The organism is Fibrobacter sp., from assembly GCA_024398965.1.
GTDB lineage: Bacteria > Fibrobacterota > Fibrobacteria > Fibrobacterales > Fibrobacteraceae > Fibrobacter.
The window spans coordinates 1-57,671 of record JAKSIF010000012.1; the positions used below are offsets into that span (position 1 = coordinate 1).

Below are 57,671 nucleotides of genomic sequence, written 5' to 3' on the forward strand. Positions count from 1 at the left end.
ATTTGTGGTTATTTCAAATCTAAAAATTGGAACATCCTATTTTTTTACCCCCTTAAAGGAATTTGCGAAAGACAATATACGTTATCCACGGCTTTGCCAAATAACTTGTAAAAAAAGAACCCTTGGTTCTTAACCAAGGGCTCCTTAAACCGCAGAATTGCCTTACGGATTACTGACGCTTACGCCAACGGCTCCAGCGTCCGCCTCTTCTCCTCGGTCATTTCGGAGTGCAAGCACTCCACCGCGACTTGAGGTCTCCGTGAGCAAAAGGTCCCTGGTTCATCACCAGGGACCTTTTAGCGAGAGCGAGTGCTAACGAGATGTACTTATCTCTATTCTAGCACGAGCGGTCATTACTCAGCGTCCATGTCGGCTTCGTCGATTTCAGCGTTGTGGTAAACGTCCTGAACGTCGTCGTGATCTTCGAACTTGTCGATGAGCTTGAGGAGCTTAACGGCATCGTCGTGACCCAGCTTGACGGGATCGTTTGCAACGTAGGTGATTTCAGCGCTCATCATTTCGATGTTTGCACCTTCGAGAGCGCGGGTAACGGCGTCGAATGCTTCCGGAGAGGTGGAGATTTCATGAACGCCATCTTCGGTGCTCATGTCTTCTGCGCCAGCTTCCAAAACCAAGTCCATAACCTGGTCTTCAGGATACTTTTCTGCATCGATAACAATCATGCCCTTGTAGGTGAATGCCCAAGTAACGGAACCGGTTTCGCCCATGGCGCCGCCGTTCTTGTTGAAGATGTTACGGATTTCAGCAACGGTACGGACCTTGTTGTCGGTCATGCACTGCACCATGATGGCAATGCCTGCAGGACCGCGGCCTTCGTACAGCGGTTCGGTAACGTCTGCGCCACCGTTAGCGCCAGTACCCTTGGCAATAGCACTTTCGATGTTCTTAGTGGGCAAGCTCTGAGACTTGGACTTGATGATTGCAGCACGGAGGCGGGGGTTTGCATCCGGGTTGCCGCCGCCAAGCTTAGCAGCGATAGAAATTTCCTTAATCAACTTGTTCCAAGCCTTGGCGCGAGCAACGTCAGTCTTGGCTTTCTTACGTTTGGTGGTGGCCCATTTGGAGTGACCGGACATATTATACCTCTTGTGGGTTCGTTAAATTTCGCGGTTAAATTTAAAAATTTTATTCGAAGATTACTTTTTCAGCTTCATCTTGCACTGGCGCTTTTCCTTAACGCTCATGCCAGGAGCATCGCAATCATCATCGGAAGAGACCTTCTTCTTCTTGGACTTCTTCTTCTTGGGGGTTTCGTCCTCGTCTTCATCGTAGGACTTCTTTTTCTTCTTCGGCTTTACCTCTTCCTCGTCTTCGTCGGCCTGAACACGACGCTTACGGGTGGAGATGGTACCATCGTCATCGGAAAGCTTATGCTTCTTCTTTTTCTGCAAAGCCTGGAGTTTTTTCTTATCCAGAGGATCTGCGGAAGCCTTGGTGATGGCACCTTCATACTTGCCGCCCCAGACATTGCCCAGCAGGGAACCAGACTCAAGAGCGTCCTTCAGGATGCCCAGAGCCCAATCGTCATTGGCGGGAGGCAGAAGCTTGAACTTCAGGTTACGAACACGTGTCGGTTCTTCTTCGTAGTACAGCATGATATCGAAGAAGCCCACCTGGTATTCCTGACCATCCGAACCTGCTGCAGTAGACGGAACGTATGCAAGCACAGCATAGACGTCACCATCGAACAGACCGGTAATCAGCACATCAGGATCGCCACCGGGAGCCTGGACTTCACCAGTTGCCTGGAAAGCCCACGGAGCAACGTCCACGGTAAGCTGGAACTTATGGAAACCCTTCTCGGCCTTCTTAAGCTTAAGCAGAGCACCAGAGAAAGCCTGGAACTCGGGCTTAACAGACTGAGCAGAGCAGACTACGGCAAAAGCCATAAAAAGAACTGCAAGTAACTTTTTCATAGGTCTTTTCCTTTAACGTTTATTCGTAACCCAATCCCCAAAAGACTTAGTTCTTGTAGAACAGAGCCTTGGCAGCCTCGAACATAGGATCCTTTTCATCCGGGTTGCGGCATTCGGTATAGATACGAACCTTGGGTTCGGTACCGGACGGGCGAACCAGCATCCAGGAGTCGTCTTCGAAAATAATCTTAACGCCATCGAGAGTCAAGAGCTGCTTAACAGTCTTTTCGGTAGAACCGACCATGACCTTAGCACCGACCTTGGCAGCTTCTGCAACAGCGTCAACCTTGGCCTTCAGCGGAGCGCCAACCAGGGACTTATCCACTTCGAAGCCTGCACGGCTCGGGTAGAAACGGCCGTATTCTTCGTACAGGGCATCCAGGTATTCACCCAGGTTCTTGCCGGTAACAGCCATGATTTCGAGAGCAATGAGGAGACCGAACTGGGCATCCTTTTCGAGGGTGTTGTTAAGGCCGGAGATACCATCGGATTCTTCGAAGGCGACCAAAGCCTTGTCCTTAGCGGTACGAGACAACCAGGGGCGGAAGTTCTTGAAGCCCACCGGAGTTTCCATAACAGGAACGCCAAGCTTTTCGGCAATGATGTTCACGAAGTTGGAAGTTGCAACAGACTTTGCAACAACGCCCTGTTCCTTACGCCAGGTAGCCATGTAGTGGAAAGCGATCGCACCGAACTGGTTCATGTCGATTTCGCGAGAGCCATCGTAGAAGCGGATACGGTCACCATCCGGGTCAAAGATTGCGCCAAGGCGGAACCAGGACTTGCTTTCGTCCAGAACCTTGCGAACCTTTTCGAGGTTCTTGGAGGACGGTTCCGGTGCGATGCCGCCGAAGAGGCTGTCGTCTTCGTTACGAAGAGTGATGAGGCATTCCGGATTGTCGAGGAGGGCGGCCGGACGACGACGGGTGGAACCATGAACGTGGTCGCAAACGAGAGTCAGGCGACCCTGCTTGATGAATTCCTTGATACGGTCGAACTTGATAGTGCCCTGCTTAACGAGGAATTCCTTGTAAATCTTGAGGGAGTCAATAATTTCCCAGTCAACCTTGGATACCGGTTCAAACTTCCAGGTAGCCATCATTTCGTTGGAGAGGGCGGTAATCACGTTGGTGATTTCCGGACCTGCAGGACCACCATCAGCCGGGTTGAACTTGATGCCGTTGTAGTGGCTGGGGTTGTGGCTCGGGGTCATGTTGATAGAGCATGCAGCACCCAGCATTTCGATTGCAGCGGAGAATTCCGGAGTAGGCATTTCGTTGCCGTAGTAGACCTTGACGCCAGCCTTGGCAAACTGGTCTGCAACAGCTTCGCAGAATTCGTGGCCCAGGAGACGGTTATCGTGGCCAACTACAACGCCACGCTTCTGGAGGTCAGCAAAATCCTTGACGCCGAGAGCTTCGAACATGGCTGCATCGGCTTCCTTGTAAAGACGAACGATTGCGGCGCCAACAACCTGCAGATTACGGAGGGTAAATTCAGAGCCGATTTCACCACGCCAGCCAGAAGTACCAAAGCTAACCTTAGCCGGTTCCTGGGAGGTGAGAGCCACCTGCTTAACCTGTTCTACCAGAGCCATGTCCGTTGCGGGGTTGAATTCCGGGGACTGGATCTTCTTCCAAATCTGAGTAATGTTTTCCATATGGGTTCCTGTTTTAAAGTTTTACAGTCCTAATCTAGTAAAAAAGGCTTTTTCATATTTGGAACCACACCGATAATTAAGGAATACAGGTTCAAAAAAGCATCCATTTGAAACCAATTCAACCAGAAAGACAGGTCCAAACCGCCCAGGATTACATACAAACTAGCAAAATCTGCGATACAGATGCCAAATCATCACAAAGTGCCATATAAATTGTCACAAAATACCACCAAATCTCGCCTGTTTCGCTCTTTTTTATCTATTTTATGGCCATGCAAATTACTAAAGCTTCTCAACTTACTGGTGTTTTTCCCGCATTGTTCACCCCGCTGATGGACGATGATCCCAAGAACCTTCGCAATTCCGTCGACTACAAGAAGATGGAAAAGATGATCGACGACCTCATTGCCTCTGGCGTCTCCGGCATTCTCCCGGTTGGCACCACTGGTCAGAGCGCCACCGTCTCCCACAAGCAGCACATGGACATTATCAAGTTCACTCTTGACTATGTCGGTGGTCGCGTTCCCGTCATTGCCGGCGCAGGCTCCAACTGCACCCGCGAATCCGTGGAAATGATCGAAGAAGTGCTGAAGATTGCCGAAGTTCCCGTTCTCTGCGTGACCGGCTACTACAACAACCCGTCCCAGGAAGGCATCGAAAAGCATTTCCGCACCTTGAGCTCCGAAACCGGCGCCAAGATCATTATTTACAACGTTCCGGGCCGTACCGCTAGCTACGTTCATCCCGACACCCTCATTGCTCTTTCCGAAGACAAGAACATCATCGGTCTTAAGCAGGCCGTTGACTTCCGTATCGGCGAAAAGTATCACGAAGATACCCTCCGCGTCATCAAGGAAACCAAGAACAACGACTTCGCCGTTCTCTCTGGCGAAGACGGCTTCTTCATCGACATGCTCGAAATGGGCGGCCAGGGCCTCATTACCGCAACCGGTAACATCCCCGAAGCAGCAAAGATTTTCTCTGACCTGTACAAGGCTTACGTTGCAGGTGACGCATCCAAGGCCAAGGACCTGCAGAGCGCAGTCCGCGACTACGTGGAAACCACCTTCTGCCGCAAGAACCCCATTCCTCTGGGAACCTTGTTCAACAGCCCGTTGTTCCAGCCCATGACCAGCGTGAAGGATACCGCCCGTGGCGAAGAAGCCGTGGAACGCATCATGAAGCTCATCAACGAAAAGGCCGAAAGCCTCAAGAAGTACCACGTTTAATAGGAGATTTACAATGGCTAAGAATCAGAAGTCCATTTACGATGAAATCTGCGACTACCTCAAGAAGCAGAAGCTCCTCCCCGTTCCCGTTCAGGCTCTGAACGACGACATGGAAGCAACCCGCTACTTCGGCGGCGACCTGAAGGAATTCATTGCTGCAGCAAAGACCCTCGGTGCAAAGTCCATCTTTGTTGAAACCCTCTATCTTGAAGACGACGAATTCTACTACGATAGCGGCATCGATGACGAAGAATATCTTGAAATGAACGGCTGCGGCTGCTGCTGTGGCGATTGCAAGTGCGGTTGCTGCGAAGACAAGAAGGCCGACAAGAAGTCTTCCAAGAAGGCTGCTAAGGTTGAAGAAGAAGAAGAAGACGGCGTATGGCTGGAACCGGAAGATCTGGACGGTCTGGACCTCACCCTCCTGAAGCCCGAAATGGCAAAGTACCTGGACCGCGTTGGCGAAAGCTGCGGTGTCCGTCTTACCGTTCCTGGCCCCGATCATCTTGAAGTAGAAATCTTCGCAGACTGGTACGACGACTTTGCCGAACTGGTAGACGAAGCTTCCGAAATCATCGAAGAAGATCCGGTCGGCGCTCTCGAAGACATGCAAGCAGCATTCGATGCCGCTGAAAAGGCTGCCGAAGCCGAAGAAAAGGCCGCCAAGGCTGCCGACAAGGCCAAGGGCACAAAGAAGATTGCTGCACACCCCCCGAAAAAGAGTAAGTAAGGCGATATACGAAACTTTAAAAAACGACCGGTTTTACCGGCCGTTTTTTTTGTGTCATTCATGATAACGAAAAGTCCCAGCACTAGCCGGGACTTTTCAATTTGCTTTAAATACGCAAAGCTTTTAAGTATGGTACAACTTTGAAGTCTGATAATTCGGTTCAGAGGTCAAGTTCACACCCAGGCGGCGGAACACGCCCACATCTACCTGAGACAAAATCACGCTGGAATGAACATCGCAGTGACGCAATTCAGGCAGCTTTTCCAAGGCGATCTTTGCGTTGTAATCGGTGAGAGCGCAAACAGAGAGAGCCACCAGCACTTCGTCCATGTGGAGGCGGGGATTGGTATGGCCCAGCTGCTTTGTCTTCAGGCTCTGAATGGGTTCAATGACCATGGGAGAAAGCAGGCGGACTTCGTCGGGAATGCCTGCCAGGTGCTTGAGGGCATCCAGAAGCATTGCAGAGGAAGCGCCCAGCAAGGAGGAAGTCTTTGCAGAGATGATGGCGCCATCCTGAAGTTCGATAGCCACTGCGGGGCCGTTGGTTTCTTCGGAGCGCTTGAGAGCGGCTGCCACAACCGGGCGGTCTGCGGTGCTGACGTGAGCCTGTTCCATGACCAGCTGCTGCTTGTAAACCTGGTCCTGATCGGCGTTGCCCTTACGGACATCGCAAAGGGTGTTGTAGTAGCGGCGGATGATTTCCTGCTTGGCGGCTTCGCTGACGGCTTCGTCGTCAACGATGCAGTTACCGGCCATGTTCACGCCCATGTCGGTGGGGCTCTTGTACGGGGACTCGCCAAGGATGCGGGTGAACAAAGCGTTCAGCACGGGGAACACTTCAACGTCACGGTTGTAGTTGATGGTGGTCTTGCCATAGGCTTCCAGATGGAACGGGTCGATCATGTTCACGTCGTTCAAGTCGGCAGTTGCTGCTTCGTAAGCCAGGTTCACCGGATGCTTCAGAGGAATGTTCCAGATGGGGAATGTTTCGAACTTGGCGTAACCGGCCTTGACGCCGCGGGTATTTTCGTGATAAATCTGGGAAAGGCACACAGCCATCTTTCCACTTCCCGGACCTGGGGCAGTTACCACCACAAGTTCGCGGGTTGTTTCAACAAACTGGTTCTTGCCGTAGCCGTCGTCGCTCACTACCAGAGGAATGTTGTTGGGGTAGCCAGCAATAGGATAATGACGGTAAACCTTGAGACCAAGTGTTTCAAGCTTCTTCTGGTAGGCAAGTGCGCTGGGCTGGTCCTGCCAGCGGGTCAGTACCACGCTGCTCACATAAAGGCCATAACCGCGGAAGGCGTCGATCAAACGGAGAACGTCCTGATCGTAGGTAATGCCCAGGTCACCGCGGACCTTGTTCTTTTCGATATCGTTGGCGTTAACGGCGATAATGACTTCGGCCTTATCCTTCAGCTTTTCGAGCATGCGGATCTTGGAATCCGGAGCGAAGCCAGGCAGCACGCGGCTTGCGTGATGGTCATCGAACAGCTTGCCGCCAAATTCAAGATAAAGCTTTCCACCGAACTTTGCAATACGTTCGGCAATCTTCTCGGACTGCGTTCTCAGGTACGCGTCGTTATCAAATCCAACTTTGAACATATAAGCTCCACATGCATTAAATTTATCGGGGTAAAAATAAAAAAATGATGTTTTTCCTTTCAGAAAAAAGGGCAAAAAGAAAGACGCAAATCGGGTGGGATTTGCGTCTTCCTCTAGAGGATGTGCCTGCTATTTGTCCACCACCAGGGTGGCGGACCCGTAAGCCTTGACCGGATTGCCATTTTCGTCAAATTCCGTGGTATAGCGGACATGGAACGGGATGCGTTCTGCGGTCAGGGGAATAACTCCCTCAATGGATTTTAGTCCATTATCAATCTGGCGCATCCAGTCGCGATACATGTCGGCATAGTCCGCCGGGAACAGACCATTTTCAATCAGCGGTTCGGGATAGTTCCTGATCAAGGGCGGCAAGCCCAACACGCCCTGGCAACGGAAGCAGGGACGCATTTCCTTCGTGGCGATGGTGTACTCCCACAGGAACATGTTGGCCTGCTCCACGGCAGCCTTGAAGTTCTGTTCCTGACGGACCAGTCCCTGGTAGGCATTCTTCTCTGCGGTAATGTTACGCACCATCACATAGAACAGGCGACTGACCTTGCTTTCACCAATAAGCTGAATGGAACTGCGAATGCAGATACGCTCCGTTCCGCAACAGCCCGAAGTTACGTTTCGCCAGGTTTCGCATTCCTGTTCTTCGTGGGTTTCCACAACCTTGTCCAAAGTAGCCTTGAAAATCTTTCTGGATTCCGGCTCCTGAGTATCAATGGGATTCAAAGCCACAATCTCGCTTTCGGACAAATTCATTCCAAGTTCGCGGACATACTTCTGATTCACCCGGAGAATCTCCATCGATTCAGAATCATTGCGAACTTCCATAATGGCGGCGGCACCGACGAAGTTGCTGAAAATCAAGGTTTCCATGGAAGTCGGATTCCAGAACTTGCCGGCATCCACAAACTGGTCCAGGTTCATTTGGGGAACCATTGTACCCACAGATTTTCCACTTAGCAATTTTGCATAATCTGCGGCAGGCATGGGCTTGGAATAGAGATAGCCCTGGATGTAGTCGCAACCCACACTCTTAAGGAAGTCAGCCTGCTCCACAGTTTCCACGCCTTCGGCAATCACGGGGAGCTTTAGCCACTTGGCCATGCGGACCACAGAACTCAAAATGGTTCCTCCGCGTTCGCTACCAATGGCTCCGCCAATAAACTTCAGGTCCAGCTTAAGGACATCAAACTCGATATCCTTCAGAATATTCAGGGAAGAATAGCCACTACCGAAATCATCCATCTCGACGGTATAGCCGAGGTTATGCAATTTCTTGATGGAATCGATAACCACCTGGGCGCCGGAAACGGCTGCAGTTTCCGTCAATTCCACATGGATAAAACGTGTAGGAATATCGTACTTTTGGCGCAAAGCCTCAAGACGGTCGATGTAGTCCTCACACAGGATGTCATTTCGGGACATGTTTACGGAAGCCCGCACCAGGGACTTCTTGCTGTCGATGCAATCCCGGAGGAAGCGGCAGACTTCTTCGAAAACATACAGGTCCAAGGCGGGAATCAGTCCCATCTCCTCAAGAGCCGGAATAAAGTCCGCCGGCGAAATGAAACCATGTTCGGGAGATATCCAGCGAACCAGCGCTTCGGCTCCAATTAAGGCTCCGGTGGAATGGTTGTACTGAGGCTGGAAGTAAACGGAAAACTCGCGATTGGCGATCGCGTGTTCAAATGATTCCGAAATATGGCTAAAATCGATCATGACGATTTCCCTTGGATACTATACACAGGAAACCTATACTTTTTTTTACATAAAGCGAGATAAAAAGTTCCGCTGCAAGGCAAAGAAGTCCCACAGCCATATTCTAACATGGAATAAAAAAGTCCCGCCAAGCGAAAACTTAGCGAGACTCAAATGCTACAACCTTAATCGCGAAGATTATACGACGCGGGGTACAAAGATTGGATAAGCGAGGATTACTAGGCCGCAGGCCCCGAAGCCGTACATCTAGTACGGCGAGTGGGCCGAGAACGACGTAAGCCGAAGCTTAGACAACCTTTGTCATGCCGGACATGCGAGCGCGGAGCCAAGCCCCGATTTCTTCAACCGGGTGCTTACGGATGTTGGCATTGACCTTGATGAGTTCTTCGTTATCAACAGCGGTGGACTTGCCTTCGCCGAAGATAGCGCCGATGTCTTCCTTAGTGACTTCGGTAGCCATGAAGTCCTTCAGCAGAGGCACGCACTTGTTAGCGAACAGGTAGCAGCCGTATTCTGCGGTATCGGAGATCACGCGGTTCATTTCGAACAGCTTCTTACGAGCAATGAGGTTTGCAATGAGCGGAGTTTCGTGGAGGGATTCGTAGTAAGCGCTCATGGGCTTGATGCCGACGGAGCACATGGTTTCGAATGCCAGTTCCACACCGGCCTTGATCATAGCGACCATGAGGACGCCACGGTCGAAGTATTCCTGTTCAGAGATAGCCTTATCGGTAGCGGCAACCTTTTCGAATTCCAGTTCGCCAGTAGCTGCACGCCATGCGAGAAGGTCCTTGTCACCAGCTTCCCAGTCGATCATCATGGTAGAGGAGAACTTACCGGAGATGATGTTGTCCTGGTGTTCCTGGTAGAGGCCGCGCATGATGACCTTCATCTTTTCGGAGAGTTCGTTTGCACGAACCTTAGCCGGGTTGGAGAGACGGTCCATCATGTTGGTGATGCCACCGTGCTTCAGAGCTTCGGAAATGGTTTCCCAACCGTACTGGAGGAGCTTGGTTGCGTATGCCGGTTCAACACCGAATTCCTTGACCATCTTGTCGTAGCAGAGGATAGTACCGGTCTGGAGCATACCGCAGAGGATGGTCTGTTCACCCATGAGGTCGGACTTCACTTCTGCAACGAAAGAGCTTTCGAGAACGCCCGGACGGTCGGCATGGAGACCAGCGGCGTAAGCCTTGGCATAGTCCCAACCCTTGCCTTCGGGGTCGTTTTCGGGGTGGACTGCGATCAAGCAGGGCATACCGAAACCGCGAACGTATTCAGAACGGACTTCGGAACCCGGACCCTTGGGAGCCACCATGATAACGGTGATGTCTTCACGGATCTGCTGGCCTTCTTCAACGATGTTGAAGCCATGGCTGTAGGAGAGAGCTGCGCCCTTCTTCATGAGCTTCATGACAGCGGGGATCACGTTGTGGTGCTGCTTATCCGGTGTGAGGTTGCAAACCAGGTCAGCAGTGGGGATCATTTCTTCGTAGGTACCGACGGCGAAACCGTTTTCGGTAGCGTTCTTCCAGGACTGGCGCTTTTCGGCGATTGCTTCCGGACGGAGAGTGTAGGAAACATCGAGACCGCTATCACGCAGGTCGAGACCCTGGTGGAGACCCTGAGCGCCGCAACCGACGAACACGATCTTCTTGCCCTTGAGGGCTTCTACACCGCGAGAAAATTCGGAAGAATCCATGAAACGGCAGTGGCCGATTTCTTCGAGCTGACGACGCAGCGGGATGGAATTGAAGTAATTGATACCCATGATTATTTAACCTCTTTTGAGTAGTAATTAAAGTTTTCGGGTGAAAATATAACAAATTTTCTTTTTTTCTATCTTTCCGTCATCGAAAACAAGGAGTTTCTATGATCAAGTATATCGATTTTGAACCAGACGCCCGTAAAGCCCTCGAAGATGGCTCCGCCATCGTAGCCCTGGAATCAGCCGGTGCATTTGACGGAATCCCCTACCCCGAAAACTTCAATACAATCAAGACCCTGGCAAACAGGGTCCGCGAGGTTGGAGCCATTCCCGCCCACATCGTCATCAAGGACGGCCGCATCAAGGTGGGTCTCTCCGACGAGGAAATTGAGGAATTCGCCAAGAAGCAGGGCAAGCTGATCAAGGCTTCCCGCCGAGACATCCCCATGCTCATCGCCCAGAAGAAGGACGCCATCATGACCATCGCCGCCACCATGCTCATTGCAGACCTGGTAGGCATCAAGGTGGTTGCCGGCGGCGGTATCGGCGGTGTGCACCGCGGTGCAGAAACCTCCATGGACATTTCCGCCGACCTGGAAGAGCTAGCCGTAAGCAATGTGGTCTGCGTCTGCTCTGGCGCCAAGTCCATTCTGGACCTGGGCCTGACCCTGGAATACCTGGAAACCAAGAGCATTCCAGTCATTGGTTACGGCACCGACAAGCTGCCAGCCTACATGGCCCGAGAAAGCGACTTCAACGTAGACTACCGCGTAGGTGATGTGGAAACCATCGCCAAGGCCTTCGATGCCAAGATGGCCCTGAACCTGGAAGGCGGCCTTCTGGTCACCAACCCCATTCCCGAGCAGTACGCTGTGAACGCAAGCGAAATGAACCGCGCCATCGAGAAGGCTGTGAAGGAAGCCGTGTGGGACGACATCAAGGGCAAGGCCATCACGCCTTACCTGCTGAAAAGCGTCAAGAACCAGATGGGCGCCGAAAGCGTAGAAGCCCAGAAGCACCTGCGTCTGAACAATGCGGAACTTGCCGCAAAAATCGCAAAGGCATTGCCCTAGCGAATCCCATGGTTTAGAAAATTATTTCTGGTCAAGCACGTGCTTACGCCACTTGCCACTCTTCCAGCGTAGCCAGAAGATGATTGGAGCCGTGGAGTAAACTCCCACCACAATAATCCAGGCATAATGGCCAGGAACACCTAGATGGTAGGTAGACACGTAAAGGGCTACGGTATTGAACCAGTTCATGATTCCGCAAGCAAACATTACCCAGACCGTATCGCCTGCGCCACGAAGGGCACCACAATAAATCACCAGCAGCACTTCCACAAAAATGTAGACGGTTGCAATTCTCAGCATGAAAATGCTCATGGGCCTTGCGGTTTCAAAGATGGCGATGGCATCAGCCGTTGCCGTAGCATCGGGTCTAAAGATATCTGTCAATACGCCTGGCAGGAAAATCAAGAGAACGCCAATAATCAAGGAGTAGGCCCAGCCCACCTTAAGGCCGGAGCGTGTAGAACGTGTAGCCGCAGCCGCCTGCTTTGCTCCCACGTACCGACCAACCAGGCTAGTTGACGCCACCTCCAAGCCCATCAGGGGGACATAAGCCACCATGTCCCAGTTGAACATCACGGAAGCAGCGGTCGCCATTTCGGGACCAAGCCCGTGGAAAATCAAAATCATCAGCTGAAATGCGGCCATGTTCAAGAACATTTCCACACCCGAGGGCAATCCCCGCCTAAGCAGTTCCTTGACCTGGCTTCTGTTCAGCCTCAGGTTGGAACGGGTTGCAAAACGGGAATGATTTTTCTTTCCAAAGTAGACTACAAAGAGCATTGCCGTGGAGACAATGTTCCCGATAACGGTTCCGTAGGCGGCGCCAGCAACACCAAGACGCGGGAAAGGGCCAACCCCAAAAATCAGGAAGTAATTGCAAACAATGTTTACCAGCATGCCCACGAAGGCAGCCTTCATGATGATCTTGGTTTCGCCAATACCGCTGAAGAAACAGGGGGCGGCATTTCGGATAAGGGTCACCACCCCGCCCAGCATCAAAATGTTAAAGTAAGTCTTCTGGTAGGCAAGCTGGTCGGCGGCCAATCCCTGCAATCCAAAGACAAAGTGCCCCAGGGGTATGGTCAAGTAAAGAAGAGGCACGCAAACTACGGAAAGATACACAGCCTGCATGAACACGCTGGCACATTCATTCTTACGGCCGGCTCCAAAACGTTGTGCCACCATGGCGGTGGTGTAACTGATCATTCCCGTAAAGAAGGTGGTGAGAACCATATTCATGCCACCTGCCCCAAGGCTTGCATTCATCTCGGCAGGACCCAGCTTGCTTAGGAACAATCGGTCTACAAAGGTCATCAAGGTGTCAAAGGACATGCTCAACAGCATGGGAAGAGCAACCACTAAAACATCGTGGATACCCCCATTCTTTCGGAACTTGACCGGTTTGAACATTCCTAATAAAGTTGAAATCATAGACCGCACTTTTGGATGGCAAAAATACAAAAAACAAGCCCAAAAAGAAAGGGCTGTCGCGGTGAACCGCAGCAGCCCAATCAAAGGTTAGGAGGCTCTTTGGGAGCGAACTACTTCACATACATTTCGGAAGTCTTACCATCGATGGTTACCTGGTACTTACCCTTGAAACCACGGAACTTTGCTACACCGCTTTCGTCAGCAGTTGCAGTTGCGTTGGTGGTCCAGACCTTGTGCCACAGGTCGTAGATGGTCTTTGCAGCAGGCTTTTCGGAACCGTCGGCACGGATGATGCCGCCCTTCTGGACCCAGTGACGGTTATCCCAGAAGCCCCACATCACGATGCCGTTAACGGCAGGATGGCTAAAGAGAGTGCGAAGGACCTTGTTGTATTCGCTGGCCTGTTCCTCTTCGGAAATAGTCAGGCCCTGGTCCCAGGCGCCAAAGTCAAGTTCGGTAACCTTCACAGGGAGGCCAAGAGCGGCCAGCTTGTCGAGACGTTCCTTAATAAGGTTGGGAATGACAGGACGAGTACCAAAATGGCACTGAACGCCGATACCCATCACAGGAACCTTACGATCGAGCATGCCCTTGATCAAGGAAACGTAGCGGTCGGTTTCACCGGCGGAAACAACCTGGTAGTCGTTAATGTAAAGAATTGCCTCGGGGTCTGCCTGATGGGCCCAGATGAAGGCGCTGTCAAGATAGTTCCAGCCGCAGGTATTTGTTGTGTACATTTCGTGGAGAGGTTCATTCCATACATCGTATTCCACAATCTTGCCCTTGTATTCCTTAAGGTCGCGATCGATTCGTGCCTTCAGGTACTTGGCGAAGTCACCACACTGCTTGGGCTTATTGGGGTTGGAATAATGCTTGTCGAAACCATAACCCTGGTGTGCCCAGTAGAGGGCATGGCCGCGGAGCTTCCAGCCGTTTTCCTTGGCGAAGTTCACATAACGGTACATTTCGTCCTTCATGAGCTTGCCTTTCTTGCGTTCGTATTCCGGCCACTTGAACTGGTTCTCGGTTACGCCATGCCAGAAGTACTTGGCTGCGGTTGCCTTATACCACTTTTCGGTGCTGTCCTTATCGGGGCCGTAGAATGCAAGGGCGGTACCGAAGGGGAAGTCATGACGGAGAAGCTTTACAGAAACCTTGGCGCCAGGGGCAGCCTTTACAGTAAAATCCTTCTTGCGGAGACTGTCGATACGGGATTCGGAGTTCACGTACCAGGTGGTATCGTTCATGCCTTCGGCAGGAATGATACGCACGTCGTCCATCTGCATCCAGCCCTTCTGAAGACCCACATGGAAGGTAACGTTATTGACGCCGTAGCCCTTCTGGTCTGCAAGGAAGGTCATGGAGTATTCCTTCCACTGGTCGGTAAGCTGGAAGGAGGCGCTTTCCTTTTGACGGTAGTCGGGAGGGCCCCCCTGCACGTTTGCGTTAATGGGCATGTTGCCCTTGGCCTTGAAGCTCAAGATATAGTAGGCAGAGTCTGCCAGGAACTTAGGCGGCTGAAGCTGAAGGCCCCAGCTGGGATTTGCAGGTTCCTTGACCACGATCTTTGCACCTTCGGACCCGTCTACACCCAAGCCCTCGACGCCAATCTGGCTTTCTACCTTGGTGGGACTTTCGGGACGATTCCAAAGATACCAGCCACCGTCACCATAGCTCATGTCGCCATTGGTCATGATGGGGGCTGCAGATGCAATGCCGGCAAAACTTGCTACAGACAGAGCTCCAGCCAAAAAATTCTTGAGATTAATCTTCATTAAGGACTCCATTAGTTCTTTTTTGCCAAATATATATAGAGGAATCAACAAAAAACGTTTCAAAATCACTATTTCTGTATACAACTGTATCAAGTGCATTTTATCCGATTCCGCACATTCCTAGTCAACAATCCCCTACCCCCTTTAACCTTTATCCTTTAACCTCTCCCCTTTTTTACTATCTTTGCCCTCACTATGTTTTCACAGCTGACTGATTCTCTAGAAAATACCCTCAAGAACCTGCGTGGGCAGGGCAAGCTTACCGAAGAAAACGTTGCGGAATCCCTTCGCGAGGTCCGCCGCGCCTTTTTGGAAGCAGACGTCAACTTCAACGTAACCCGCGACTTCGTGAAGGCGGTGAAGGAAAAGGCTCTCGGTTCCGAGGTCCTGACTTCCGTGACCCCGGGTCAGCAGATTGTGAAGATCATCCACGACGAACTTGTAGAAGTCATGGGTGGCGAAACCAAGGAAATCAACCTCTCCGCCCCCGCTCCCGTGGGCATCATGATGGTGGGTCTCCAGGGTTCCGGTAAGACTACTTTTGCAGGCAAGATTTCCCTCTGGATGCGCACCAAGAAGAAGCGCAAGCCCCTGCTAGTGGCAGCCGACGTTTACCGCCCGGCAGCAATCAAGCAGCTGCAGGTGCTGGGCAAATCCATCGGCATTCCCGTTTACGACGAAGGCCAGGGCAATCCTGTGGAAATCATCAAGCACGGTTACCAGTACGCCAAGGATAACGGCTTTGACCTGGTGATCTACGATACCGCAGGCCGCTTGCAGATCGACGAAGAACTGATGCAGGAACTGGAACAGGCTCAGGAAGCCGTCCATCCCGACGAAGTGCTGTTCGTGGCTGACGCCATGATCGGTCAGGAAGCCGTGAACGTTGCCGAAACCTTCTGGCAGCGCCTCAAGTTCACCGGCGTCTGCCTTTCCAAGATGGATGGCGACACCCGCGGCGGTGCAGCGCTCTCCATCAAGAAGATGACCGGCGTTCCCATCTGCTTCATCGGCGTTGGCGAAAAGCTGAACGAAATCGACCTGTTCCACCCCGACCGTATGGCCAGCCGAATCCTCGGCATGGGCGACGTGGTCTCCCTCGTGGAACGCGCACAGCAGGTCATCGACGAAAAGGACGCCAAGGACCTCAAGAAGAAGATCCTGAACAACACCTTCGACCTGAACGACTTTTTGAACCAGCTGCGCACCATCAAGAAGCTGGGCAGCATCAAGAGCATTTTGAGCCTCATCCCGGGCCTGAACAAGCTCCCCATGGACCAAATCGACGAAAAGGAACTGGTTTACGTGGAAGCAGTCCTCAGTTCCATGACCCCCAAGGAACGCAAGAACCCGAGCATCATCAACGGCAGCCGCAAGGACCGTATCGCCAAGGGTTCCGGCACCGAGATCGGTCGCGTGAACGCAGTGCTCAAGCAGTACGAGACCATGAAGGAAATGTTCAAGAAGGTGGGAGACTTCGCCCGCAAGCAAAACGGCGGCAACCCCGTGGGCTCTAACTACACCCCGCCCAAAGACAAGAACAAGAAGAAGAAAAAGCACTAAGGCGAGTGCAGCGCCAAAGTTTACTTTGGCATAGCCGAGCCGTCAGCTTTTGGATCGAAGATCAAAGAGCACTAAGGCGAGAGCTGCGCCAAAGCTCGCTTTGGCATAGCCGAGCCGCCGGCTTTTGGGACCCAAAGGGGAAGGCCTTCCCCTCGCTTCAGCTACGAAAATTACCAATGGCGGCATTTAGTGTCGCCATTTTCGTATCTTCCGCTACCCTTTCCATAGGTCCAGGTAGCCCCCCTTTTTAACGCTCAAAACAAAGATTTTTGCTTAATTTCTTTAAAATTCGCCATTTTTCAGCATCTTCACCCCACAATTTTCATTACTTTATATGCAAAGAACGGAAAAATTTTACATATCCGCCCTTTACACACAAGAGATTTTTTCTATTTTTGGCCCAAAACAAGAAAAACCCGGTCTCCGGGACTCATTTAAACAACGCCTCATTTGAGGCAAAAAGAGGTTAAAATGGCAACCGTTATCCGTCTCGCTCGTTTTGGCAAGCGTCACAACCCGATCTACCGCGTAGTCGTTATCGACAGCCGCAAGGCACGCGACGATAGCTTTATCGAACAGGTCGGTTTCTACAACCCCAACACCAAGACTGCAGAAATCAAGTTCGACCAGGAAAAGGCCCTCAAGTGGCTCATGACTGGTGCTCAGCCCTCTGACACCGTCCGTTCTCTCCTGAAGAAGGCCGGCATCACCGACTTGTTCAACGAACTCCGCAAGGGCAAGTCCATCGAAGGTAAGGTTGCTCAGCCCCGCGCTCAGAAGGAAAAGAAGGCTAAGCTCGGTCCTAAGGCTCTCGCCAAGATCGAAGCTGAAAAGGCTGCTAAGGAAGCTGCCGCCGCTGAAGCCGCTGCCGCTGCCGAAGCTCCCGCTGAAGCTGCAGAAGCTCCTGCCGAAGCTTAATTCGCTTTTCGAAAAGGTCCCGTGCCCTAAAGCGGCACGGGCTTTTTTATAAAGCACGGGTCGAAAGACCCCGAAATACCCTTTGGCAAAAGCTTTTCTAACCACCTTCCTTAGTCAAAACCCTCCTACGTCTTTAATGTCTGAATCCGAGAACAATCAAGAGTATATCAGCGTCTGCCAGCTCATGCGCGCCCACGGCGTCAAGGGCTACATCAAGGCAATGCCGTTGACTCACGACCTAAACCGTCATAAGATGCTCTCGGATGTGATGCTAAAAAAGACCAATGGTGAGCAGGTCAAATTGACTTTGGAAGATTCCAGGCTGGCTAACAATCTGTGGTTATTAAAGTTCAAGGGGTACGACACGCCCGAATCCCTGGTCCATTTCGTCAACGGCGATATCATGATCCCCGAAGAAGACCGTATTCCCGCCCCCGAGGGCGAATACTATCTGGACGACTTGGAAGGTTTCCGTGTCAAGCTGGAAGACGGCCGCGACGTCGGTGAAGTTCTTGAAGTTCAGGAGCTGCCCACAGTCTACGCTTTCTGCATTAAGTTCGATGCACCCTTCCAGAAAGAATTTTCCTCGAAGACAGTCTTTGTCCCCTGGATTGACGACTGCGTCCTAGACGTAGACGAAGAAAACGAGAGCATCACCTGTAGCACGGACTATGTCAAGAGCATGTGTCCCGGAGAAAGATAGGCACACGATGAAAATCGACTGCGTCACCATCTTTCCGGAAATGTTCTCCCCCATGAAGCAATCTATCATGGGTCGAGCCCAGAACAAAGGTCTCCTGGAATTCAACACCGTGTACCTGCGGGATTTCGCCATCAACGACTACGGTCAGGTAGATGACGTGCCCTACGGCGGAGAACCGGGAATGGTCATTAGGCCCGAGCCCCTGGCAGCCGCCATCAGAAGTACCGGAGTGAAACAGGACGGCGGAAAGGTAATCTACCTGACTGCCGACGGAGTGCCATTCACCCACAAGATGGCAGAGGAGCTTTCCAAGGAAAGCCATCTGGTCCTAGTGTGCGGGCACTACAAGGGAATCGACGACCGCATCCGCCAGTCCGAGGTGGATTTGGAGATTTCGATCGGCGATTTCGTGGTAAGCGGTGGTGAACTGCCTGCCATGCTGGTAACCGACGCCGTTGTCCGTCTTATCGACGGAGCTCTAGGCAACCGAGAATCTGGGGATACAGATTCCTTTGCCCAGGGTGTACTAGGATGGCCGGTCTACACCAGACCCGAGGTTTTCGAAGGAAAAAAGGTCCCCGATGTGCTACTTTCGGGCCACCACAAGAACATTGCAGCCTGGAGACGTCAAGAATCGTTAAAAAGAACGCAAGAAAGACGTCCAGACATCTTTAAAAATCTCGAAAGAGATACTAAATTTGGCATCAAATAATTAACGAGGTACATAATGTCCCTGAACATTGAAGCAATTCAGAATGAAAATGTAAAGACCGACCTTCCCGAACTCCGCGCCGGTGACACCGTCACTGTTAACGTGAAGGTTATTGAAGGCACCAAGGAACGTATCCAGCCGTTCAAGGGTGTTATCATCCAGGTCAAGAACTCCGGCATTTCCAAGTCCGTGACCGTCCGCAAGATGTCCGGCAATGTTGCCGTCGAACGTATCTTCCCGGTCAACTCTCCCCGTGTTGACTCCATCGTTCTCGATCGCCCGGGTAAGGTTCGTCAGGCTCGCATTTACTACATGCGCGACCTCCGCGGTAAGGCTGCACGTATCGACGAACGTCAGTAATCTGCGAAATTAAAGGCGGTTATCCCCGATGAAACCGGTGGATTCCCGACAGCAAACAATCCCGCCAGTACGGTCAAACGTTAAGGCGGGATTTGTTGTTTATACTCCGGACTGCGAAGAACGGAGTATCGTCATTTTAAATGACGGGGAACTTGTAGCTCGCAAAAAAGACGGTCCGGGAGCTTTCTCCAACGACATTGTTTTTACCATGCATCCAGGGGACCTGGTCGGCGTTGCGTCCTTACTTGAAGGAGAAACCTTCAAGCACACGCTTGTCGCAAGCAAGGATTCCAGTATCACCCTGGTTACCGAAGAATGCATGGAATCCGAGCTCAAGCGACTTCCCCTTTGGCTCCTGGCGGTCATCCGCAGCCTGTCTAGCAAGACTAGACTTTTAAAGCAGGAAACGCACCAAACCCGCGTGCAAAACACAATCAAGAGCCTAGCCCAATTCTGCAGCGGCAAGCCTGCCAACACCAAGTTCAACCTGGCAGCGCTGATTATGGAATTCAACTGGCTAACAAGAATCCCAACGTCCACGATCCAGCTGGATTTCAAGGGACTGTTTCGACGTAAGCTGGTTCACCTATCCATGGAAAACGGAAAGGTATTTTGCAAGATCAAGGATCCCTCTCTGTTGGAAATCTTTGTAGACTACCAGAACACTCAGGAAAAAGACTCCGACTTCGAGCCCTACAAGCTTAGCGATAGCCAGAAGAAAGTCCTCTCCCTTCTGTCAACCGTAAACGCAGACCTTTGCGAGGAAAGCCACTACTGGTTAGCATTCATTCAAAAGCACTACCCAAAGGCAGACGTCGCCGAATGGATAATGTTGCAAAAACTTGGTTGGTTCAAACAGGCTGGGCAAAACCTCTTTACCGTTGATACAAACAAAGTAGCATACTTTTTGAAGGCTCTGGAGTTCGAAACCAATATCCGAGGAGTGCTATAATGACCCTTGTCGAAAACGAATTCCTGTGTCACGAAGGCGACATTAATCACACCCTGTTTGTCGTCAAAAGCGGAGAACTGGAGGGCACCTCAACAAAACACCCGGATAAGAAAATCTATGGTCCGGGCAGCCTCATCGGGGAATTTTGCCTACTGGAGGGAGCTCCATGCCAGAGGACCATCCAGGCCTTGGAAGATTCTGAAATTATGGTCATCGGCCAGGAAGCCTTACAAAACGTTCTCCAAGAAGAACCTAGCTGGTTGAAATCCATCGTGACCTTTCTTGCCGGACGATTTCACCTCGCCCAAGAGAACAAGCGAAAAAGCAATCTGGTCAAGAGTCTACCGTCCCTGCTGTATCTCCTAGACAGCCACTTCAAAAAAACTCAAAAGGCCTCCATTTCCATTGAGGAAACACGCAACAAGTTGAATAACCTGTTCAACATCGTGGATGATGAAATCATGGAACTGCTGCAATCCTTGCAGAACCTGGACGTTCTGAAAATCCACGGTAGCGAGATTCACGTTGAAAGCCCCCGCGTTATAGGCATGCTTTACGATTCCATTATGTTCAGAGCCTTGAACAAGCAGGTTTCGCCAAACATTCTTACCATGACAGAGCAGGTCGTCTTATCTACCGTCACAAAGGCGGTCCAGGAGAGCCACGAACCCTTAAGGAACGGAACCTGCATCGTAAGCACCGAGTCCATGAGGTCCATCGCCAAGAAGGATATGCACGGGATGACCTTGACCATGCGAACCCTGCAGCCACTGATTGATCGCGGTTTGATAAGTGCAGACATGCCCGCCGTAACTCCTGAAGAAAGCGATCCTTTGGATTCCATCCCTTTCTTCCACGGTGATTTCGAGAAAATCCTGGACCTGATGGAATTGAACCGAATCTATCCCCTGCTGGACAAAAAACTGGTCGGGAACGACTAGGGAATTTGCTATTTTTTGACCGTTAAATCGAAACCCTAAATCAAAGGTACTACAATGAAGATTTCTACTCTCCTCGTGACCCTCGCCTCCGTAGCCGCTTTCGCCCAGGAAGCCGGTGCTGAACAGCAGCAGGGTGGCATCATCAGCTTCCTCCCCATGATCCTCATTTTCGTCGTCATGTGGCTCTTCTTCATCCGTCCGAAGAACAAGGAAATGAAGCAGATGGAAGAAATGCGCAAGGCTCTCAAGAAGGGTGACAAGGTTATCACTACCGCAGGTATCATCGGCGTTGTAACCAACATCGACGAAACCTCCACCACCATTACCGTCCGTACCGGTTCTACCACCCTCATCGACTTCGAAAAGGCAGCAATCATGCGCGTTCTCAACGCCGAAGCAAAGCCTGCAGAAGCCAAGAAGGACGAAGAAAAGAAGTAATCCAACCTAAGCGAGAAACTTATGGCAATTCTTCCCATTAGAATCTACGGTGATCCGGTTCTCCGCAAGAAGTGCGAACCTATCACAGAAATCACTCCGGAACTGCGTCAACTGGCCCGCGACATGCTGGAAACCATGTATGACGCACCCGGTTGCGGCCTGGCTGCTCCGCAGATTGGCCTGAGCATCCGTCTTGTGGTCATCGACACCGCCATTCCTGGTGAAGAAGAACCTCGCCCCTACATCATGTTCAATCCGGAATGGGAAGCCGAACCGGATGCCAAGATGGTAGACTATGACGAAGGCTGCCTCTCCGTGCCGGATATTTTCTGCAACGTGGTTCGCCCGGACAAGGTTTGCGTCCGTTTCTTTGACATCAACGGCGAAGCCCAGGAAATCCACAACTGTGACGGTCTTTTCGGCCGCTGCATCCAGCACGAAGTGGACCACTTGAGCGGCGACATGTTCGTGGACAAGATTTCCGTATCTGACCGCACCATGAACCAGTCCAAGCTGAAGAAAATGGCAAAGGACACCCAGGCCAAGCTGAAGAAGCGCTAACCTAAGGTTCTCTTTTGAATATCGGTCGATGGGCATTCCGCATTGCGGCAACAGTTGGCCTGGCAACAGGCCTGTCCATCGCTGATGATTTTGACTTGCCCGATGATGTGAACTCTGCGGAAGTCATCCGTTTTGTTCCCATCGAGGCGACCACCACCACTGAGCTCAAGGAACAGCCTGTTCCCGCCAGCAGCGAAAAGAGTGGTGTTTCGGCCATCGAAAAGAGCGACAAGATCAACGACGCCAATGGCCTTGTATCCAAGAATATTCCCGAAGAACTGAACCGACCCCTCAGGGTTGGGGTTTTTGTGGGAGTCAAGGAACTGTACCTGAAATACGCCGGCGACGAAATCAAGGTCACCGCCAACGGCAAGACCTTGAAGCTTTCCGCCAAGGGGCAGTCCATGGAGCTTGAATCCAGGGAGTTCGCCAACGAAGACGGATCCTGCATGGCTGTGGCCCTAGACACCAAGAGCCTCCAGCGGGCATGCTACCCGGGTTCCATTCTCCTGAGGGCTAGCAACGGAAAGATTGACGCCATCAATTCCGTTGACGTAGAAGACTACCTGCGCGGCGTTGTGCCCTACGAAATCGGTAAGCTTGACTCCTCCAGGGTTGAAGCCCTCAAGGCACAGGCGGTGGCCGCACGTACCTACGCCTACAAGCACTATAATAGTCGCGAGGCCGTGGGCTTTGACGTGTATGCAGACACGAAGGACCAGGTGTACAAGGGTCTCGAAGGCTCCACCCCGCTGACCGATGCCGCGGTAAAGGCAACTGCCGGCGTCGTCATGACATACAACAACGAATTTATCATCGCCTACTATCATTCCACCTGCGGCGGCACTACAGAAACTATGGCCACCTGGAACAAAGCCGACCTGCCCTACCTCAAGAGCAGTCCGGACAGGCGTCCCGATGGAAGCGCCTGGTGCAATGAATCCAGCTACATGAAGTGGGAACGCCGCTTTACGGAAAAGGAACTGCCTGAACTTTTCAAGAAGAACGCCTCCGAAGCCAAGGCGAAATTCTCTGACGCCAAGGGCAGTGACTTCAAGAAAATCAAGAGCATTACAGTCAAGAGTAACCTGGCCGGCGGTCGCATTCTCAGCCTGCAGGTAAAGACAGACAAGGGATCTTTCGAAGTTCTCACCGACAAGACCCGTTGGCTTTTCAAGAAGGGCGGACAAATCCTCCCTTCCTCCCTCTTTACAGTCAAGCAGGAAGGCAAGGAATGGATCGTAACCGGAAGCGGATTCGGCCATGGCGTAGGCATGTGTCAAATGGGCGTTCGCGCCAGGGCTCAAGCCGGTCAAAGTTTCCAGGAAATCCTTACCCACTACTATCCGGGAATCACCCTGGAGCAATATGAACGATAAGCCTCTCTTATCTGTCATAAGCCAGGGGTGCGCCGCCAACTTTGGCGATGGCGAAAAAATCGCCCGCATTTTTTCCAGAGAATACGAAGTTGTTTTCGGCAATACAGAAAAGACCCCTGACGCCTTTGTGCTGAACGTCTGCACGGTCAAGGGTAACGCAGGCGCCATCAAACTTTTGCGTCAAGCCCTGGAAACAGCACCCGACGCAAAAATCTACATTACCGGATGCACGCCCAAGGACTTTAGGGAAGAAGCCCTCAAGATATCCAGGAACATAACCTTTACCAACCTAAAGGAACTTGGCTCTCCCGATTCAAGTCAGGTGCTTCGCCAGTCCCCCCAGGTGGGCATCGTCAATATCGAGGAAGGCTGCCTCGATGCCTGCGCCTACTGCTCCACCCGTCTGGTCAAGGGGCGTCTCAATAGTTTCAGCGCAGAATCCATCGTAAGCCAGGTAAAGCGTCTTGTAGCCGACGGCTGCAGGGAAATCCAGCTCACCGGGCAGGACTGCGGTTGTTACGGATTTGACTTCGATGAATCAATATCCGGCCCCAAGAATTTAGCTGAACTAGTCCAGAAGATCCTTGCAGAAGTTCCAGGCGATTACCGCATGCGTCTCGGCATGGGCAATCCCCGCCACATGATCCGTTACAAGGACCAGCTGCTTGAATGTTTCAAGGACCCGCGGGTCTACAAGTTCATTCATCTGCCGGTGCAAAGCGGAAGCGATTCCATCCTGAAGGCAATGAACCGCAAGCACTCAGTACAGGACTTTGTGGACCTGGCCAAGGAAATTACCGCGGCCTACCCTAGGTTTACCTTAAGTACAGACCTGATTGTCGGTTTCCCCGGCGAAACCGACCAGGATTTCGAAGACACGCTGAAGGTTCTCAAGGAAACCCGCCCCACGGTCTGTAACATCACCCGCTTTGTCAGCCGCCCAGGAACTCCCGCCAGCCTTATGGCAAATGCAGTCCCCGACGCAATCAAGCACCAACGATCCGCACAACTGGCTGAAGCATTCCAGCAGATCGCCCAAGAAAACAACAGCCTCTGGATTGGCGATACGGAAACCGTTACCGTAGAAAAGTCCGGCTATCGCAAGGGCACCGTCATCGCCCGCGACGACGCCTACCGTCCGGTAGCCATCCCGGGCGACTATCCGGCAGGCGCCCGCCTTACAGTCCGTATCATAAACGCAGAGGCCTTCGCCTTGATCGGCGAAGACCTCCATTAAAAACGCATCAACGTCAATTAAAGAGTCTTGAAGGCTTGAGTCCTGGGAGCAGCCTTGGGCTTTGTCTTGCCCGGCTGAATCATCAGGACCTTCTCCATTCGGGTTCCATCCATCTTCAGAACGCGGAAAGTATAACCCTTGATGACAACTTCTGCACCAGGAGAAGGAATAATGCCGAGAGTCGCCTGGATCAAGCCAGACAAGGTCTCCACGTGGGAATTCTCGGGAGCTTCCAATTCTACGCCCAGCTCGTATTCCAGATCGGAAAGAGTCATGAGAGGATCAAGAATATATCGGCCGTCCTTCAGCTTCTGCACATCCTCGTCTTCGTCAACGTCATCTTCGTCGCGAATTTCGCCAACGATTTCTTCCAGGATGTCTTCAAGAGTCACAAGGCCTGCGGTTCCGCCGTATTCGTCCACCACAATAGCCAACTGGTTACCGGTCTTACGGAGTTCCGTCAGAAGATCATCAATCTTCTTATGGTAAGGCACGAACACCGGCGGCATCACAATCTTCATAATGTCGAAAGGTTCATCCCGATGCTCTGTGTACCATTCCAGAAAATCTCGGTTGGACAGGGTTCCTACAATGTTATCCACCGTTTCCTTATACACCGGCAAACGGGAATGTCGTTCATTGTTCAAGACCTTTACCAAGTCATCCAAGCTAGTGTTCACATCGATGGCGCACATGTCCACGCGAGGTGTCATAATTTCACGAACCGGAGTCTCCACGAAATCGAAGATGTTCAGAATCATCTGGCGTTCTTCTTTTTCCAGGCCTTCCCCATCGCTACTGTTTTCATCAGACAAATCGGCCTGAACAGCGTCGCGACGTTCTTCCGAAAGGAAGCTCAGCTTGGAATCGTAACCCATGCCCTTCAAAGTCTTCAGGAACACTGCATGGCAGATCTTGGCGGGAATCACAAAAGGAATGCGGATGTACCGATACAGCGGAATCAAGACTATGGCCAGGGTATCCGGCTTCAAGTTTCCCAGCAGGTTTGCAAGGAACACCGTAAGGGTATAAATGCAAAGGCTGGCTACCACCATGTAAACAGCCAAACCCAGGAACCAGAAATCTTGAGCCCAGGGCCAGGTCTGCTGATCGAAAAGATAAAAGCCGAGAACGCCACTACCAACGTTACAGAAAATTCGACCAATGGAAATGGTCTCGTTAAAGCCACCCAATTCAACTAGAGCGGCAACCTTCTCTTCGCGACCTTCCCTATCCTTGGCATCGCGCTTTGCGTAGATATCGCTAAAGGCTGCCTTCACCAGGGAGAAGGAAAAAGAGGTAAAGAGAAAAATGATTAAAAAGGCTATAGCCCAACTTTCAGAACTATCCATCAGTCTTTCTCCTTATAGGGATCAAGACCAAGGAACTCGCATTCACGGGCGCGCATAACTTTTCTGTCGGCGGCCTTGATATGGTCGTAACCGGAAAGGTGGAGCAGGCCATGCACAATGACGCGCTTCAGCTCGGCAAAGAACGTATTCCCGTATTCCGGGGCCTGACGCTTAACCTGTTCACGAGCGATATAAATCTCCCCAAGCATTTCGGGTTCGCCGGGGAATTCCGCATGCCATTCAAAGGAGAGCACATCCGTTACTTTGTCCAAACCACGGTAGTTCTTGTTCATTTCGCGGACGAACTCGTCGGAGCACATAACGATGTTCACGTCCTTCTCCTTGCCTTCTTCGGCAAGAAGCTTACGTGCCATCTTCTCGAACTTGTCCTGGTAAGGGAATGATTCGATATTTCCTTCGCAAAGGAACTCTATGTTATATTGGGGAACGGCCTTCTTTGTAACCTTGGAGGCCGCCTTCTTTACAGTCTTGGTTTTACTAGCAGGGTCTGCCATTAAATATTATACCATTTTTTAAGGACGTCGATAATGGCTTCTGCCTGGGCCTTGCCGGTAATCTTGAACTTACCCTGAGCCTTGAACATGCCGTTCATCTTACGATAGCGACGCAGAGAAACCTTGGGTTCGCCGAAGTCACCGGTCTTGGGATCTTTTTCCTGGTACAGGAACATGACTGTGGGCCATGCACCCTTGGAAAGAATTTCCTTATCCAGTTCCTTGATTACGTCTTCGCCGGATTCTTCATCGCTAAAGGCAACGGTCAGTTCTTCTACGTCCATATTTGTCCTATTCGGATATATTTCGTTTTTGTTTGAAAATAGTCTCAATTTTCTTACTTTATGAGGAACAAGTCACCCATAACGCACTAAATAATAAATATATTTTACGGGGTTTGCATTCATTTTTTGTGAGGCAATATGATTTTTTCGCGATATTTTAAGGCTGCAATTGTTCTTTTAGCGCTATTGGTGGCCTCTTCCTGGGCTGCGCCCAAGAAGGTTTCTGCCAAAGTCCGTTCTAGAATTGGCGGTCCCGGCGACGTAACTTGCCAGAAAGAAGGCAAGGGCAACTGGGACGATGTCCAGGTCGGCCAGAAAATTTCACAAGGTAGCCGCATCAGAACCTTGGTAGAATCCCAGGTTACCCTGAATCTTCCCGATGGAAGTACGATTTCTATCGAAGAAAACTCCCTGGTTGAAATGAGCCAACTCATGTCTGAGGACGGAGCAAACATCACCACGGCTTCCATCCAGAACGGTAAAGTCCGTTTTGACGCCCAAAAGCAAAAGCAGGGCAGCGAATTCAAGTTTAAAACCGGTACCGCAACCGCAGCCATCCGAGGAACTTCCGGCTCTGTAGGTTCCACTCCTAGGGGTACAGTCGCCTCCCTTGCAAGCGGTGTCATGGACCTGATTACCAACTCCGGTGTCAAGGCAACCATTACCGCAGGTCAAACGGCCATTACAAATGGCGAAGACGAAATCAAGCTCTTTGACTTGACCTCCTCCGGCGACCCGGAATTCTTCAATGTGATCGAAGCCCTCATGGCAGACACCACACTTTCTACAGACTCTCTCATAAAGTTGATCAACACCCAAGACTCTGCCTACAAGGAAAACTTCATGAACAAGGCAGGGCTCAAGTGCATTACCAACACCCTGCCCGACACAATTTACGAGCCCAGCGTAAACCTTTCCGTCAAGTGTGATGCAGCCTTTGACCGTTTTGAAGTCGCCGGTGCCATTACCAAGGAAAATGACGGAAACCTGAAGGAAATCAACGCCAACTGGTCTTCCGTTGAAATCGGTCCCAAGAAGTTCCCCATTACTTGCGTAGCCAAGAATATCAAGTTGCCCTGCGGCGAACTTTCAACCTACTATGCAGGAACGGTCAAGGCTACCGCAAAGGATTCCGTGGTCCATGTACCGTTGACTCTTTCTTCCCCTTCCGACATGCTAATCTGTGACCCAGGTGTGGCAGTCATCGAAGGTAAGTTCGACCCCAGCGATCCGAAGGCAAATCTTACCATTTCCTTTGGCAAAACGACCTCTCACAACCTTGTTCCTAGCCATCCGGACGGAGAATTTTCTTATCCCATCACAATCAACGACAAGGCCGGCAACTGGAACGAAACCAAGATTGACGTAGAATACAAGTCCGAGGCTCTGAAAGTCAACGAAAAGGCATCTGTATCCATCGAAGTCAACAAGAGCTGCAAGAGTGTCAATCTGGAACGCCCCACCATCACATTCCTGCGTTCAGACTCCCTTAAGTGCAACGCATCCGTAAACATCGGAAACGTTTCCGGCGATAAGGTCATCTTGACCCACTCCATTGACGGCAACGATATCAAGGACACCTATTTTGATTCCGACGTCAACCACACCTTCAACCTTGTCAGCGGTTCTCATCAGTACACCTTCAAGGTAAAGGACCAGGCCGGGAACGAGTCTAGTCTTAGCAAGACCATGGGTTGCTACCCGCCGACAAACGTTTCTCTTGAAATTAGCGGCGGCAACAAGTTCGAACGTCAACGTTCACCGATGCCTCCGGGAAGCATCTCTCCCGTCCTCTATAGGCAGATGCATTTCAAGGTGACAGGTATTCCGCAGAACAATCCCATCTATATCAAACAGATTTCCATCTCCCAGGACGGTAAGAGCCCCATCACGCTCAAACTTACCGATTTCCAAAGCACCTCCTTCGACCATCAAATTGAACTAATCTGGGGCAAGCGCTCCAACGTAAAAATTGATGTCATTATGAAGAGTGGCAAGATGCTGACTTTAACCAAGACTTACTTGATCGAATAATGAAGATACCTTACTATTTCTCTGCATTTGCGCTGACAGCAAGTCTGTCTATTGCTCAGGAAGCAAAAGTTCCTGCTACGACCGCACCAGCACCTCAGCCCGCTCCTGCGGCACAGGCTACCCCGGCTCCCGCTACTCAGCCCGAAGCCGCTGCACAGGCCACCCCGGCTCCTGCTCCTCAGCCCGCTCCTGCGGCACAGGCCGCAACGGCTCCCGCTACTCAGCCCGCTCCTGCAGCACAGGCCGCCCCGGCTCCCGCTACTCAGCCCGCTCCTGCTGCACAGGCCGCCCCGGCTCCCGCTACTCAGCCCGCTCCTGCAGCACAGGCCGCCCCGGCTCCTGCTCCGCAGCCCGAAGCCGCTGCACAGGCCGCAACGGCTCCCGCTACTCAGCCCGCTCCTGCAGCACAGGCCGCCCCGGCTCCCGCTCCGCAGCCCGAAGCCGTCAGTGCCGAAGCAGCACCGGATTCCTCCGTTTCAAAGGAACAGGCTGCAGTCGTACAAGATAGCCTCCAGCAGGTTGTCGCCACCGCAGACAGCGTTAAGCAAGATTCCGTAAAGCAGGAACCTGTCCCGGAAGTTGTAGCACAGCCCGCGCCCCAGAAATCAGAACTTCTTGAAGGCACCCCTCTTGAAGGATCTATTACCGGCTTCATCAAGGCAGACAAATCTCCGTACGTCGTCAACAGCGACATCACCATTGCAAAGAACAGTGCAGTCGTCATTGAGCCGGGTGTTGTCATTCGATTTGCTCCAGGCACCGGCCTCTACATCAACGGACAGTTTATCGTTGCCGGCAACAAGAAGCAGAACGTGACCTTTGCTTCCGCAATGAGCATTCCCAAGAAGGGCGAATGGAAGGGTATCTTCATTACGGGAGATATTCCTGTTGAGTTCCGTAACGCAACCATTGCCGACGCCCAGAACGGCATCGTTATAGAAAAGGGCGAATTGCACCTTCAGAACTCTACCATCGAAAATACCTCAGACCGAGGCGTTTACGCACGCGAAGCAAAGGTTGCAGTTAATGACTGCGAATTCAGGAATAACGAAGGCGCAGCCCTCCACATTTCCAACTACGCCTCTGCAGAAATCCAGCGTTCAAATTTCAGCAAGAACACTGTGGCTCTCTACAACGCTCAACTGGCAAAGACTTCCGTTGTTTCCTCCAGCTTTGAGGAAAACACTTACGGCATTCTGGACATGGGCAATAGCAGCCTGACCTTCGACAACACCACAGTCAAGAATAACTCCACCGGCGTTTCCTCAACCGAAGTGCTGGACAAATCCGTACTGGAAAGCGTTTCCGCTAACGCACTTGACTTTGACAAGAGCAGCAGTGCAGTATCCAGCGCATTGTCCTCTGACCCTGAAGTTCCCGGCGTCGACCGTAAGCTTTTCAATCCCAATGAAAAGATGGGTGACCTCATGATCGAAATGGCAAAGAACGAGGATGTCTACGACACCTTGCAAAAACCGTGGACCATCATGGGTAACGTCATGCTCGGCGGCAATTACCACCACGTCATGACCCGCAAGAGACATGGCAGCGACACGATGGTTGGTAACGATTCCATCATGCGTGGAGATCATTACAAGAACACCTTCCAGGTACCCGGCTTCGGAGCAGAGGCTAGCGCCTATCTCTTGATGCAATCCCCGGACGGCAGCACCTTTGAATTCAGCACAGACCTTACAGCGGATTCCTGGAATCATTTCTCTCCGAATCCAGTCACCTTGACTTACACCGACAAGTACAACAAGTTGAACCTTGGTGACTTCCAGAAGGTTGGCGGTGACATCTACATGTCTTCCCTCCCCCTCTTTGGTGCCGGCTACACTCTTTCTCTCCTCAGAAACAACGCAGACCAACCTCTGCTTGAATTCGACGGATTCTTTGGCGAAAACCGCAAGCCCATGCTGGTTGGCGACCGCCATCCCATGATTTACAACGATTACATTGACGAAGGTGAAGCTCAGGCTCAGAGAATCGCCCTCGGCGGTTCCGTCAAGTGGGCTCCGGTTCGTCGTTTTGATGCAACCTTCGGTGTAATCTACGCCGAAGACGAAATCAACGACCCTCTGCTGCGAGACGGCGGTCCTCGCCGAACTGTTACCAGCGAACCCATGCAGAAGTCTTTCACCATGTATGCAGATGGTAACTGGCTGTTCTTCCCGGGCGATATTGAACTTAAGGGTCAGATTGCAGTTGGCCGCGCAGATACCGCAGATGTATTCAAGGAACGCGCCATCAACAAGGTCTTCAACGATGCAGGCCTCAATGTGGCAAGCTTTGCAAAGCTTCGCCAGCTGATGACCAACGTAGACAAGGTAAACGCTCTTAGCACCGAAGAACTTGACGAAATCTTTGGCGGCAACACCACCCTTAACCGTGGCGAAATGAGAGATTCTCTTAAGACTCTCCTCCGCGAAGCCAAGCTCCGCAAGGACGATGACGAAAGCGAACTGGACGAAAGCCGCGTTCTGGGTCTCAACTGGGGCAGCCAGAATTTTGCCATTGGAGCATCCCTCTACTGGAACATCTACAAGACCTCTCTTTCCGGCCATATCAAGTACGTCGGCGAAGATTTCTACAGCGCAGGTTCTCCTGACCAGCTGGCCGACACACGTGAATTCGGAGGCAAGGTTGAGCAAATCATCACGAACTTCTGGACCGCAGGACTCGGTTATCAGGTTAATATCGAGAATGCAGCCAAGAAGGGCGCAACAAACCTCTTCGGTATCGGAGAAGGCACCCGTTGGGGCTTCGGTGACGCAACCGACAAGTGGTACGAAGAACACGAACTCGACAACGACCGTACCAAGTACATTCAAAACGCCAACCTGGATAGCAAATTCAAAATTGGCAAGAAGGTCAATCTTGATGTTGGCTACAACCTGGAATACAGAACCCAGTATCGCCCCTACCAGCTTCACGGAGACTACATCCTTGAAGACGGAATTTACCGAGACAGTTGGTTTGCTGCACGCAAGGGTAAGCCCGTTTTGCAGGTTATGGATGGCGACTACGTAACCACAGTGGACTCTGCCCGTTGGGTTGAATACATGAACCTAGCAAGCGAACCCTATCTGGCATCCAAGTTCCAGGAACGCATTTTCAAGAACACCTGGAAGGCAGACGCTTCCATCAGTATCGACAAGTCCGTCATTAGAGTTGGCGGCCGTTGGACAATCCGTACCGACAATTCCAAGTTCTACAAGGACGACCTGATCGAAGACATCGACCTGTCCAACAAGACCTGGGACAAGATGGGTTACTACTTCGGTGGAGCCGACTACTTCGAACACTCCTATCCCCTTTCTGCCACAACATCCTTCAACAGGTTCCAGAATTACGCAGCCTTCACTCCCCGCTTCAAGAGCTATGAGCGTGATGACATGAGCGAAACGGAATTCACCTTGGAAGATCAGTTTGAAATGTTCTTCAAGAACCGTACCTTCATCCTGGGCGTCAACGGAGAATTCCGCTACCTGACCACCAACTGGGACGAAGAAGACGAAAACATTGAAGAAAGCGAAATGGATATTCTTGGAAGTGTGAACCTCCGCGTCAACCATACCAAGCACCTCTACAGCGAATGGTACACCGGAGCCTCCATGTATTATCGTCCTGACAACCTGAGCGACGAATACAAGGACATCTACGGCGGCGTTCGCGTGAACTACGTATTCTAAGGTTACGCGACAAGTCCACTTAAGCAAGGCGAATTCGCCAAGGTAGAGCGAAAACGCCGCAGGACCTGGACATTGAACTTTCGGCTCGGCTTTTGCCGGGCCGTTTTTCTACATTTGAGGCAATGTTTACCTACCGCTACAGAGAATTGACTGTCGCCCTGAACAAGAAAGGCGAATTCCGAGCCGCCCTGGCCCGGGAACTGCGCGTACACCCCGAGGAAATTTTCAACCTCCAGGTGGAACGTTTTTCTCTGGATAGTCGCCGTAAGGGAGACCCCAAGTGGTCTTACAACGTCATTTTTGACTTGAAGCGTCAAGTTCGCGCCAACGGAAATCACGCCAAGGGTTTGGTCGCAGCCGAACGTGAAATAGAATCTCTGGAGAACGACCCTCTGCGAAACACTGTTCCCATGGCAGGCCATGTGGATGTAATAGGCGCAGGCCCCAGTGGTCTTTGGGCAGCCCTTCACCTGCTCCGCAAGGGTTTTTCCGTTGATCTGTACGAGCAGGGGAAACTGGTGGAGGAACGTTTTCGTGATATCCGCAGATTCTTTGTAGACAGAAAGTTTAACGCCTATAGCAATGTGCTTTACGGCGAAGGTGGCGCAGGCGCATTCAGTGATGGAAAACTGAATACCCGTAGTCGCAATCTTTTTTCCGAAGCCGTTTTAAAGGACATGGTTTCCTTCGGCGTAGACGAATCCGTAGTCACATTTGCAAAGCCCCACATCGGAACCGACCGATTGGTTCTGATGCTACGTCAGCTTCGTGCTGAAATCGCCCGCCTAGGCGGAAAGATTCATTACAGCACCACGCTGGAAGATATTGAAATCAAGGACGGGCGCATTTGCGCCATCAAGCTACGAGATGTTTCCCGTCGCAATCTGGGAGAGGCCCCATCTCCTGACTTTGCGGAAATCTGCCCCAGCCATTGGCAGCCTTGCGAGGCTCTGGTTCTTGCGGTAGGCCATTCCGCCCGCAGTATTTACGAAATGCTCCACGCCCGAGGCGTTTCCTTGGAAAGCAAGGCTTTTGCCATGGGCGTCCGTGTGGAACATCCCCAAATGCTCATCAATATGCGTCAGCTGGGCCGCGATGTGGACACACGCCTGACGGGTGCCGCAGAATATTTTTTGGCCACCCCCACGTTGAACAAGACCAGTTCCGCCTACAGTTTCTGCATGTGTCCAGGCGGTGTCCTGGTGCCTTGCGCATCGGAGCCAGGCACCCTCGCCACTAACGGCATGAGCTACAGCCACCGTAACGGGCCGTACGCCAACGGCGCCATCGCCGTTCCCATTACTGCGGGCGCAGAAGGATTCAACATCAAGACCGCCGGTTCTCTTTTTGGCGGTCTAGATTTACAGCGGAAAATTGAGGCCGACGCCTACGCCGTTGGTGGCAAGAACTACGCGGCCCCGGCACAGACCATCAAGAACTTCCTAGCCAAGCGCGTAGACAAGAGCCTGCCGAAAACCACATACCCCTGTGGTCTAGTGAACAGCAATCTCTGGGATTGGATGGACAAGACTATCTGCAAGAGCCTTGCGGAAGGTTTCCAGAATTTTGACAGGAAGATTCCTGGCTTTATCGAGGAAGGTCTGATTGTGGCCCCTGAAACCAGAACCAGCTCCCCCCTGCGCATTCCCCGCAACAACGAGACCCAGGAAAGCATCAACACAAAGGGGCTCTTTGTTCTAGGAGAAGGAGCAGGATACTCCGGAGGCATCGTCACCAGCGCTGCCGACGGCATCCGCCTCGCCCACTACGCAAAGAAATGAACAATGAAAAAGGAACAATTAAGAATGGAAGCTAACGCGGCTCCGCCGCCTTTTAATGAGCGCAAAGCGCCATTATCTACATTTTTAATTTTTAACTCTTAATTATTATGATTACACGCCAGATTGACCGCAACTTCGCCAACATGCGTCTCGACCGCTTTCTTCGCAAGGCATTTCCCGAAGAGTCCCTCTCCGTATTCTTCTCCATTATCAGGAAGAAGAAAGTCCGTGTAAACGGCGTTGTAGCCAAGGCAAATCAGATGCTCCAGGAAGGCGACCTGGTGAACATCTATGAAAATTTCAAGTCCGTCCCCGATGAAGAAAAGGATATGAGCCGGGACAATCTCATTGCTTTTCCCGGCACAGAAGCGGTCGTCGAAGATGAACCCGTACGCTCCGGCTTCGCCAAAAAGAAGTCTACCTGGGGCAAGACCTTGTCTGGCGCCGAAAAACAGTCCAACTGGGGTGCCCGCGAGCTGGATATCGTAATCCAGACCGAAGACTACCTCGTGGTGAACAAACCCTCCGGTTTAGCAAGCCAGCCCGGCTCTGGAACCAAGCCCGGAGAAAGCCTGGTGGAATACCTCTGGGAATGGGGCCGCCAGGAACAGCTAGACTTTAGGCCCACCATCGCACACCGCCTTGACCAGGAAACCTCGGGCATGCTGCTGGTAGCGCTCCACGGCGACACCCTTCGCGACCTTACCCGCATGATTCGAGAGCACGAAGTAGACAAGTACTACTACGCCTTGGTCAAGGGAAATCTGGATAAGGACAGAGGAACCATCAACGAAAAGCTGACCCGTACCGACGCTGCCAAGGGCAGCAAGATGAAAGTAGGCCAGGACGACAAGGAAGCCAAGGAAGCAATCACCCACTACCGCGTAAAGCAACATTACATCGGTTATGATCTGGTGAAAATCAAGCTGGAAACCGGCCGTATGCACCAGATTCGCGCCCACTTCGCAAGCATTGGCCACCCCCTGCTGGGTGACTCCCGCTACGGCGATTTCGCCCTGAATCGTGAAGTAAAAAAGGACCTGGGCCTCCATCGCCTTTTCCTCCACAGTTGCCGTCTGGAATTTGACTGGCAGGGCGAAAAGAAGGTTTTGGACTGCCCGCTGCCCAAGGAACTGCAATCCGTTCTGGACCAGCTGAAACGCAAGCCTTACGAACGCAAGGAAAACAACTTCCAGCAGAATCGCCACAGACGATAACCTCCAATCTTTCTATACAACAGGCTTTTTATGGGAAAACTTTTAGCTTACATACTTCCGGGAATCATCATCTGTATAGCCCTGATATTCTTTAGTTTCAACTGCGTTTCCGAAGAAACAAGCAAGGCCATTTGGTTCAACAATCTGATGCGCGCAGGATATATACTCTCCATCGTCATCCCCTGTGTCATTTACTACATCAAAACCCCTCCCGGAAAAATGAACAAGCCCGACTGATTCAATGAAATTTCTATATTCGACGCCGATTTAAAGTCGGCGTTTTTTTTAGACGTCGTAAAAGGAATAAAAAATGAAAGTTTCTTTAAGTTGGCTGAAGCGTCATGTGGATCTGCCGGAATCTGTGGCAGAAATTGAAAAGGCACTCACTTCCATCGGCTTGGAAGTGGAAGGCATCGAAGAACCGGGCAAGGTTTATGACAAGCTGGTGGTGGCAAAGGTCCTCACCTGCGAAAACCATCCGGATAGCGACCACCTCCACATCACTACCGTCAACAACGGCACTGAAACCATCCAGATCGTTTGCGGCGCACCTAACGTTGCTGCAGGCCAGACTGTGGTTCTCGCTCCCATCGGTGCAGAACTGCCCATGAGCGACGGCACCGTCCTCAAGATGAAGAAGTCCAAGATCCGCGGCGTGGAAAGCTTCGGCATGATTTGCGCCGAAGACGAAATCGGCCTTTCCGACGACCACGGTGGCATCATGGTTCTGGACGACTCCATTCCCGCAGGCACCCCGTTTGTAAGCCTGGGCATGTACGACGTCTGCTTCGAACTGAACGTCACCCCCAACCGCCCAGACGCTCTTTGCCACCGCGGTGTTGCCCGTGAACTGGCAGCCAAGTTTAACCGCCCCCTGAAGCCCCTCTCCTACAACCTGGTAGAAGAAGCCGACGCAGCCTCCTCCGCAGTTTCCGTGGAAGTGGTCCCCGGTTGCGGTTGCTCCCGCTATACCGCCCGCGTCATCAAGGGCGTAGAAGTCAAGCAGAGCCCCAGCTGGCTCGCCAAGCTCTTGCACACCGTTGGCATGAACTCCATCAACAACGTGGTGGACATCACCAACTTCATCCTCATGGACGTGGGCCAGCCCCTCCATAGCTTCGACATGGACCAGCTGAAGGGTTCCATGATCAAGGTCCGCCGCGCAGTGAAGGGCGAAAAGATCCAGACCATCGACCACACCGACCACGAGCTCACTGAAGCCGAACTGGTCATCTGCGATGGCGACCGTCCCGTAGCCGTAGCCGGCACCATGGGCGGTGTAGAATCCGAAATTATCGACGCCACCAAGAACGTTCTTCTGGAAAGCGCCTACTTCAACCCCACCATCGTCCGTAAGCAGGCCAAGCGCCTGGGCATCGGTTCCGATTCCAGCTACCGTTTCGAACGCGGTATCGACACCACCACCCAGGACGAATACAGCAAGTATGCTTGCGCCATGATCCAGGAAGTGGCTGGCGGCAAGGTCCTGAAGGGCTGCGTGGAATACACCGGCGACGACCACCAGAAGGAACTTACGAAGATTGACCTCCGCGTCTCCCGCGTGGCAAAGATCATCGGCATGAACGTTCCCGCCGACGTGATCCGTAAGCACCTCACCAGCATCAACCTGAACCTGGTTGCAGAAAATGGCGAGACCATGACCTTCGAAATCCCGGGCAACCGTCCGGACTTGGAACGCGAAGTGGACCTCATCGAAGAAGTAGCCCGCCTCGTAGGTTTCGACAACATTCCTTACAGCCTGCCCAAGTTCACCATGCAGCCCAACGAACTTCCGGCTGTAGAACAGATGAACAGAAAGATCCGCAGAACTTTGAGTGCCATGGGTCTCCATGAATGCTTGAACCTGCGCTTCACCAGCAAGGCTCGCACCGAAGCTCTTTTCGGCACCGACGCTTCTGACCGTCGCGCAAACCCCGCAGCACTTCTGAACCCCCTGTCCGAAGAACTGGGCGTTGTACCCACTTCTCTCCTCCCCAACTTGCTGAAGAATGTTGCCGAAAACGAAAAGAACCGCCCCGGTTCCGTTCGCTTGTTCGAAGTGGCCAAGGGCCAGTTCAAGCGTGAACGCGCCGACGTCCGCGACAACGGCTTTGACGAATCCAACCTGGTGGCTTTGGTTGTGGCAGGCGCCTTCGACGCAAACCCGCTGAACGACAAGCCCGCACAGATTGACTTCGCCTCTTTCAAGGGCCTGGTCCAGACCTTCTTCAAGCGCTGCGGTATCGTGGTTGAATTCCGCATTCCCGAAAAGCTGGAAGCCTTCATGCATCCGGGCAAGCAGACTGAAATCGTCGCCGGCAAGACCGTTCTCGGCACCATGGGCGCCCTGCATCCGTCTGTAGCCAAGTCCTGCGAAATCGGTTACGAAACCTATGTGATGGAAGCCGACCTGGACAAGATGATTGTGGCAAGCCAGAAGAAGATTATCTTCCAGGCCTTCAGCCGTCAGGTTCCTTCCAGCCGCGACATCTCTCTTGAAGTAGCCAAGGAAATGACTCACGAAGAAATCGTTGCTCGTATCAAGGGCCTCAACCCCAAGAACCTTGCAAAGATTGCCCTCAAGAGCATCTACGAAGGCGAAAAGATCGAAGCCGGCAAGAAGAACATGGTCTACAGCCTCACCTACCAGGCCATGGACCGCACCCTTACCGACGACGAAGTCAACAAGGCACACAACAAGCTTCGCGACAAGCTGGTAGCTAACGGAGACATCGTTTTGCGCTAACGCGCATAGACTATAGGTTAAAGTTTAAAGGAGAAAGAATTTTTACTCTCCTTTAAGTTAAAAAGCCCCGCAGTCCAACTGCGAGGCTTTTTCTATTTAAACCGTTCCGACGTACTAACCGACTAGCGCCGTCTTCACCTGCTGAATAAAGCTCATTTCCTCAGGAGAAACATTGGTCTCGTTATCATCTTCCTTGGAGGCTCCGGCAATGCGGAGCATGGCTTCCAGAACCTTGCTCTTAAATTCAGCGGATTCTTTCTTCAAAACAGCGATGCAAGCGTCGGTGCGGTCCTTGGCATTGCAGAAATCACCATAGGTATTGTTGAAATCATCCCAGCTTACATCCGGGGTCAGTTCGTCATGAATCTTGTCCAGTTCGTCGCTTTCAGCCTGGGTTGCGGATGCAGAACCCGGCAGCAGCTTTTCAGTTTCGGTTTCGTGGAAAAGGCAGGCAACCTGCCAAGACAAAATCAAAAGAGCAAGATTCGGTTTCATGATTACCTCGAATTGTTTTGCTAAAAGATATATAATAGCACCCCCATTTTGAACTGCGAACAACGAGATTTTCATGTTTTTTTCAACATTCCACCCCTTCACCATTCATTTTTCATCATTCATCCTTCATTGTTAATTGTTCTTTGTTCATTGTCCTTTGTCAATTTTTTCTATACTTTACGTCATGGCATACGTAGCAATGGCCCGTAAGTGGCGTCCGCAGTCTTTTTCCGACATGGTCGGTCAGGAACATATCGCTCAAACCCTTCAGAACGCAATCGAGGGTGGGCGTCTTCACCATGCATTCCTGTTCACCGGAACCCGCGGCGTAGGTAAGACCACCAGTGCCCGTATCCTTGCCCGTACTTTGAACTGCACCGGCGGCGACCCTCTGCACCCCTGTGGCGAATGCCCCAGCTGCAAGGACTTTGCCGGCGGCAACCCCATGGACGTTTTCGAAATAGATGCAGCCTCCAACACCGGTGTGGACAGCATCCGCGACGTCATCGACCGCGTGCAGTATCCGCCCGTTATCGGCAAGTACAAGATCTTTATTATCGACGAAGTCCACATGCTTTCCAACGCCGCCTTCAACGCCCTGTTGAAGACCCTGGAAGAACCCCCTGACCATGTGATTTTCATCTTCGCCACCACAGAAGTCAACAAGGTGCTCCCCACCATCTTGAGCCGTGTGCAGCGTTTTGACTTCAAGAGACTTTCCGTAGAACAGGTTCGCAGCCGTCTTCGCTACATCTGTGAACAGGAAGGCATCAACGCCTCCGACGAAACCCTGGATATCTTCGCCGAAAAGGCCGACGGTTCCATGCGCGACGGCCTCACCTTCTTCGATCAGGCCTACGCCTTTACCGGTAGCGAAATGACTGCAGACGCTGTCCGTAGCGTTCTTGGCATTCCCTCTACCGAACTGTTCTTTACGTTGATTAACTCCATCGAAAGCCACGACCTCAAGGCATGCTTCCAGATGGTAGATGACGCCTGCAAGAAGGGCATCGAGTTCACTCCCCTTCTGGATGGCTTCGGCAAGTTCCTCCGCAACCTGCTGTACGCTCGTCTCGAGGCATTTACCCCCGATTCGCTGAACATCACGGAAGAACTCTACAACCGTTTCAAGGAAGCCGCCCCTGGTCTCAAGAACGGCGACATCCTTCGCATCAGCAAGATGCTTATCGACCTGCAGGCAACGCTGCGATACAGCACCAACCCCCGCCTCCTGGTAGAAACCACCTTTGCACGAATGGCCTGGCTTGACCATCTTACCGACCTACGAAGAGCGTTGGCCGCCATCAACGATCCCGCAAAAGCTTCTGGTAGCCCTGACCAAGAGGCGTTAAAAAAAAAAGTAACTGATGTCAGAAATATGCTGGATGCCCAGGAAGAAGCCAGGGCCATGCAGCAAGCTGAAGAAAATCCCTTTGCCGCCATGCAGAACGGCATCGTGAACGGCTACCGTTCCGAGCTGGGAATCAACAACTACTCCCGATACGAGATTGCTGCCGCCTGGGGTTCTATCCGGGTGCAGATTGCAGACATGCAGGATTTCGCCTTCTCCGTGGCCCTGAACGACACCGTCCTCGAGGTTGGCGACCTCCAGCAGACACCCTTCGAAGTATTCCTGACCTACGTAGGAACTCCCGAATCCGCCGGCTGGGCCGAAAAACAGATGAGGGACCGTCCCGACTACATCGAGCGTGTAAAGCAGATCTTGGAAGAAAGCCTCCAGACTCCCGTGGACCTGAAGATCAAGAGTCGCGCCTATAACGAAGCGGAACTGACCCAGAAGCGCATGGCCCAGATGTCTCCCTACGAACTGGACCTGCAAAACGACGACGGCCTGCGCCTGCTCAAGGAACAATTCAAGGCGGAACTGATATACTCCCGCAAAATCCAGAAAGTGGTCCCCGAAACAGACCAACAGTCGGATTCAGACGTTTCATCTTCGGATGACTAGCCTAAAAACCCCTAAAATTTGTAAATTAAAGCAAAAAAAGCCCATTTAAAGGAAAAATCACTATGGACATGAGCAAAATGTTGAGAGACCTTCAGAAAATGCAGAGCAAGATGATGAAGGCCCAGAGCGATCTCAAGGCACAGAGTTTCGACGCCGAAGCCGGTGGTGGCATGGTGAAAGTGGCCATGAACGGCAAGGGTGTGGTCACCATGATCAAGATCAATCCCGACTGCGTCGACAAGGATGACGTGGAAGCACTGGAAGACCTCCTGATGGCAGCCATTAACTCCGCCGTCAAAAAGAAAGATGAAGCCACCCAGTCCAGCATTTCCGACATCACCGGCGGCATGAAAATTCCCGGTTTGATGTAGGTCACACCTTTGTTAGTAAAGGGCGCCCATAAGGGCGCTTTTTTCGTTTTATGGCCTGGCAAAAACGCGTGTTTTTCGCCAAAAACGGCAATTTCATTTTATCCCCCAAAACATGCACTTCATCCATTTTATTATAAAAAAGCCCTTTAGAACAGGGGGCATTTTTTTTAAATTTGGCCCGTAAAATTAGATAGGAGATATAATGTCCAGGCAACTTGCTATTTCGGCAACTCTCGCCGCAACATTCGCCCTTGGCATGGCAGCTCAGACCTTCGCCGGTCAGACCTATACCCGCGAAGAAGCCATCAACGTTGCACTTGAAAATTCCTCCGACGTCAAGTCCGCCGAGGAAAGTTTGAAAAAGACCAACGCTCAGGTAGACGAAGGCTATGGTAACGCCTATCCTTCCATCGACTTGAGTGCTACCGTCACCCGTATTTTCGGCCTCGACGACGTAAAAAAATCCACAGCCTTGTCCGATGCCGCAGGCCAGATGGCCATGGGCCAGGATGCAGATGGTCACCCCCTGGCCAACGCCTTTGATACCCAGGTTATTGCTCCGGCCATGGACGGCCTCATTTACGGCATGTCCAGACAGGGTTATCGCTGGCAGTCCAGCGTAGGCCTTACCGCCACCCAAGTTCTTTACGCCGGTGGTAAGGTTGGCACAGGCATCGAAATTGCAAAGACCGCAAAGCTCAACAGCGAAATCGCCCTTGAAAATGCCAAGAGCAACGTCCGCTTCAGCGTGGAAGAAGCTTTCGACAATGTGATCATCCTGGACAGTTCAGTGGTTATCACCGAAGAAAGCATCGCCCTCCTGGAAACCGCCGTTGAACTGGCAACCCAGTCCTACAAGAGCGGCCTTGGTACCGAACTGGACATGGTCCGTGCCCAGTTGGAACTGGACAACCTGAAGTCCACTCTGGAAGACCTGAAGAAGAAGCAGGTTCTTGCACGTAACGCAATCCTGAACACCATGGGTCTGCCCTACGATGCAGAAGTCAAGTTCGTCGGTGACTTCCGTAGCCCCGAGAACGCATCCATGCCGGACACCGCCATGGCAAACGTCCTGAAGCGCCGTAAGGAAATCGCTCAGTTGAAGGCCGCCGAAGAAATCAACAACAAGTTGGTCGATATCCAGAAAGGCGACTACAAGCCGACCGTAGCCCTCCAGGCCGGTATCAAGTACAGCAACAACCAGAACGAATTCTACAAGTGGGACGCACCGGACTGGGACGAAAACATCAACAAGTACGTCGCCTTGAGCGTCACCATGAACCTTTTCAATGGCAACAAGACAAGGTCCGGCGTAGCCCAGGCAAAGTCCGACCTTCGTTCCATTCAGCTCCAGCGCGAAACCGCAGAACGCGGATTCCGTCTGCAGGTCGAATCCTGCGTAAGCAACCTTGAAAACGCCACTCAGCAGATCGAAATGAAGAAGCGTTCCCTGGAACTTTCCCAGAAGAACTACGACTTAACTGAGGCAGCCTATAAGGTAGGTCGTGAGACTCAAATCAACTACCTTACTGCAAACAATAGCCTCCGTCAGGCAAAACTGGCCTACACTCAAGCAATTAAGGAATGGAACACAGCATACAATGCTCTGCTCCAGGCAACCGGTGAATATTAAGAGATAAGAGGAAGAAAATGAATAAGACCGTAAAGACACTCGTTACCCTCATGGCAGCCTCCCTGCTTTTCGCTGGCTGTGACCTCAAGAAAAAAGATGAACAGGAAAACAAGCCCAAGGCCGCAACCATCGAAGAAATTCAGGCCGAAAAGGGCAAGCCCGCCCGTGTGGTAAAGGCAGCCAAGGCAAAGCTTTCCGACATTCGCAAGTTCAGCGGCACCATCGAAGGCGTCCAGCAGGTTTCCGCCATCTCCAAGATGGGCGATCCTCTTGAAAAGATCAACATCCAGGTTGGCAGTTCCGTCAAGAAGGACCAGGTTCTTGCCGAGTATGCACGTTCCGCAGACAACACCCAGCTGGAACAGACCAAGGAACAGATTGCTCTCCTCGAAAAGGCAACCGAACGCATGCGCGATGTTTACCAAAAGGGTGGCATCAGCCAGCAGGACATGGATTCCCAGGAACTGCAGCTGAAGATCGCCAAGATGAACTTGGAAACTTTGGAACGCGCAAACAAGATTCTCGCACCTGCTGCAGGTGTCGTTACCGAATTGAAGTACCAGGTTGGCCAGGTTCCCGGCCAGGGAGTGTTCTGCACCATCGCCAAGCTCGATCAGGTCATCCTGAAGCTGAATGTCACCAGCCAGGACATCGGCCTCTTCAAGAAGGGCGCTACTGCAACCGTCAACCTGAACGGCGAAGTCCTGAAGGGTAAGGTAACCACCATTCCTCTGGCAGCAAATCCCCAGACTCGTTTCTTCCCGGTGGAAATCACCTTCAACAACAAGGGCAAGAAACTCCTCCCCGGCATGTACGTCACTGCAGACTTGAACATGCAGCAGGTCAGCGGCGTGGTTGTTCCCAACGAAGCTATCGTTTATCGTAACGGCGTGAACTTCATCTGGGTCGTAGACTCCGAAGGCAAGGCAAAGCGCCGCATCGCCCAGATCGGCGTTCAGACCCAGAGCGACATCCAAGTTGTTAGCGGTGTGGAAGACGGCGAAATGGTCATGGTCGAAGGCCAGTCCAAGATGAATGACGGCGACAAGGTTCTCATCGTAGAATAATACCGGGAGAATTTCTGAATGATTAAGGCAAGTATTTACAAACCAATCACCATGCTCATGGTCATCTTGACCATCGTGGTGTTCGGTATCTACACCTACCGTATGATGGTGGTGGACTTGATGCCGAAATTCGATATTCCCGTTGTGACCGCCGTGGTGGTCTACCCTGGTGCAAACCCGGAAGAAATCGAATCTACAATTATTAAGCCCGCCGAAGAAAAGGTGGAACTGGTGGACGGTATCGACTACGTGCAGTCCATCTGTATGGAAAACTACGGCATTATCGTGGCCATGTTCAACATGGGTATCGATGTTGACGTGGCAGCAAACGACGTCCGTGCCCAGGTGGAACAGGCCGCAGCCGACTTCCCTGACGCCGCCGAAGCTCCGATCATTTCCAAGGTGGACATTAACGCTTCCGCAATTATGTCCATTTCCTTCACCGGTCCCGCGAACTCTACGGAACTCCGCCAGAAGGTGGAAGACGACATCCAGCCGCTTTTCACTTCCGTTCCCGGTGTGGCTAGCGTAGATATCTTCGGTGGTACTACCCGACAGATTTCTGTGGAACTGGACAAGGAAATGCTCAAGAACCGTGGCGTAGATATCGCTACTATGATGGGCATGTACGGTGTGGGCAACATCAACAACCCGGTAGGTGAAGTCCGCGGCAAGTTCAAGAACACCTCGGTCCGTACAGCTGGTAAGTTCCGCACCCTAGACGAAATCCGTAATCTTGACATTCCCACAAGCACAGGCGTTATCAAGCTTGGTGAAGTAGCCGATGTCAAGGACACTGTCAAGACCATTACTTCTGCATCTCGCTTTAACGGAGTCAACTCTGTTTCTCTTGATATTAAGAAGCGTTCCGACGCAAACGTGGTGGACGTGGCTCAGGGCGTGATCAAGCGTCTGGATGAAGTCAACAAGACTCTGCCTCCTGGTTTCGAACTCCATCTGGTTTACGACAAGTCTGAAGCAGTGAGCGAATCTATCGACAACGTGATTCAGAACATTATCGTCGCAATCCTCTTGACCTCTATCCTGTTGCTTCTGTTCCTGGGTAAGCTTTCTACCATGCTGATTGCAGCACTTACCATGCCTATTTCTGTGGTAGGTTCCTTCACTCTCATGTACTTCGCCGGTTTCGGTATCAACATGATGAGTTTGATGGCACTTTCTTCTGCTGTGGGCCTGTTGGTGACCAACTCCATCGTGGTGCTTGAAAATATTAACGCAAAGTTGCTTGAAGGTCTTGATCCTAAGGAAGCCGCCTACAAGGGAACTTCCGAAATTATGGTGGCCATTATGGCATCCACCCTCACCAACGTTTGCGTGTTCGTGCCTATCGCCTTCATGAAGTCCATCGTGGGTATCTTCTTCAAGACCTACGGTATGACCATGGTGTTCGCAACGGTTGTGTCCCTCCTCATCACCTTCACCCTTACCCCGCTTATGGCAGCCTACCTGTTCAAGGGTAAGAAGCGCGACGAGAACGGAAACATCATCGAAGAAAAGCCGGGCATTATCGGAAGAATCTTTGGTGCCATCATGGGTATCTTCCCCGCTATCATGAACGCCATCCGTTTCATCTACCTCAAGACCCTTAGCTTTGCCCTGTCTATCTTCGGTGTGATTTTCCAGGTGGGCGCTCTTGTGGCCATGGTGATGTTCGTTGGCTATATGGTTAAGAACCATATGTCTGTGGAACTTTCTCCTAAGCAGGACCAGGGTATGATGGCTGTGACCCTTGAAATGCCTGTGGGTACCAACATCGAAACTACAGACAGTGTTACCAAGATTATTGAAGCCCGTCTGAAGGGCATTCCTGAAATCAGTCAGTACAGTGTGACGGTGGGTGGCGAAAGCGGCTTTACCTCCGTGAACCAGGCCAAGATGCGCTACAAGATGATCAAGCGTTGGGAAGGCCGTACCCGCAGTACCGACGAAATCGTGGACTCCATCCGTCCTTACCTGGCCGACATTCCTGACGCATACATTTCTATCAAGAGCACCTCCGCTTCCGAAATGAGCAACAACTCCGCAGGTGACGTGGTGCTGGAAGTCAGCGGTCTCCACAGAGACTCCGTGGTTAAGGCGGCGGACATTCTGAAGGCAGCCGTGATTGAAAAGATCGACGGTATTGTGGAAGTCAAGTCCAGCTACGAAGCGGGTAAACCTGAAATTCGCTTGATTCCGAACCGCCAGGCTATGGCCGACTACGGAACCACCGTCCAGCAAATGGCAACCTACAACTACATCGCCGTCAGCGGTTACGAAGCAGGTACCTACTCTGAAAACGGTGAAGAATACGACGTCTACTTCCGTATGCAGGAAAAGGACCGTGCAAGCCACGCCGACATCGAAGACCTCCCCATGCTCACTCCTAAGGGTTATGTTTCAGCCCGCGAGCTCTTCTTCATCGAAGACGGTGCTGGTCCTACCAAGATTGAACGTAAGCGCAAGCGTACTCGTATCGACGTTTCCATGAACTTGCTCCCGGGTCATACCACTGGTGAAATCATGGGTAAGGTCGGCGCTCTCGCTGCCGAAATGAAGGATCAGCTTCCTGAAGGTGTCACAACAGGCTTCGGTGGTAATGCAGACATGCAGAACGACATGGTGCAGGAATTCATTGCAGCAATCATCATGGCAATCCTCATGACCTACATCTTGCTGGTAGCCTTGCTGGAAAGCTTTGCACAGCCCTTCATCATCATGACTACCATTCCTATGGGTGCTATCGGCGTGTTCCTTGGCCTCATCTTCACAGGCAAGGCTCTGTCCATGATCGCATTGATGGCTATCGTGATGCTTATCGGTGTGGTGGTGAACAACGCCATTCTATTGCTTGACGAAGCTAACCGTCTACTCCGCAGTGGCGCCATGGGACGACGTTCCGCAGTGATGACTGCCGCAAAGTCTAAGTTCCAGGCAATCGTGCTTGCTACCCTCGCTTCTGTGGTGGCTCAGCTCCCGCTGGCATTCGCCATGGGTGGTGACGTGGCCGCCATGACCCAGCCTATGGGTATCGCTTCTGTGGGTGGTTTGATTGTGTCTGCAATCCTTACCATGTACTTGATTCCTACCTTCTTCTGGCTCCCCAACGCCATCTTCCACAAGGCTAAGAAGGGCGTCAAGAAAGTGGCAAACAAGGTAAAGCGCTCCAAGAACTAAGTTTAGTACATTAGAGAGAGAAGAGCCGCCGGGAAACTGGCGGCTCTTTTTTTGCTTTGTTTTTTGCAACAAAACGTTACACAAAAACCGAGGGGGCTTTTATAAATTGCCCCCGATGATTCTTGAGGCCAGTAACGACATATTTCCAGCAGAGGAAAACAACCGGCGTAAAATACGCAGGGTTCCCATTCTTGACGACTCCGATGAGCTGCAGCTAAGCCGCATTCGTCTCGAAATGAACGAAGATGTCCCCATTTTGCCCGAGGTCCATACCGCGGAGGAAATCCGCCATATAAAGCTTAAGGAACAGCTCCAGAAAGACGAACTGTCCCTACCGACGTCCCAGGAACTTCAGGGGGTTAGTTCCTGGGAGTCGGAGCCAATCATCAACCTGGTCGACAGCCTTTTGGACCAGGCGCTGGATACAAGAGCCACAGACATCCACATAGAGCCAGGAGAAACATCTCTGCGAATCCGTTTTCGTCAAGACGGTTTGTTGCGTGATTTCAAGAAACTACCCCTGTGGATATGCGACCCGGTCCTTGTCCGAATCAAGATTATCTCCGGCATTGACATTACAGACAAACGAATTCCTCATGACGGAAGCTTTGTCTACTCCGCTTTTGCCCATAAGGTTAACGTACGAGTCAGCACCCTACCCGTTACCATACTGAATACACAATCTGAAAAATGCGTCCTTAGGCTTTTGTCCGCCGACGGGCTTGCCGATACAAAGACACATGCAGAAAACTCCCCTGCCGGCAAGCCTATCGACGGACTTTCCTTGTTACAGCTAAGCGATGCAACCACCCGATACCTGCGGCAAGTTTTCGACAGTCCCCAAGGTTTATTCCTTGTGACTGGGCCAACGGGAAGCGGCAAGACCACAACCCTGCACACAGGCCTTAAGACAATCATCCCGAGAGAGATAAACGTTACAACCATCGAAGACCCGGTGGAATATGTGCTAGAAGGAGCAAACCAGGTTCAAGTCAATGAACGTTGCGGATTTACCTTTGCAAACTCCCTACGGTCTATTTTAAGGCAAGATCCCGATGTCATCCTAGTAGGGGAAATCCGCGACCAGGAAACGGCGCAGATTGCGATACAGGCGGCACAAACCGGGCATCTGGTACTTTCAACCTTGCATACCAACGACGCCAAGGGGGCATACACAAGGCTAAAGGACCTTGGAATATCCGAAACCATCCTGCAGGAATCCCTTCTCGGCATTCTTGCCCAACGGCTCGCTCGTACGATTCCCTCCGGCCGTAGGGCAATTGTAGAACTACTAAAGCCCGACAAAACCTACGTAGACGGTACTTTGATTAATTCCGCCCAAAACCTAGTGGCACAGAACATCATCACAGAAGATGAAGCCACCAGAGTCCTGGGGAATCTTTTCTATATTAAGGACGATGAAAGTTTCTGACCGCGCATTGGGTTACCTGACCGTCCTAACATTACTGCTTGTTTTCGCAGTAATCACCATTGGAATGTGGGATGCCCACCATGAATCCGCTACCACAATCCTGGTGGATTTTGATGAACTTGGATCCCTGCAACCCGAGGATCCTGTCGTTATCCGCGGCTATAACGTGGGCACAATCGGCGATGTTAAATGGCTTGGCGACAGAGCTCGTGTAGAAATCAAGTTCAACGAACCAGTCGTTATTCGTGAAGGTACCATTTTCAACAACGTGAACTACGCCCTCATGGGACAGCGCCGTCTGGAAATCACCCCCTCCAAGACAGGCAAGGTTCTCCCCAACGATTACATTCACACCGGAATTTTCGAGCCAGGCATTGCAGAAGCACTCAGGCTAATGGACAATGTCAATGAACAGTTGACAGCCATACGCGAAATGGTTCACCTCATTGTCGAAGGTGACTCGGCCAACCCCTCTGCCCAGGAAATGTTCGAAAAGGTCATGACCACCATAGAGAAAACCCTGGAAAATTCCGAGAAGATGGTTGTTTCGTTACAGCCCACCATCAATAAGATTTTCTCCCAGGTGGATAGCGCCTCCAACACCCTGATCGATGTAACCATGCAGGCAGATACTGCGGTCAAGTCCGTCACCAACGTCATCAACGAAAAGATATCCCTTGCAGAAGACGCCATCAAGAAAATTTCCGAAGGTGCCAAGCGTACTAACGAAATCATCGCAAGCATCGAAGACAACGCCCTTAATCACAAGCTGCTTACAACGGGAGAGACCCTTGAAAAGGTAAACGACCTGGTCAACAAGATAAACGATCTCCTTATAGCACTCGACACCAAGGGAGTCAAGATTCTTGACGACAATGGCCAGCCGGTCAAGCTTGTTACCTGGAAGAACATAAACCTGATTGGAAAGACCGCCCGCGAAAAGGCTGCAGAACGTGCTGCCAAGGGCGAAAGCCTCCCCTAAGGCAATCCCATGGATTTGTCCATTCTACCCAAGATGGGGCCTAAGAGTCTTGAAGCCTTAAGGTCTGCAGGCATTGTTTCTCTTTCTGATTTTCTCTACAACATTCCTCGCACCTATCTTGACCAAACCAAGGTTACCCGCATTTGCGATTTGCAAGTGGGCGAACGGGTTGTCCTCATTGGAAAGATTATACGCGCAGGTGTTATCAGGGGCAGAACCAGCCGTTTTGTTGCAACCCTCGCCGACGGCACAGGCGAAATAAACCTGATCTTTTTTCAAGGATGGAAGTTCCAAAGCCGCAAACTGACGCCTGGAACCAGCTGGCTCGTTACGGGTGTTGTAGGCGATTACCGCGGATTCCAGATGACCCATCCGGAATTACAGCCTTTTGATACCGACGAACAGTTCAACGGCCAGATTCTTCCTGTCTATCCCATGACAGAAGCCATGACCAAGAGCCGCATTACCCAAAGGGCTCTTCGGAACTGGTACAGCCTGGTATTCAAGTTTCCAAACCTGGCGCTTCCCGGAACCTGTCCACGAGCGCTAACGGACTATCTGCACTACAAACCAGTTCTTGACAATCTACGGACGCTGCACCAGCCCACCGATTTTGCGGAAATTCGAAAAGCCAAGTTCCAATTGAAAATCCTGGAACTATTGCCCTTCTGTCTTCGCATGATACAGCGTCGCAAGCACCAGATGCTTCGCGGTCACGAACGGCAGATAGATCTAGGCCAGGTCATGAACGCCAAGGCCCGATTACCCTTTTCTCTGACATCGGGTCAGGACGATGCCCTCAACCAGATTATCGACGGACTGAACGGCAAGAAACAGTTTCACGCCTTGCTTCAAGGTGACGTAGGTTGCGGCAAGACTGTTGTAGCCATGCTTTCCATGCTGGCTGTATGCGGAGCCGGAGAACAGAGCGCCCTCATGGTGCCAACCGACATTCTGGCCCGACAGCACTACAAGCAGATGAAGCCCTTCTTTGAAGCTGCCGGAATGCGGGTAGAACTTTTAGTGGGTGCCACTCCTACAGCAGAACGTAGGCAGATTCTCGGCGAACTTCAGATTGGGCTATGCCAGGCGGTCATCGGAACCCACGCCCTATTCTCCAAGGATGTGGAATTCGCAAAGCTTGGATTCGTCATCATCGACGAGCAGCACCGCTTCGGCGTAAACCAGCGTGAAGCCCTGCTTGCCAAAGGGCAGTACCCAGACATGCTGGTCATGAGCGCAACGCCGATTCCCCGAAGCCTTGCCATGACGCTTTACGGCGACTTGAAAGTCATTTCCATCAAGGAAAAACCCGCTGGACGCAAGCCTATCAAGACAAGGCTCATTCCACCCGAAAAGCGAAACGACATGAAAGGCTTTATCGCCAAGGAAGCAAAAGGCGGCAACCTTTGCTATTGGATTGTAAGCCGAGTCAGCGGGGACAGCGAATCCGACGTTCCCGCCAAGAGTGTAGACGACATCGTTGCTGAGCTAAGAATGTTCGACAATTCCCTTGTGGTAGAAGGGATTCACGGGCAGATGAACGAGGCAGACCGAGACGAGGCTATCAAGCGCTTTGCCGAAGGCAAGATCCACGTTCTTGTGGCAACCACCGTCATTGAAGTGGGCGTCAATGTGCCCCAGGCAAACCTGATGGTTATCGACCAACCGGACCGATTCGGCCTGGCACAGCTACACCAGTTACGTGGCCGTGTTGGACGCGGCGATGTTCAAGCCTGGTGTTTCCTGATGGTTCCCGAAAACGAGCCTGCCGAAAATTCCATCGAGAGACTGACTCAATTCAGCCACACCGAGGACGGCTTTGAAATCGCAGAACTGGACCTGCAGACACGCGGCGCAGGAAACCTTGAAGGAAACGAGCAAAGCGGCAGCTGGGTATTCCGTTGGTTCGACTGGATCCAAGACCAGGAACTTATTTCCCAGACGCTACAGATGGCAGAAAACATCCTTGGCGACAAGGATTGCTTCGACGAGGACGCCAGGGAAAAGATCCAGCTTTGGTACAGCGAAAAGAAATCCGCCAACGAGGACGGAGTCCACTAGATTTCAGGCATGCTCAGCAGAGCCGCCATGTCGGCGGCACTGATTTCAAAGTCCAGCTCCATATTCTGACGAATATATTCCACATGGGTGGACTTGGGCAAAGTCACCAAGTCAAGCTGCAGGCAGAAACGGTTTGCCAGCTGGGGCACGGACACACCGTACTTCTTCGCCATTTCGCATACAGCAGGAACATTTGCCAAACGGCCTGTTGCGTTAGGAGAATAGGCCTCCACACGAATTCCATTTGAGTGGCAGAATTCGATAAGTTCTGTAGGAACATGACCGATATGTACTCGGATCTGGTTCACAACTGGCATTACCTTGGCATTATCCTGCAAGTTCTTGATATCATCGATACTGAAATTGGAAACCCCGAGGCAGCGAATTTTTGTAGCCTCGTAAGCTTCTTCCATAGCCTTCCACACTTCCAGATTTTCTGCAAAATAATTACCTGCGGTGGGATCCTTCATCAAGTGCCAGGGCTTGGGCCAATGAATCAGCATCATATCGATGTGCTTACAATCCAGACGCTTATAGCTGTCCTCAATGCACTGAACAGCTTCCTTGTAAGTCTTGACTTCTGCAGGAATCTTGGAGGTTACAAACAAGCCTTCTCGGTGAAGGCCAGATTTTTCAAGGCCAGCCTTGATTCCTGCTCCAACACCTTCTTCATTGCCATAGGCAATGGCTGTATCAATATGCTTATAGCCCATTTCGATTGCGGCAGCAACTGCGGCAGGAGCAGCTTCGTTGGAAGTCTGCCATGTGCCCAAGGCAACCTTGGGAATACGGACGTTATTGCTTAATTTGTATGTTTCTTCGATAACCATATTAACTCCTGCCGTTTAGTTTTAATCTATCAGGAATATACTCTTTTTTAAAGAGCATTAAAATGGGAATCCACCAAACAAGTGGTTACTGCTGTTACCTACGCTGTAACGGATTATTTTTCAATCACAGGCATTTCACCTGTATGGGCCTTGACTTCGTCATAGGGGTCCACATGAACCATGGCGTCCACCACGTTCTCGCCGGCTTCAAGGATACGGCGTTCCACTTCTTCGGAAAGGTCATGGGCAGCAAGCAGAGTCATGTCTGCAGGCACCACAATATGCAAGTCCACGTGGAGATCGCTACCTACGTAGCGCGTGCGGAACCCATGAATACTAATGACGCCCGGGGTTTCAAGAGCAAGCTTCTTCAGCTTAGCCGCAATTTCTTCGGGGGCACCAATGTCTGCCACCTGGTGGATTCCAGGCCAGGCGATTTCGTAACCGGAATGCAAGATAAAGCAAGCCACGATGATGGCACCAACAGAGTCCGCAAACCAAAGTTCCGGGAACAGGATTCCAATCCCCACGGCAATCAAAACAGGAATGGAACTGTAGGCGTCACTACGATGATGCCAAGCGTTGGCTTCCAAAGCCTGACTACGAATGGTCTTGCCCGCCTTTCGGGTATAATGGAAAAGGACTTCCTTAATAACAATGGATAGCGCAGCCATGACTGCGGCAATCCATTCCGGATGGGAAGCACCTTCTTCGCCCAAACGCAATGTCTGGATGGCATCGTAACCAAGGCCAACGCCTACGGCGCAGACTGCCACACCAATCCCAACAGAGATCAGCGTTTCAAAACGGCGATGGCCGTAGGGATGATCCGCATCGGGAGGCGAGTTCCAAAAGCGAGATCCAACGATGACAGCTATATCTGTCAAAAAGTCAGATGCACTGTGAATGGCATCGGCAATCAAGGCCTGGGAGCCGCCGAAAAAACCAGCAAGGCCCTTCCCTATGGAAAGAGCTACGTTCCAGCCCAGGCCAACCCAGGTCACGTGCCGCACTTCAGCGCTATCGTCATGTCTTGCGATGCGAGTCATAGCCCTTAATGTAGCAACTTGTTTAAGCAAAGACTAGTCTAGGTCAAACCGATTAGGCCAGTGTTTGACTCCTTAGTTTTCTCAAACAAAATAAGACGAAGCTAAGCCTTCATTTTTAAATTTCAAATAGGCAACGGATGTGCATTTCAAAGCATCTAACCTGCCGTAAATAGACCAATACTTTCTATTTTATAAGACAAAGTATGAAGAAATTGCTGAAAATAATAATCGTGGTCGCCATTTTGGCCGGCATCGGATGTGGAGTCAAGACTTTCGTCCTAGACAAGAAAGCCGAGGCCCAGATAGCCACCCTGGTTACCGCAACCGTCGTCCAGGCAGATATTTCCACCACTATTTCTGCAACCGGTTCCCTGGAGCCTGTGGACCAGGTTGAAGTGGGCACCCAGGTTTCCGGCGACATCAGCAAGATTTATGTGGATTTCAATTCAAAAGTCAAGAAAGGGCAGGTCATTGCAGAGTTGGACAAGTCCAAGTTGCAGGCAACCTTGAACCAGGCGGAAATCGCCTACAAATCTGCGGAAAACGATTTCAACTACAAGAAGAACACCTTCGAACGAACTAAAAAACTGGCAGAGAGCAAAAGCGCCAGCGCCGTGGAATTGGAAACCGCAGAATACAACATGAACGCAGCCCAATTCACCGTGGAACAACGTAAGAACGAAGTTGCCCAGGCTCGACTGAACTTAAGCTACGCCACCATCAAGAGCCCCATCAGCGGCGTGGTTTTAAAGCGAGCTGTTGACGTAGGCCAAACGGTAGCCGCCTCCATGAGCACCCCCACCCTGTTCATCATCGCAAAAGACTTGAGCCAGATGAAAGTCATGGCCGCTGTAGACGAAGCGGACATTGGACAGGTAAAGGCTGGCCAGCGTGTTGAATTTACGGTAGACGCCTTCCAGGAAGACAAGTTCAGCGGAAAGGTTCAAGAAGTAAGACTGAACCCGACTACAACATCCAACGTGGTGACATATACGGTTGTCATTACCGCAGAAAATCCTGAGCAAAAATTACTGCCCGGCATGACCGCCACTTGCACCATCGTGACAAAGGAAGTAAAGGACGCCATCGCAGTTCCTGTTAAAGCATTGAAGTTTACGCCCGACGAAAGCACCCCCATGGCAGAACGCAAGAGACCTCACGATGGCATGGGCCCCGATGGCAAGCATCATCCGGAAGGCTTTGCCGGCAAGGACTTCGCAAGCAAGGAAGGCAAAATGCCTCCTCCTGGCATGGGTGCAGGCGGACCTCCCCCAGGCGGCCCCGGGATGGGTCCCGGCGGATTCGAAAAGGGTGGCTTTGGCGGAAAAGCTGGTGGCAAGCGCAAACCTCACCTGAAGGGCGACCACGTGTGGGTGAGCATCGATGGAAAGGCTGCCCCCCGCCGTATTGAAATCGGCATTAGCGATGGCGTGAACGTAGAAATTCTTAAGGGACTAAGCGTTGGCGACAATGTGGTAATCGGCCAACAGACTGCAGCCGAAGAAGTCAAGGCAAAAGAAGAAGCCCGAAGCCCCTTCATGCCAGGGCCGCCAAAGGGAACCAAGAAGTTCAAGAAGTAAACTTAAGGCTGTAGAAAAGTCACCTTTAGAAAACGTCTTTTCCCTTAAATTAGGTTACTAAAAGCCTTATAACGATTAATTTAGTAACCCGTTTTTCATACAAATTCACATTTCTCGTTAAAAAAAAGCCTACTTTTCATTTTAAAAGGTTACTGAAAGATAAAAAAGAAGAAGTTTAGTAACCCCTACAAACGACAACATCTTAAAAAGTGACACACGCTATACACACAAATTAAAAATAAGGTCACTAAACGATTCAAAAATAAAGTTTTAGTAACCCTTTTTCAAAAAATTTAAACTTGTATAAGCAAAAAAGACTTCCTTTAACGGAAGTCTTTTTTAAAGTCCTGGGACTTTCGCCTGATTAGTCGTGGGACTCTTGCCCTGCGGGCTGCGAGTCCTTGATTAACGGCTCGGCAATGGAAAAATGCAAGCATTTTTCCGCTGCTCTCGCCTCTTAATCGTGGCGCTAGTTATTTCATAACTAGCGCTCGATTCTTCGGCTCACCTATGCAGAAATGCGAGCATTTCTGCGCAGGATTCGCCTCTTAATCGTTCATCATATGATCGAAGAACTTGCGGTAGTTGTCCTTGTCTTCGGTCTTACGGACGGCGATAGCGTCCTGGGGATGACGGTTCAGCATACCGGTGATCATCTGCGGGATGATGTAGCCCCATTCGTACTTGGCCTGGAGCGGGAGGAACAATTCCTGGTAGGCATCGAGAACCGGACGCAGATCGTACTTGGGGTTCTTCAGGAAGCCAAGGAGAAGTTCGGTAGTGCAGTTACCAGCGCCACGGCCCATGCCGGAAACAGAACCATCAAGGAAGTCAACATGGTTGATGATAGCCTGAATGGTGTTGGAGAAAGCCAGCTGCTGGTTGTTGTGGCCATGGAAACCAAACTGCTTGTTCTTTACGATGCCCTTGTAGCGCTGCATTTCCTTATCAATGTCTTCCTGGTAGAAGGCGCCGAAGGAGTCCACGAGATAAAGCACGTTGGCCTTGCATTCTTCGTTGACCTGGTGCAGAGCTTCGTCCAGTTCCGGACCGCGGTCACGGCTCACAGCCATGATGTTCAAAGTGGTTTCGTAGCCCATGTCGTGGAAGGCGTTCACCATTTCGATACCCTTGTCGATGTTCTTCACGTAAGATGCAACGCGGAACATCTGGTAGGGGCTTTCAGAAGCGGGCTTCACGGCGTCCATGTTCACGCGGCCCACGTCGGCCATCACAGCCATCTTCATCTTGGAATCGATACCGTCCTTCACCTTCCAGAGCAGATCGTCATCGCAGAACTTCCACGGGCCGTATTCCTTGGGGTCGAACAGTTCCGGAGAGTTCTTGTAACCCATTTCCATGTAGTCAACGCCAGCGGCGCTGAGGAGGGTGTAAAGACGACGGACGAATTCCAGGGAGAAGTCGTGCTTGTTGACGAGACCGCCATCGCGGATGGTGCAGTCGAGAACCTTAATGCTTTCGTAGTACATATTTTAGCCAATAGGTTATAGGTTAAAGGGTAAAGGATTCGCAATTAACCGCAATCCTTGTTTTATGGGGGCAAAGGTAGATTAAACATTGACTCAAGTCAAGAGTATAGAGAGTAACCAATGAAAATTTATTCGTATTCAACGTATTTACTGCGTTATTTACACAAACTTTCTTTATTTTTGTTGATATTCAACCTGTTACGAAGCGCAAGGACGAATTTCGCAGCATGCACAATAAACCGAAAGAAGCCTTTTTGCAACTCACTTTCATCTTTCACAAAACATTTTAACGCAAATATTGCGTATATAAAACCAATTCATTTCCGCTTACCCGTTTACTTGGAGAACCATTTCCAACATCATTTTTCTTGCGTTCCACTGAGGGTTAATTAAATTTATGGCATGAGGACAAAGATTTTTTCATTATGCACTTTCGCAGCATTGGCAACTTTTGGTTTAGCCAATGCCGGCACATTTTACTATAACCAGGTCGGTTACGACGCCACTCAACCCAAATCCGTAGTAGTCAAGGCTGCTGCAGGCCTTGACGGAGCAGACTTCACCGTAGAATTAGACGGATCTGCAGTCTACTCCGGCAAATTGAGCAAGGGAACAAATCCCGACAACTGGATCAGCGGAAGCGATGTATTTTACACCGCAGACTTTTCCGGAGTGACCACCCCCGGAACATACACCATCAAGCTTTCCGACGGTTCCTCTCTGGAGAAGATTGTCATCGCCAAGAACGCCTTGGCCACCAACACCTTGAAGTCTGTGATGGACTATTTCTACAAGGACCGCGCCGACAAGGACCCCATTATCGGTTGGGACAAGAAAGTTTCCGTTTACGGCAGCAGCGGAGTCACCCGCGACGTTCACGGTGGCTGGTACGACGCCAGCGGTGACGTGAGCAAGTACTTTAGCCACCTGTCTTACGCCAACTACCTGAACCCACAGCAGATTCCGCTGACAGTCTGGGCTTTGGCATTTACTGCCGAAAAAATGCCTAGCACCTTGACCGCAAACCCATCCACAGTTACCGCAATTGACGAAGCTATTTACGGCGCAGACTTTTTGATGCGTATGCAGGACGAGTCCGGATTCTTCTACATGACGGTATTCGATAACTGGGGACAGGGCAACCGCTATCTTTGTGCATTCAGCGGAAGCGACGGCGTAAAGAGTGCAGACTACAAGACCGCATTCCGTGAAGGCGGTGGCATGGCCATTGCAGCTCTCGCCCGCGCCTCGACTTTGAAGAAGAG

The 57,671-nt window shown here is 51.5% G+C and carries 44 protein-coding genes and 1 pseudogene (1 of these 45 running past the window's edge); 30 read left to right on the plus strand and 15 right to left on the minus strand.

Annotated features, from left to right (window positions below; all coding sequences use genetic code 11):
- Positions 1-353 precede the first annotated feature (353 nt).
- Genes MJZ26_06735 through MJZ26_06745 form a run of 3 tightly spaced genes read right to left on the minus strand, consistent with a single transcriptional unit; the run spans position 354 to position 3,597 of the window.
- The gene (locus MJZ26_06735) at positions 354-1,097 is read right to left on the minus strand and encodes a YebC/PmpR family DNA-binding transcriptional regulator (GenBank protein MCQ2105471.1); all 744 of its coding nucleotides are present in this window, start codon (positions 1,095-1,097) and stop codon (positions 354-356) included.
- Positions 1,098-1,157: 60 nt separating this feature from the next.
- Positions 1,158-1,937: a hypothetical protein gene (locus MJZ26_06740; GenBank protein ID MCQ2105472.1), complete on the minus strand. Its 780-nt coding sequence runs from the start codon at positions 1,935-1,937 to the stop codon at positions 1,158-1,160.
- 46 nt (positions 1,938-1,983) lie between these two features.
- Complete coding sequence (locus tag MJZ26_06745) at positions 1,984-3,597, minus strand: phosphomannomutase (protein ID MCQ2105473.1); 1,614 nt, start codon at positions 3,595-3,597, stop codon at positions 1,984-1,986.
- A gap of 272 nt (positions 3,598-3,869) precedes the next feature.
- On the opposite strand from MJZ26_06745, the gene dapA reads away from it, so the two are divergent.
- The gene (dapA, locus tag MJZ26_06750) at positions 3,870-4,826 is read left to right on the plus strand and encodes a 4-hydroxy-tetrahydrodipicolinate synthase (protein ID MCQ2105474.1); all 957 of its coding nucleotides are present in this window, start codon (positions 3,870-3,872) and stop codon (positions 4,824-4,826) included.
- Between the two features lie 13 nt (positions 4,827-4,839).
- Positions 4,840-5,556, plus strand: a complete 717-nt coding sequence (locus tag MJZ26_06755) for a hypothetical protein (protein ID MCQ2105475.1) — start codon at positions 4,840-4,842, stop codon at positions 5,554-5,556.
- A gap of 123 nt (positions 5,557-5,679) precedes the next feature.
- On the opposite strand, the gene MJZ26_06760 is transcribed toward MJZ26_06755, so the two are convergent.
- The 3 genes from MJZ26_06760 to ilvC form a co-directional block, all read right to left on the minus strand.
- Positions 5,680-7,164 carry a DUF1846 domain-containing protein gene (locus tag MJZ26_06760; protein MCQ2105476.1) on the minus strand — a complete coding sequence of 495 codons (1,485 nt, stop codon included), beginning with the start codon at positions 7,162-7,164 and terminating at the stop codon, positions 5,680-5,682.
- 129 nt (positions 7,165-7,293) lie between these two features.
- Entirely contained in the window at positions 7,294-8,892 is a 1,599-nt protein-coding gene (locus tag MJZ26_06765; protein MCQ2105477.1) for an EAL domain-containing protein, read from the minus strand.
- Positions 8,893-9,178: 286 nt separating this feature from the next.
- Positions 9,179-10,663 (minus strand): ketol-acid reductoisomerase, encoded by a 1,485-nt coding sequence (gene ilvC, locus MJZ26_06770; protein MCQ2105478.1) that lies wholly within the window; start codon positions 10,661-10,663, stop codon positions 9,179-9,181.
- A 101-nt stretch (positions 10,664-10,764) separates the two neighbouring features.
- Between ilvC and MJZ26_06775 the strand changes: the two genes are divergently transcribed.
- Positions 10,765-11,673, plus strand: a complete 909-nt coding sequence (locus MJZ26_06775; GenBank protein MCQ2105479.1) for a pseudouridine-5'-phosphate glycosidase — start codon at positions 10,765-10,767, stop codon at positions 11,671-11,673.
- Between the two features lie 21 nt (positions 11,674-11,694).
- Here MJZ26_06775 and MJZ26_06780 read toward each other — a convergent pair whose 3' ends face one another.
- Positions 11,695-13,104, minus strand: a complete 1,410-nt coding sequence (locus MJZ26_06780; GenBank protein ID MCQ2105480.1) for an MATE family efflux transporter — start codon at positions 13,102-13,104, stop codon at positions 11,695-11,697.
- A 110-nt stretch (positions 13,105-13,214) separates the two neighbouring features.
- Positions 13,215-14,879: an endo-1,4-beta-xylanase gene (locus MJZ26_06785; protein ID MCQ2105481.1), complete on the minus strand. Its 1,665-nt coding sequence runs from the start codon at positions 14,877-14,879 to the stop codon at positions 13,215-13,217.
- 195 nt (positions 14,880-15,074) lie between these two features.
- On the opposite strand from MJZ26_06785, the gene ffh reads away from it, so the two are divergent.
- From ffh to MJZ26_06840, 11 genes and pseudogenes are all read left to right on the plus strand, one after another.
- The gene (gene ffh, locus MJZ26_06790; GenBank protein MCQ2105482.1) at positions 15,075-16,442 is read left to right on the plus strand and encodes a signal recognition particle protein; all 1,368 of its coding nucleotides are present in this window, start codon (positions 15,075-15,077) and stop codon (positions 16,440-16,442) included.
- 471 nt (positions 16,443-16,913) lie between these two features.
- Positions 16,914-17,183 (plus strand): annotated as a pseudogene (gene rpsP, locus MJZ26_06795) (30S ribosomal protein S16).
- A 313-nt stretch (positions 17,184-17,496) separates the two neighbouring features.
- Positions 17,497-18,063 (plus strand): ribosome maturation factor RimM, encoded by a 567-nt coding sequence (rimM, locus tag MJZ26_06800; GenBank protein MCQ2105483.1) that lies wholly within the window; start codon positions 17,497-17,499, stop codon positions 18,061-18,063.
- A gap of 7 nt (positions 18,064-18,070) precedes the next feature.
- Entirely contained in the window at positions 18,071-18,775 is a 705-nt protein-coding gene (gene trmD / locus MJZ26_06805; protein MCQ2105484.1) for a tRNA (guanosine(37)-N1)-methyltransferase TrmD, read from the plus strand.
- Positions 18,776-18,790: 15 nt separating this feature from the next.
- The gene (gene rplS, locus MJZ26_06810) at positions 18,791-19,135 is read left to right on the plus strand and encodes a 50S ribosomal protein L19 (protein ID MCQ2105485.1); all 345 of its coding nucleotides are present in this window, start codon (positions 18,791-18,793) and stop codon (positions 19,133-19,135) included.
- Positions 19,136-19,163: 28 nt separating this feature from the next.
- Positions 19,164-20,087, plus strand: coding sequence for a cyclic nucleotide-binding domain-containing protein (locus tag MJZ26_06815; protein ID MCQ2105486.1), 924 nt, complete (start codon positions 19,164-19,166; stop codon positions 20,085-20,087).
- Entirely contained in the window at positions 20,087-21,028 is a 942-nt protein-coding gene (locus MJZ26_06820) for a cyclic nucleotide-binding domain-containing protein (GenBank protein ID MCQ2105487.1), read from the plus strand. The genes MJZ26_06815 and MJZ26_06820 overlap by 1 nt, the downstream gene beginning before the upstream one ends.
- A 54-nt stretch (positions 21,029-21,082) precedes the next feature.
- Positions 21,083-21,466, plus strand: coding sequence for a preprotein translocase subunit YajC (yajC, locus tag MJZ26_06825; protein MCQ2105488.1), 384 nt, complete (start codon positions 21,083-21,085; stop codon positions 21,464-21,466).
- 21 nt (positions 21,467-21,487) lie between these two features.
- Entirely contained in the window at positions 21,488-22,027 is a 540-nt protein-coding gene (gene def / locus MJZ26_06830) for a peptide deformylase (protein MCQ2105489.1), read from the plus strand.
- Positions 22,028-22,041: 14 nt separating this feature from the next.
- Positions 22,042-23,406 (plus strand): SpoIID/LytB domain-containing protein, encoded by a 1,365-nt coding sequence (locus tag MJZ26_06835; GenBank protein MCQ2105490.1) that lies wholly within the window; start codon positions 22,042-22,044, stop codon positions 23,404-23,406.
- Positions 23,396-24,643: a MiaB/RimO family radical SAM methylthiotransferase gene (locus MJZ26_06840; GenBank protein MCQ2105491.1), complete on the plus strand. Its 1,248-nt coding sequence runs from the start codon at positions 23,396-23,398 to the stop codon at positions 24,641-24,643. The genes MJZ26_06835 and MJZ26_06840 overlap by 11 nt, the downstream gene beginning before the upstream one ends.
- 17 nt (positions 24,644-24,660) lie before the next feature.
- Here the strand turns inward: MJZ26_06840 and MJZ26_06845 are convergent, their stop codons facing one another.
- Genes MJZ26_06845 through MJZ26_06855 form a run of 3 tightly spaced genes read right to left on the minus strand, consistent with a single transcriptional unit; the run spans position 24,661 to position 26,794 of the window.
- Complete coding sequence (locus tag MJZ26_06845; GenBank protein MCQ2105492.1) at positions 24,661-25,995, minus strand: hemolysin family protein; 1,335 nt, start codon at positions 25,993-25,995, stop codon at positions 24,661-24,663.
- Positions 25,995-26,510 (minus strand): rRNA maturation RNase YbeY, encoded by a 516-nt coding sequence (gene ybeY, locus MJZ26_06850; GenBank protein MCQ2105493.1) that lies wholly within the window; start codon positions 26,508-26,510, stop codon positions 25,995-25,997. The genes MJZ26_06845 and ybeY overlap by 1 nt, the downstream gene beginning before the upstream one ends.
- On the minus strand, positions 26,510-26,794 hold the full coding sequence (locus MJZ26_06855; protein ID MCQ2105494.1) for a hypothetical protein: 285 nt from the start codon (positions 26,792-26,794) through the stop codon (positions 26,510-26,512). Before MJZ26_06855 ends, ybeY begins: the two co-directional genes overlap by 1 nt.
- Positions 26,795-26,932: 138 nt before the next feature.
- Here MJZ26_06855 and MJZ26_06860 point away from each other — a divergent pair, with 138 nt between their 5' ends.
- The 6 genes from MJZ26_06860 to pheT all read left to right on the plus strand — a co-directional run bounded on the left by MJZ26_06860 (position 26,933) and on the right by pheT (position 38,267).
- On the plus strand, positions 26,933-28,828 hold the full coding sequence (locus tag MJZ26_06860) for a FecR domain-containing protein (GenBank protein MCQ2105495.1): 1,896 nt from the start codon (positions 26,933-26,935) through the stop codon (positions 28,826-28,828).
- Positions 28,828-32,523, plus strand: a complete 3,696-nt coding sequence (locus MJZ26_06865; GenBank protein MCQ2105496.1) for a right-handed parallel beta-helix repeat-containing protein — start codon at positions 28,828-28,830, stop codon at positions 32,521-32,523. The genes MJZ26_06860 and MJZ26_06865 overlap by 1 nt, the downstream gene beginning before the upstream one ends.
- 122 nt (positions 32,524-32,645) lie before the next feature.
- Positions 32,646-34,304: an FAD-dependent oxidoreductase gene (locus tag MJZ26_06870; protein MCQ2105497.1), complete on the plus strand. Its 1,659-nt coding sequence runs from the start codon at positions 32,646-32,648 to the stop codon at positions 34,302-34,304.
- Between the two features lie 107 nt (positions 34,305-34,411).
- Entirely contained in the window at positions 34,412-35,521 is a 1,110-nt protein-coding gene (locus MJZ26_06875; protein ID MCQ2105498.1) for an RluA family pseudouridine synthase, read from the plus strand.
- 30 nt (positions 35,522-35,551) lie between these two features.
- The gene (locus tag MJZ26_06880; protein ID MCQ2105499.1) at positions 35,552-35,758 is read left to right on the plus strand and encodes a hypothetical protein; all 207 of its coding nucleotides are present in this window, start codon (positions 35,552-35,554) and stop codon (positions 35,756-35,758) included.
- A gap of 73 nt (positions 35,759-35,831) precedes the next feature.
- Positions 35,832-38,267 (plus strand): phenylalanine--tRNA ligase subunit beta, encoded by a 2,436-nt coding sequence (gene pheT, locus MJZ26_06885; protein ID MCQ2105500.1) that lies wholly within the window; start codon positions 35,832-35,834, stop codon positions 38,265-38,267.
- Positions 38,268-38,381: 114 nt separating this feature from the next.
- Here pheT and MJZ26_06890 read toward each other — a convergent pair whose 3' ends face one another.
- Positions 38,382-38,762 (minus strand): hypothetical protein, encoded by a 381-nt coding sequence (locus tag MJZ26_06890; protein MCQ2105501.1) that lies wholly within the window; start codon positions 38,760-38,762, stop codon positions 38,382-38,384.
- Between the two features lie 184 nt (positions 38,763-38,946).
- Here MJZ26_06890 and dnaX point away from each other — a divergent pair, with 184 nt between their 5' ends.
- The 8 genes from dnaX (at position 38,947) to MJZ26_06930 (ending at position 51,457) form a co-directional block, all read left to right on the plus strand.
- Positions 38,947-40,731 carry a DNA polymerase III subunit gamma/tau gene (gene dnaX / locus MJZ26_06895; GenBank protein MCQ2105502.1) on the plus strand — a complete coding sequence of 595 codons (1,785 nt, stop codon included), beginning with the start codon at positions 38,947-38,949 and terminating at the stop codon, positions 40,729-40,731.
- Positions 40,732-40,793: 62 nt separating this feature from the next.
- Positions 40,794-41,102 carry a YbaB/EbfC family nucleoid-associated protein gene (locus MJZ26_06900; GenBank protein ID MCQ2105503.1) on the plus strand — a complete coding sequence of 103 codons (309 nt, stop codon included), beginning with the start codon at positions 40,794-40,796 and terminating at the stop codon, positions 41,100-41,102.
- A gap of 202 nt (positions 41,103-41,304) precedes the next feature.
- Positions 41,305-42,735, plus strand: a complete 1,431-nt coding sequence (locus tag MJZ26_06905) for a TolC family protein (protein MCQ2105504.1) — start codon at positions 41,305-41,307, stop codon at positions 42,733-42,735.
- Between the two features lie 17 nt (positions 42,736-42,752).
- Positions 42,753-43,802 (plus strand): efflux RND transporter periplasmic adaptor subunit, encoded by a 1,050-nt coding sequence (locus MJZ26_06910; GenBank protein ID MCQ2105505.1) that lies wholly within the window; start codon positions 42,753-42,755, stop codon positions 43,800-43,802.
- Positions 43,803-43,820: 18 nt separating this feature from the next.
- Positions 43,821-46,979 (plus strand): efflux RND transporter permease subunit, encoded by a 3,159-nt coding sequence (locus MJZ26_06915; GenBank protein ID MCQ2105506.1) that lies wholly within the window; start codon positions 43,821-43,823, stop codon positions 46,977-46,979.
- A gap of 115 nt (positions 46,980-47,094) precedes the next feature.
- Positions 47,095-48,411 (plus strand): GspE/PulE family protein, encoded by a 1,317-nt coding sequence (locus MJZ26_06920; GenBank protein ID MCQ2105507.1) that lies wholly within the window; start codon positions 47,095-47,097, stop codon positions 48,409-48,411.
- The gene (locus tag MJZ26_06925) at positions 48,398-49,393 is read left to right on the plus strand and encodes an MlaD family protein (protein MCQ2105508.1); all 996 of its coding nucleotides are present in this window, start codon (positions 48,398-48,400) and stop codon (positions 49,391-49,393) included. The genes MJZ26_06920 and MJZ26_06925 overlap by 14 nt, the downstream gene beginning before the upstream one ends.
- 9 nt (positions 49,394-49,402) lie before the next feature.
- On the plus strand, positions 49,403-51,457 hold the full coding sequence (locus MJZ26_06930; protein MCQ2105509.1) for an ATP-dependent DNA helicase RecG: 2,055 nt from the start codon (positions 49,403-49,405) through the stop codon (positions 51,455-51,457).
- On the opposite strand, the gene MJZ26_06935 is transcribed toward MJZ26_06930, so the two are convergent.
- Positions 51,454-52,287 (minus strand): aldo/keto reductase, encoded by an 834-nt coding sequence (locus MJZ26_06935; protein ID MCQ2105510.1) that lies wholly within the window; start codon positions 52,285-52,287, stop codon positions 51,454-51,456. The two genes, MJZ26_06930 and MJZ26_06935, sit on opposite strands and share 4 nt — an antisense overlap.
- Positions 52,288-52,400: 113 nt before the next feature.
- Positions 52,401-53,336 carry a cation diffusion facilitator family transporter gene (locus MJZ26_06940; GenBank protein ID MCQ2105511.1) on the minus strand — a complete coding sequence of 312 codons (936 nt, stop codon included), beginning with the start codon at positions 53,334-53,336 and terminating at the stop codon, positions 52,401-52,403.
- A gap of 203 nt (positions 53,337-53,539) precedes the next feature.
- Between MJZ26_06940 and MJZ26_06945 the strand changes: the two genes are divergently transcribed.
- The gene (locus MJZ26_06945) at positions 53,540-54,916 is read left to right on the plus strand and encodes an efflux RND transporter periplasmic adaptor subunit (protein MCQ2105512.1); all 1,377 of its coding nucleotides are present in this window, start codon (positions 53,540-53,542) and stop codon (positions 54,914-54,916) included.
- 548 nt (positions 54,917-55,464) lie between these two features.
- Here MJZ26_06945 and MJZ26_06950 read toward each other — a convergent pair.
- A complete protein-coding gene (locus MJZ26_06950; protein ID MCQ2105513.1) occupies positions 55,465-56,406 on the minus strand; it encodes an aldolase catalytic domain-containing protein in 942 nt (313 codons plus the stop codon).
- 441 nt (positions 56,407-56,847) lie between these two features.
- Here MJZ26_06950 and MJZ26_06955 point away from each other — a divergent pair, with 441 nt between their 5' ends.
- Positions 56,848-57,671, plus strand: the beginning of a protein-coding gene (locus tag MJZ26_06955; GenBank protein MCQ2105514.1) for a glycoside hydrolase family 9 protein. The gene runs 1,261 nt beyond the window's last position; the window shows 824 of its 2,085 coding nt (coding positions 1-824); its start codon is at positions 56,848-56,850; the stop codon falls past the right edge of the window.

What these genes read in the sequence shown, in the direction of transcription:
- ilvC (MCQ2105478.1), bottom strand. Translation starts at nt 10,663, where the DNA reads ATGGGTATCAATTACTTCAATTCCATCCCGCTGCGTCGTCAGCTCGAA.
- MJZ26_06930 (MCQ2105509.1), top strand. Translation starts at nt 49,403, where the DNA reads ATGGATTTGTCCATTCTACCCAAGATGGGGCCTAAGAGTCTTGAAGCC.
- MJZ26_06745 (MCQ2105473.1), bottom strand. Translation starts at nt 3,597, where the DNA reads ATGGAAAACATTACTCAGATTTGGAAGAAGATCCAGTCCCCGGAATTC.
- MJZ26_06820 (MCQ2105487.1), top strand. Translation starts at nt 20,087, where the DNA reads ATGACCCTTGTCGAAAACGAATTCCTGTGTCACGAAGGCGACATTAAT.
- pheT (MCQ2105500.1), top strand. Translation starts at nt 35,832, where the DNA reads ATGAAAGTTTCTTTAAGTTGGCTGAAGCGTCATGTGGATCTGCCGGAA.
- rplS (MCQ2105485.1), top strand. Translation starts at nt 18,791, where the DNA reads ATGTCCCTGAACATTGAAGCAATTCAGAATGAAAATGTAAAGACCGAC.
- MJZ26_06890 (MCQ2105501.1), bottom strand. Translation starts at nt 38,762, where the DNA reads ATGAAACCGAATCTTGCTCTTTTGATTTTGTCTTGGCAGGTTGCCTGC.
- def (MCQ2105489.1), top strand. Translation starts at nt 21,488, where the DNA reads ATGGCAATTCTTCCCATTAGAATCTACGGTGATCCGGTTCTCCGCAAG.
- MJZ26_06940 (MCQ2105511.1), bottom strand. Translation starts at nt 53,336, where the DNA reads ATGACTCGCATCGCAAGACATGACGATAGCGCTGAAGTGCGGCACGTG.
- MJZ26_06915 (MCQ2105506.1), top strand. Translation starts at nt 43,821, where the DNA reads ATGATTAAGGCAAGTATTTACAAACCAATCACCATGCTCATGGTCATC.
- MJZ26_06765 (MCQ2105477.1), bottom strand. Translation starts at nt 8,892, where the DNA reads ATGATCGATTTTAGCCATATTTCGGAATCATTTGAACACGCGATCGCC.
- MJZ26_06845 (MCQ2105492.1), bottom strand. Translation starts at nt 25,995, where the DNA reads ATGGATAGTTCTGAAAGTTGGGCTATAGCCTTTTTAATCATTTTTCTC.
- MJZ26_06760 (MCQ2105476.1), bottom strand. Translation starts at nt 7,164, where the DNA reads ATGTTCAAAGTTGGATTTGATAACGACGCGTACCTGAGAACGCAGTCC.
- MJZ26_06775 (MCQ2105479.1), top strand. Translation starts at nt 10,765, where the DNA reads ATGATCAAGTATATCGATTTTGAACCAGACGCCCGTAAAGCCCTCGAA.
- MJZ26_06920 (MCQ2105507.1), top strand. Translation starts at nt 47,095, where the DNA reads ATGATTCTTGAGGCCAGTAACGACATATTTCCAGCAGAGGAAAACAAC.
- MJZ26_06900 (MCQ2105503.1), top strand. Translation starts at nt 40,794, where the DNA reads ATGGACATGAGCAAAATGTTGAGAGACCTTCAGAAAATGCAGAGCAAG.
- MJZ26_06910 (MCQ2105505.1), top strand. Translation starts at nt 42,753, where the DNA reads ATGAATAAGACCGTAAAGACACTCGTTACCCTCATGGCAGCCTCCCTG.
- MJZ26_06785 (MCQ2105481.1), bottom strand. Translation starts at nt 14,879, where the DNA reads ATGAAGATTAATCTCAAGAATTTTTTGGCTGGAGCTCTGTCTGTAGCA.
- yajC (MCQ2105488.1), top strand. Translation starts at nt 21,083, where the DNA reads ATGAAGATTTCTACTCTCCTCGTGACCCTCGCCTCCGTAGCCGCTTTC.
- MJZ26_06905 (MCQ2105504.1), top strand. Translation starts at nt 41,305, where the DNA reads ATGTCCAGGCAACTTGCTATTTCGGCAACTCTCGCCGCAACATTCGCC.
- MJZ26_06815 (MCQ2105486.1), top strand. Translation starts at nt 19,164, where the DNA reads ATGAAACCGGTGGATTCCCGACAGCAAACAATCCCGCCAGTACGGTCA.
- MJZ26_06865 (MCQ2105496.1), top strand. Translation starts at nt 28,828, where the DNA reads ATGAAGATACCTTACTATTTCTCTGCATTTGCGCTGACAGCAAGTCTG.
- MJZ26_06855 (MCQ2105494.1), bottom strand. Translation starts at nt 26,794, where the DNA reads ATGGACGTAGAAGAACTGACCGTTGCCTTTAGCGATGAAGAATCCGGC.
- MJZ26_06755 (MCQ2105475.1), top strand. Translation starts at nt 4,840, where the DNA reads ATGGCTAAGAATCAGAAGTCCATTTACGATGAAATCTGCGACTACCTC.
- rimM (MCQ2105483.1), top strand. Translation starts at nt 17,497, where the DNA reads ATGTCTGAATCCGAGAACAATCAAGAGTATATCAGCGTCTGCCAGCTC.
- MJZ26_06860 (MCQ2105495.1), top strand. Translation starts at nt 26,933, where the DNA reads ATGATTTTTTCGCGATATTTTAAGGCTGCAATTGTTCTTTTAGCGCTA.
- MJZ26_06935 (MCQ2105510.1), bottom strand. Translation starts at nt 52,287, where the DNA reads ATGGTTATCGAAGAAACATACAAATTAAGCAATAACGTCCGTATTCCC.
- MJZ26_06735 (MCQ2105471.1), bottom strand. Translation starts at nt 1,097, where the DNA reads ATGTCCGGTCACTCCAAATGGGCCACCACCAAACGTAAGAAAGCCAAG.
- MJZ26_06880 (MCQ2105499.1), top strand. Translation starts at nt 35,552, where the DNA reads ATGGGAAAACTTTTAGCTTACATACTTCCGGGAATCATCATCTGTATA.
- MJZ26_06840 (MCQ2105491.1), top strand. Translation starts at nt 23,396, where the DNA reads ATGAACGATAAGCCTCTCTTATCTGTCATAAGCCAGGGGTGCGCCGCC.
- MJZ26_06870 (MCQ2105497.1), top strand. Translation starts at nt 32,646, where the DNA reads ATGTTTACCTACCGCTACAGAGAATTGACTGTCGCCCTGAACAAGAAA.
- ybeY (MCQ2105493.1), bottom strand. Translation starts at nt 26,510, where the DNA reads ATGGCAGACCCTGCTAGTAAAACCAAGACTGTAAAGAAGGCGGCCTCC.
- dnaX (MCQ2105502.1), top strand. Translation starts at nt 38,947, where the DNA reads ATGGCATACGTAGCAATGGCCCGTAAGTGGCGTCCGCAGTCTTTTTCC.
- MJZ26_06780 (MCQ2105480.1), bottom strand. Translation starts at nt 13,104, where the DNA reads ATGATTTCAACTTTATTAGGAATGTTCAAACCGGTCAAGTTCCGAAAG.
- MJZ26_06950 (MCQ2105513.1), bottom strand. Translation starts at nt 56,406, where the DNA reads ATGTACTACGAAAGCATTAAGGTTCTCGACTGCACCATCCGCGATGGC.
- ffh (MCQ2105482.1), top strand. Translation starts at nt 15,075, where the DNA reads ATGTTTTCACAGCTGACTGATTCTCTAGAAAATACCCTCAAGAACCTG.
- MJZ26_06925 (MCQ2105508.1), top strand. Translation starts at nt 48,398, where the DNA reads ATGAAAGTTTCTGACCGCGCATTGGGTTACCTGACCGTCCTAACATTA.
- MJZ26_06875 (MCQ2105498.1), top strand. Translation starts at nt 34,412, where the DNA reads ATGATTACACGCCAGATTGACCGCAACTTCGCCAACATGCGTCTCGAC.
- MJZ26_06945 (MCQ2105512.1), top strand. Translation starts at nt 53,540, where the DNA reads ATGAAGAAATTGCTGAAAATAATAATCGTGGTCGCCATTTTGGCCGGC.
- MJZ26_06740 (MCQ2105472.1), bottom strand. Translation starts at nt 1,937, where the DNA reads ATGAAAAAGTTACTTGCAGTTCTTTTTATGGCTTTTGCCGTAGTCTGC.
- dapA (MCQ2105474.1), top strand. Translation starts at nt 3,870, where the DNA reads ATGCAAATTACTAAAGCTTCTCAACTTACTGGTGTTTTTCCCGCATTG.
- trmD (MCQ2105484.1), top strand. Translation starts at nt 18,071, where the DNA reads ATGAAAATCGACTGCGTCACCATCTTTCCGGAAATGTTCTCCCCCATG.